The sequence below is a fragment of the Streptomyces sp. NPDC048001 genome (genome assembly GCF_043203115.1).
GTDB lineage: Bacteria > Actinomycetota > Actinomycetes > Streptomycetales > Streptomycetaceae > Streptomyces > Streptomyces sanyensis.
Map to the genome: position 1 here is coordinate 55,164 of NZ_JBIDBN010000016.1, position 57,671 is coordinate 112,834.

Consider the following 57,671-nt stretch of genomic DNA (forward strand, 5'->3'; position numbering starts at 1 on the left):
TGGCCGCTCTCCAGCTCCGCGTAGGAGCTGTTCGCGATGGCCGCGTGCAGTTCCCGGGAGTGCTCCACCGGCACCGTGGCGTCGAGGGTGCAGCCGATGACCAGGGTCTCGGACTCGATCCTCGGCAGCAGGCCGCGGATGTCGGCGCGCAGGTTGAGGTCGATGTGGCGCAGCGCGCCCTCGCTGGGCTGGTTGCCCTGGATGATGCCCTCCAACTGCTCCCGTCCCACGGTGTTGAGGAAGGTGCGGCTGAAGGCGGTCATGGTGCCGAAGCGGCCGAAGGCGTCCGCGTCGCCGGCCAGGGAGCGCCAGACCGTCATCAGGTTCCGCAGGTACTCGTCCTCCGGTCCGGCCCAGCCCGCGGTCAGCACCAGCCGGCGCACGAGGTCCGGGCGGGTGGCGGCGACGGTGGCGGAGACCACCGAGCCGAGCGAGAAGCCGACGAGGTCGACGGGCTCCCCGCCGTTGTCCTCGATCACGCCGATGACCTGGGCGGCGAGCCGCTCGACGGTCAGTTCGGTGCCGTCGTCCTCGGTGGCACCGCAGCCGGACAGGTCCGGGAGCAGCACCGACCGGCCGTCGGCGAACGCGTCGGCGAGGTGGCCCCAGGTCCCCTCGGCGCCGAAGCCGGTGCCGTGGACGAACAGGAGACCGGTACCGGATCCGCGTACCTGGTAGTCCACGCGAGCGTCGCCCGCGGACACGATGGGCATGTGATTCCCCTTCAGCAGCGTCAGTGCCAGTTGCTCGAAGCGCCGCGCCGTCGCTACGGACGACGGGCAACGCCATCGGCAACATAGGGGAGCGGCGGGAGCGGGGGAGAGCGCCGGCGGGGCAATCTGTCAGGTCGGCAAGGGGGCGGAATCGGCCAGGCGGCGCAATTGACAGACTATTCCCCCGGCCATGACCGAAATCGAGCGGGTGCCGTCTAATCAGGGGCGGCGGCCACCCGATGAGCCGTTGAATTCCCTCTTTGTCCCAGAAGACAACTGCATATCCAAGGATGGTATTTCATGGCTCACGGCCAGATGACCGGGGTGTCCCCGTCGGCCGCCGCCGTCGGGGGTTCCGGTGCGACGCCGCCTGACGGGGGCGCGACGGCGGATCGCGCACGGCAGGGCACCCCTCCCCGCTCGGGTTCCACCCTCTCCCGGCTCCCCTCCCTGACGGGGCTCCGCTTCCCCGCGGCCCTGCTGGTGTTCCTGTACCACGCGGCCCTGCCGATCCCGGCGCTGCGGCTGCTGGAGGACGACGCGGCGGTCGGGGACTTCTACGCGCTCTTCGGACAGGCGGGCGCGCTCGGCGTCACGTTCTTCTTCGTGCTCAGCGGCTTCGTGCTGACCTGGTCGGCGCGGGAGAAGGACACCGCCGGGGCGTTCTGGCGCCGCCGGTTCGTGAAGATCTACCCCAACTACGTGGTCGCCTGGGTGCTGGCGATGGTGCTCTTCGCCTCCGCCTACACCTCCACCGGGACCGCGGTGGCCAACCTGCTGATGGTGCAGGTGTGGTCCCCGGAGTTCACCACCTACTTCAGCGTGGACCCGCCCAGCTGGTCCCTGGGCGCCGAGGCCGTCTTCTACGCCGCGTTCCCGATGCTGAACAACGTCTTCCGGCGCATCCGCGCCGAGCACCTCAAGTACTGGATCGCCGGAGCCGTCGCCCTGGTCGTCGCCACCCCCGCGCTCGCCTACGCGCTGCTCCCGGACGCGCCCGGCATACCCGGCGGCGAGGCGAGCTCCGTGGTGCAGTACTGGGTGACCTACGTGCTGCCGCCCGTGCGGATGGTCGACTTCGCGCTCGGCATGCTGGTCGCGCACGCCGTTCTCAGCGGCCGCTGGAAGAACATCGGCATGGTCTGGTCGGGCCTGCTGCTGGTCGGCGGCTACGTCCTGACCGCCTACGTGCCCTACCTGTACGCCCAGCGGGCCGCCTGCATCATCCCCATCGTGCTGCTGATCGCGGCCACCGCCACCGCCGACGTGGAGAACCGGTTCACCCCGTTCCGCAACCGCACCATGGTCTGGCTCGGGGAGATCTCCTTCGCCTTCTACCTGCTGCACTTCATCGTGCTGGCCTACGGCCGGGAACTGCTCGGCACGCAGATGTACTCGGTGCTCGGCACCACCCTGCTGCTGATCGCCGCGGCCGGTATCGCGGTGGTCCTCTCCTGGGCCCTGTACGCCCTGGTGGAGAAGCCCGTCACCCGCCGCTGGTCCTCCTCCCGCGGCGCCCGCCGCACCCCCGCCCCCGCAACCGCCGACGTCAAGGAGTGACGATGTCCCCCGCCAAGATCCTGGTGACCGGTGCCACCGGCCAGGTGGGCCGCGAGGTCCTGAACCTGCTCGTCGAGGCGGGCGTCCCGGTCCGGGCCGGCGCCCGCACGCCGGGGCGGTTGTCCTGCCCCGCGCAGGTGGAGCGCGCCGAGGTCGACCTGGCCCGCCCCGAGACCCTGCCCGCGGCGCTGGAGGGCGTGGAGAAGGTTTTCCTGTACGCGGTCCCCCAGGGCACCGAGGCGTTCCTGGAGGCCGCCCGGGAGGCCGGGGTGAAGCACATCGTCCTGCTGTCGTCCCGGACGGTGGAGGACGCCTTCCCCGGCCAGGAGCCGATCGTCGAAATGCACCGCGCGGTGGAGGCGGCGATCAGCGCCTCGGGCATCGCGTACACCTTCCTGCGCCCGCACAACTTCGCCACCAACATCCTGATGTGGGGCTGGCCCGAGTCCATCCGGGCCGAGCGCCGGGTGCGCTTCCCCTACCCCGGATCGCACAGCGACGTCATCCACGAGAAGGACATCGCGGCGGTGGCGGTGGCGGCGCTCACCGAGCCCGGCCACGAGGGCCGCGGCTACTTCCTCAGCGGCCCCGAGTCGGTCACCCAGCGCCGCCAGCTGGAGATCATCGCCGAAGTCCTCGGCACACCGCTGGAGTTCGAGGAGCGCACGCCGGAGCAGGCCCGCGAGGACCTCTCCGAGATCGTCCCGCCGTGGGTGGCGGACGCGGTCTTCAGCTACTGGGCGGGCTCGGACGGCGTCCCGACGGAACTGTCGGACACCGTGGAGAGGATCACCGGCCGGCCGGCCCGGACCTTCGCCGAGTGGGCGGCCGACCACGCCGCCGACTTCACCGCCTGACCCCGGCGCGCCGGTGCGGCGGCGCGCCGGGAGGGACGGGGGACGGACACCGGTCCGTCCCCCGTCCCGCTTCCCCGGGTGCACCGGACCCGCCCCTCGGGGCGCCCCCGCAGCGCCCGGGGGCGGTGGGGTCCGTGCGCGTCGCCGTCCACGGAGGGGCCGGGGTCCGGCTGCGCGGGGTGCGGTTCAGGTCAATCCCCTGGCCTTCCCTTGACGGTTGATTGACCATTTCTTTACCTTCGACGCGGTGGGCGATCACCGCGGAACCCTCGTCCCGGCGAACGTGCGCCCACGCTCCGCGACTTCAGGGGGTCTCACCATGGATCAGCTCCTCTCGCGCATGACCGGGCCGGCCGTGTGACCCGGACGGCCCCCTCGGCCACGACGGCGGGTTTCTCCCGGGACCAGCGCCGCACCCTGACGGTGCTCGGCATCTCGCAGGCGCTCGGCGGCGCGGGCATGGCGGCCGGCATCACGGTCGGCGCGCTGCTCGCCCAGGACCTGCTCGGCTCGACCAGCCTGGCCGGGCTGCCGGCCGCGCTGTACACCGTCGGCGCGGCCTTCGGAGCCGCGGTCCTCGGGCGCGTCAGCCAGCGCTTCGGGCGCCGTCCGGGACTGGCGCTCGGCAACGGCATCGCCGCACTGGGCAGCGCGGGCGTGGTCGCGGGAGCCGCGGCGCGCTGGCCGGTCCTGCTCCTGGCGGCCCTGGTCGTGTACGGAGCGGGTACGGTCACCGGGCTTCTCGCGCGCTACGCGGGCGCCGACCTCGCCCCGCCCGACCGGCGCGGCCGGGCCGCCGGGACCGTCCTGTTCGCCATGACCCTGGGGGCGGTCGTGGGACCGAACCTGACCGGCCCCACCGGCGAACTCGCCGCCACCTGGGGCCTGCCACCCCTGTCGGGCCCCTTCCTCCTGGCGGCGGTGGCGTACGCGGCCGCGGCGCTCGTCCTGGTGGTGTGGCTGCGCCCGGACCCGCTGCCTCCGGCCCCGCAGCCCCCGGCCCTGCCCGGGGAGTCCGGGTCCGCTCCGTCGGGCGCCCATCGCACGGGGAGACCCGCCCCCGGTGTCGTCACCGGCGCCACCGTGATGATCACCGCGCAGCTGGTGATGATCGCCGTGATGACCATGACGCCCGTGCACATGGCCGGCCACGGCCACACGACGCAGGCGGTGGGGCTGGTCATCGCCCTGCACGTGGGCGCGATGTTCCTGCCGTCACCGCTGAGCGGCCTGCTCACGGACCGGTTCGGCGGGCGGCGGGTCGCCACCGCCGCCGGAGCCCTCCTGCTGAGCGCGGGTCTGCTCGCGGGCCTCGCCCCGCCGGCCTCCACCCCTCTCCTGGCCTGCGCACTGGTCCTGCTCGGAGTCGGCTGGAACCTGGCCCTGCTCGGAGGCACGGCGGTGCTCAGTGACGCCGCGCCCGCCGGGAACCGGGCCGCCGTGCAGGGTCTCGCGGACACGGGAATGGCCGTGGCGGGCGCGACCGGCGGCATGGTCTCGGGGCTGGTGATGGGCGGCAGCGGCTACCCGGTGCTGACGGCGGCCGCCGGGGCGCTCGCCCTCGCGGTCGTCCCGGCGGTGGCGATGAGCGGCCGCCGCCCCGCCTGACGGGCGGCCGACCGGGACGCACCCGGGAGGACGATCCGGCAGCCCCCGCCCCCGCCCCTTCTCCGCACGTGACCCGGCAGAACAGGAGCCGCCCGATGAGCCGCCCGAGGACTTCTCCGACGAGCGCCCCGACGATGCCCGGCAGCCGCCCGCCCGCCGACGGCGGCCGGTTCGACGCCGTGGTCGTCGGGGCCGGACTCTCCGGCCTCTACCAGCTCCACCGGCTGCGGGAACTCGGCCTGACGGCCGTGGTCTTCGAGGCCGCCGACGACATCGGCGGAACGTGGCACTGGAACCGCTACCCCGGCGCCCGCTGCGACATCGAGAGCATGTCCTACTCCTACTCCTTCTCCCCGGAACTCGACCAGGAGTGGGAGTGGCGGGAGCGGTACGCCGCCCAGCCGGAGATCCTGCGGTACATCCACCACGTCGCCGACCGGTTCGACCTGCGCAGGGACATCGTCCTGGGAACCCGCGTCACCCGCGCCGTGTACGACGGCGACCAGCACCTCTGGCGGCTGTCCACGGACACCGGACGGGCCGTCACCGCCCGCTTCGTGGTCCTGACGACAGGCTGCATGTCGGTCCCCAGGGACCCCGCGATACCCGGCACCGACAGCTTCACCGGCGCCGTCCACCACACCGCGCGGTGGCCGCAGGAGGATGTCTCCTTCGCCGGGAAGCGGGTCGCCGTGATCGGCACCGGTTGCTCGGGCGTCCAGGCCGTTCCCGTCATCGCCGAGGAGGCGGCCGCCCTGACCGTCTTCCAGCGCACCCCGGCCTATGTCCTGCCGGCCCGCAACCGCCCGCTGCGGGCCGCGGAACGCGCGTCCCTCAAGGCCCGCTACCCCGAGTTCCGGCAGGCCCAACGGCTCTCGCGGGGCGGGACCGTGTTCACACCCCCGACCCGCTCGGCGCTGGAGGCGGACGAGGCGGAGCGCACCGCCGCCTACGAGGCGGCCTGGGACGAGGGCTTCCTCAACGGGCTGCTGCGCACCTACACCGACATCCTCACCGACGAGAGGGCCAACGAGACCGTGGCGGAGTTCGTCCGGTCCAGGATCCGGTCGACCGTGACCGACCCCGCGACGGCGGAGCTGCTCTCCCCGCGTACCTACCCGTTCGCGACCAAGCGCCCCTGCCTGGGCACCGGTTACTACGAGGCGTACAACCTGCCCCATGTGGCGCTCGTGGACCTGCGCGCGACCCCGATCGAGCGGATCACCCCCCGGGGCATCCGGACCCCGGACGGGGAGCACGACCTCGACGTGATCGTCCTCGCGACCGGCTTCGACGCCCTCACCGGCTCCCAGTCCGCCATCGACATCGTGGGCAGGGGCGGCGTGACGCTCCGGGAGCGGTGGGCCGACGGACCCCGCAACCATCTCGGGCTCGTCTCGGCCGGCTTCCCCAACCTCTTCACCGTCCTCGGACCGCTCAGCCCCTCCGTACTCACCAACATCACGGTGTCCCTGGAACAGCAGGTCGAGTGGATCACCGGCTGCATCGCCCACCTGCTCGGGAACGGCCTCACCGAGATCGACGCCACCCCGTCCGCCGAGGCGGACTGGGGGGAGCGCGTGGCGGAGATCGCCGCCCGTACCCTCTACCCGGCGGTGGACTCCTGGTACACCGGAGCGAACGTCCCCGGCAAACCCCGGGTGTTCCTCGCCTACGCGGGCGGCCTCGACCGGTACCGGGAGGAGTGCGACGCCGTGGCCCGCGGCGGCTACACCGGCTTCGTGCTCTCCTCCGCGGGAGGGCGTCCCCGGGCGGCGGTGTCCGGACCCGGCCGCTAGCGGCGCCGCACGGCGCAGGCGGCCGCGGCCGGGCCGGTCACGGGGGAGGGGGGCGCCGGCACCGCCCGCCGCGAACACGACGCCCCCCTCCGGACCGGCCCGCCCTCCGGACCGGCACCGCCCTCCGGACCGACGGCGACCGCAGCGCGGGCGGCCTCCCCGCACGGCCGGCCGCCCGCACGGCCCGCAACGCGGTCCGGTGCTCCGTCAGGCGCCCGCGGGCTCCACCGCGTAGGTGATCCGGAACAGGTTCCCGGGGTCGTAGGCGGCCTTGGCCCGGGCCAGCCGGGCGTGGTCGGCCGGTGCGTAGGCCGTCAGCACGGTCGCCGGGTCCGTGTCGTCGACGCCGAAGAAGTTCACGAACGCCCCTCCCGTGCTCCACGGGCGCATCGCCGCGTACAGCCGGTCGTGCACCGCCCGAGCCGCAGCCGTACCGCCCGGTTCCAGCAGCGAGGTGGTGAACAGCATGAACTCCGCGTCCCGCCCGGCGACGGCGTTCGCCGTGCGCGGCGGGCGCGCGTACCCGCCGCCGTGGTGGCGCACCTCGGCGAAGTACGGGGCACCGGACGCCGGACCCGCCAGGCCGAGCAGGGTGTCCACCGCCTCCGGGGGCAGCGGGCCGAGTGCCGTGTTCCGGTCGTACACGGCCACCGGCATCGGCGGCTCGTGGTGGATCGAGCCGACCTCCCGGTACGGCATCCGCCCGACGGTGTCCTTCAGGACGGGGCCCACCGCGCGCAGCGGGCGCACCAGCCGCTCCCCCTCGGCCGCCTCGCCGGACCAGGCGATCCGCAGATGGGTGACGAAGCGGCCGCGCAGCTCGGGCGGGACGACGGGCAGGTCGGGGTAGCGGATGAGCTGCACGGAGGAGGACATCTCCTCCGGGACCCCGCCCGTCCACCGGACGTAGGCGTGCAGCGCGGCCGCCGCCTGCTCCTCCCCGAAGTACAGCCCCCCGCCGTAGAGTTCGGCGACGGGGAACAGGTCGATCTCCATCGAGACGACGACGCCGAAGTTCCCCTTCCCGCCGCGCAGCGCCCAGAACAGCTCGGGCTCGTGCGCGGCGTCCACCCGGCGCAGCCGCCCGTCGGCGGTGACCACGTCCATGGCGCGCACATGGTCGGCGGCGTACCCGTAGCGGCGGCCCAGCAGGCCCATGCCCCCGCCGACGGTGTAACCGACGGCGCCCACACCGGGGTTGGAGCCGTTCAGCGGGGCGAGCCCGTGCGGTGCGGCCGCCTCCAGCACCTGCTCCCAGCGGGCGCCCGCCCCGACGGTCGCGGTGCGGGCTCCCGGGTCGACGCGCACCTCGTCCATGCGCCGGGTGCTGATCATCAGCTGCCCCTCGGCCGAGCGGGAGACGCCGTGGCCGGTGGCCTGGACGGCGACGCCCAGTCCGCGGGCGGCCGCCCAGCGCACCGCGGCCGCCACGTCCCCGGCGCCTTCGGCCCCCACGATCAGCGCGGGGCGGTGGTCGAGGGCCAGGTTGTAGCCCAGCCGCTCCTCGTCGTAGCCCGGGTCCCCGGGGCGCAGCAGGGGACCGGTCGTCACGATCTCGTCGGTGTGCAAGTGTCCGGCCACGGTCAGTCCATTTCGTAGGGGCGGGTCATGATCTCCAGGCTGTGGCCGTTCGGGTCGTCGAAGTAGACCCCGCGGCCCCCGTACCAGGTGTTGGTGCGACCGGGGTGGCGGTGGAAGGGGTCGGCCCAGAACGGCAGGCCGCGCTCCCGGACCCGGGCGAAGATCGCGTCGAACTCGGCGTCGTCGACGAGGAAGGCGTAGTGCTGGGAGGTGATCTCCCCGTCGCCCTCCGCCTGCAGGACGTCCAGGGAGACGTCGTTGGAGAGCTGCAGCACCAGGAACGGCGCGTAGGTGCGGGGTTGCTCCAGTCCCAGGACCTCCACCAGGAAGCGGGCGGTGGCATCGCGGTCCCGTGCGGTGAGGATCGTGTGGTTCAGGCGGATGGACATGTGTCTGCCTTCGTTCGGGGAGTGGATCCGTGTGGGGGGAAACGCCCGGACCCCGCGCCGTCGGCGCGGGGTCGGGAGCGGTGGGCCCGGTTGCCCGGCCCGCCGGTGTGGAGGGCCGGTCAGTGCCGGATCACCGTCTTGGTCCGCATCAGGAACTCGCCCAGGTAGCCGTCGTGGGGGACGCCCGGGCGGATCCAGTAGGTGGGGTGGTCGCCGAGGTAGACATTGCTGATGGACGGCTCCTCGACGAGGGCGTCGACCAGCTTCTCGTCCTCGGTGAGGACCGTCAGCACCAGGCTCTCGCGCAGCGGTGCGATGCCGTCGGCCGGGGACCAGGGCCCCACCCACACGCAGGGGAAGGGGAGTTCGATGCCCGCCTGGCGGGCGTCGGCCTTCGGCAGCTGGTGGACCGCGGGCCGCAGCACCGCGCCGCCGCCCGGCAGCTCCTCGACGACCCCCTCGCCGCCGAGGTGCGCCACGGTGCCCTTCGCCTGGGCGAGCAGGAAGGACTCCATGGCCCGGGCCCCCTCCACCGGCTGCACCGAGAGGACGGCCTTCTCGTCCTCGGGCGGCAGGCTGGGCAGGGCGGCCAGTCGCTCGGCGATGGCCGCCGCGAGCGGCGCCGGGTCGCCGTCGACCAGCACGGTGGTGGCGTTGATGCAGGCGACGCCGCCCTGGTGGCTGATGGAGTCGACGATGGTGTCGAGGTGGTCGCGCCAGTCGGCGTCGGCCGTGACGAGGATCTTGGAGCGGCCGGGGCCCTGCGGCAGCACGGTGGAGCCCGCGTACTTGCGGACCACCTCGTCGCCGCCGTACACCAGACCGAGGTCGGCGCCGCGCAGGATCTCGTCCGCGGCCTCGTGGTCGGTGGGCAGCAGCACCACCTGGTCCTCGCCGAAGCCCGCCGACCGCAGCGCGGTGATCAGGCGGTGCGGGGTGAAGGGCTCGCGGCGCGAGGGCCGCACGGCCACCCGGTAGCCGAGCGCCAGGGCCTCCAGCCACAGCGAGTGGGGTCCGGGGTGGTTGCCCGCCGCGTGCACGGCGAACACGCTCCCGCGGCGGGTCCACACGGCGCTGCCGTCCCGGGTGCCCGGGTCCCGCCAGTCGCCGACCGCCCCGGCGGGGCGGGGCTGGGAGACGACGAACCCGGCCTGCTCGGCGGCCTCGGCGATGGCCGCGGTGGCCTCGCGGACCACGGAGATCGGCACGCCCGAGACCCGGGCGACCGTACGGCGGTACTCCTCGTAGGACAGGCCGCCGATCTCCTCCTCGGTGAAGATGCGGGCCGCGCGGGCGAGCGCGGCGATCCGCTCCGCGGCGGGCAGCGACTCCGCCCGGTGCAGGGCGGCCATGGTGCGCGACACGAACAGCTTCGGCACCAGGCCCAGATCGGCCGCCGGGACACCGGCGACGTCGGTGACGGTGACCCGGTTGCGGGCCCGGTAGGTCCCCTGGGGGCCGAGCGCGTCCAGGGCGATGAGCTCGGACATCTAGTACACCCCCTCGATGACGGTCTCGTTGTCGAACTCCTGGACCGGCGCGATGTCGGCCACGGAGTCGCCGGTCTGCGCCGCACCGGGGGCCGGGCGGCAGCGGGTGGCGTGGTCGCGCTCCAGGTTGTTGGGCATCAGCAGGCTCTTGCTGACGTGGTGCATGACCACCTGCCCGCGCTCCCCGTACTCCACCGGGACGCCGGTCTCCGGGTCGACGACGGAGAAGGTCATGTAGGGGGACCACGGGTCGTACACGCACGGCTCGTCGTCGGTGAGCCCGGGACGCTCGCTGGCGTTGCCGAGGATCATGGTGCTTCCGTAGCCGCTGTACAGCCTGGCCCGGGGGAAGACCTCGGTCCGGTAGAGGTGGCGGGTGTCGGGGTCCATCTGGGTGCCGACCCAGTTGATCGCCTGCACCTTGTCCTCGATGAGCTTGGCGAGGTCGTCCCGGGCGGCGAGCCGCTCCAGGACCGGCGGGGTGCACATCAGCACGCCGATGTCCTGGGTGCGCAGCACATGGGCGACCTGGTCCACGATGTGCTCGGCATAGGCGCCGGCCTCGGCGCCCTTCCCCTCGGAGATGAGCTTCTTCACCCAGCGGGGGTCGAGGTCGACGGTGAAGGCCAGGCCGCCGCGGAGCGCGGTCTGGTGCTTGATGACATCGCCCACCATGTGCGGTCCGGTGGGGGCGACCACGAGCCAGTTCACGCCCTGCGGCACCCCGTGGGCGTCGAGTTGGGCGCTGCTCCAGCCCAGCAGCCGGTCCAGCCAGTCGCGCAGCAGCACGATGCGCTTGGGGGCGCCGGTGGTCCCGCCGCTCTCGTAGACGCCGACGACGTCGGGGCGGTCGCCGTAGCCGCGGGGGACGAGGTCCTCGGCGCGCACCTCGCGCAGCTCCCCGGCGAGGTTGGGGAAGCGCGTCAGATCGGCGAAGGTGCGGATGTCGGTGAGCGGGTCGAAGTCGAGGAGGGAGGCGCGCTCCAGCCAGAAGGGGGAGCCGGTCTCCGGCGAGAAGTGCCAGCGCATCGCGGCGCGCAGGAACTCCTCGGGGTCGGGAACGGCGTCGAAGGGCAGGTCGAGGACGCTGTCGGCGGCGGTCGGCAAGGGAATCCTTCCAGTGGGGCCCGTGGCCGGGCCGGTGCGGGCGGCGGGACTACGGACGGTCCGTGCCGGACGGGTTGTCGATGAGGTAGCGCCAGCGGCCGTCCGGCCCCCTGCGGGCGACGTCGGTCGCGGAGCCCTCCAGATGGACGGCGGTGCCGTCCCGGCCGGTGCCCGAGATCACGTAGTCGCCGATGAGCAGGGCGGTGTCGTCGCAGACGTAGGTGTGCCGCAGGGTGAGGGCGATGGGGACGCCCAGCGCCAGGAACGCGGCGTTGGCGGCGCGCCGCGCCTCTCCGGTGACGGCGGTGCCGGGCTCGGTCACGAACACGGCCCCGGGCGCGAACAGGCGGTCCACCGCGGCCAGGTCCCCGGAGTTGAACGCCCGGGCGAACACGCCGGGGAGTTCGGCCGGGTCGGTCGGCGGCAGGACGGCCGCGGGGCCGGGGGCGGCGGGTGCGGCGGCGGGTGCGTCGGCCACGGCGGTCAGCCCGTCTGGATGCCGGGCCGGCCCGTCTCGGGCCGCCGCGGGACGCGGTCGAGTTCGATGCCGAAGTACTTCCGGTACGCGGCCAGCACCTCCTCGTCGCCGGCGAGTTCCTCGGTGGTGCGCTCCTCGCCGGAGACCACGGTCAGCCGGTCGCCCTTGAGGGTGACCCGGCCGTCCTCGGTCGGCAGCGAGCAGAACAGGTCCTGGAGGAAGGGGGAGTCGGGGGAGGTGCGCCACCACCACAGCGTCGGCGCGAAGTCGGCGATCTCCATGGGGCGTTCGTCGACGCGGTAGAGCGGCTTGCCGTTCAGCAGCACGTCGTGGCCCCAGGCGCCCTCCCCCTCGGCGCGGACGACCTGGTAGCTGCCGTGCGCGTCGGCCTGCGGCCCGGGGGCCGAGAAGCGCAGCGGGGCACGGCTGTTGCGGCCGAAGCCCACGTCCACCAGCCACGGCTCGTCGAGGTGCACCCGCAGGGCCAGGTGCCCCAGGTAGGGGCCCGGTCCGTCCGGGCGGTAGACCTGGCCGGGCAGGACGTCCACGCGGTAGCCGAGGGCGCGCAGCAGCTGCGCGAAGGACGGGTTCACCTCGTAGCAGCCGCCGCCGCGGCGCTGGTCCACGACCTTCTCCAGCGCCTTCAGGTCCATGTGGATCGGCACGTCGAGGTGGTAGTCCAGGTTCTCGAAGGGCACCGTGAGGCAGTGCCGCTCCTGGAGCAGGCGCAGGCTCTCCAGGTCCGCCCGCTGCGGCCGGGCGGCACCGATCCGCGCCAGGTAGGCGTCGATCTGGGCGTCGTTCAGCATGTCGTTCTCCTTGTCCGGGAAGTCACCAGGTGAGCAGGGTCAGGCCCATGGCCATGCCGCCGCCGAAGCCGGCGAGCAGGATGAGGTCGCCGTCCTTCAGCGCACCGGCGCGGGCGGCGTCGTCGAGGGTGACGGGCACGGACGCCGAGCCCGTGTTGCCGTACTCCTCGAAGGTGGCGCGCATCCGGTCCGCGGGGATGCCGACCCGGCCGGCGAGGTCCTCGACCATCCGGCCGTTGGCCTGGTGCGGGACGAAGTGGTCCACGTCCCCCGGGGACACCCCGTTGTCGTCGAGGAAGGCGCCGATGGCCGGGGCCACCTTCTCGGCCACGAAGGTGCGCACCTCGCGGCCGTTCATCGTGAAGTAGTGCAGCCCGTCCCGCAGGGTCTGAGGGGAGGCGGGCAGGCGGCTCCCCCCGGCGGGCACCTGGATCAGCTCGCGGTCCGCGGCGAAGCCCGCCAGGCGGGTGCTGTGCAGCCGCCCGGTGCCGCGGGCCGGGCCGACGACCACGGCGCCCGCGCCGTCGCCGAAGAGGATGGTGCTGCGGCGGTCCCGCGGGTCGAGGATGCGGGAGTAGACGTCCGCGCCCACCACGAGCCCGTAGCCGCCGGTGCCCTGGAGCATCCGCTCCGCGGTGCTCAGGGCGAAGACGAAGCCGCTGCACACGGCGTTGACGTCGAAGGCCGTGGTGCCGAAGCCCGCGCCGAGGGCGTCGGCCACCGTGCTGGCGGTCGGCGGCTGCGGGGAGTCCGGTGTGGAGGTCGCGACGATGACCAGCGACAGCTCGCCCCCGCGGACACCTGCCGCCTCCAGGGCGGCGCGGCCCGCGGCGGCGGCCAGGTCGGAGGTCGCCTCGTCGGGCTTGGCCCAGCGCCGCCGCCGGATGCCGGTCCGGGAGTGGATCCACTCGTGGTCCACCCCCGCCGGGGCGCCGACCTCGTCGTTGGTCACGACATGGGACGGCAGCGCGGATCCGGTGCCCAGCACTCCCACGGCCGTTGCCGCAGGGCCCTTTTCGTATCGGCCAGTCGTAATCAAGGGTGTCCCTCTCCCTTCTCATGGGCCCGCCCCGCCTCCGGGGAACCGGGGCGCGCCGGATACCGCCGGCCCATGGTTTCCCGGGGAGCCGCCGGGGTGCCAAGCCCTGCCCGGGGACCTGTCAGGTGGGGTGGAATGTGTCAGGTGGCGGCGCTTCCGAATCCCGCCGCGCACGAGCGCCGGCGCAATTCCCGCCGCCGGATTCAGCTCCGCCGTTTCCGGGGGGCCTCTTTTCCGGGCGGCCTATTCGGCGGGGTTCTTCTGCACGGCGGCCTTTCCGGCGGCCACGAGGCGGGCGACCTCGACGACGCGCCGGGCCTGGAACCCGATGGCGGCCAGGTTGTCCTCGTGGACGTTGCCCGGGCGGTTGCGCGTGACGCTGCTGGTGCCGTAGGGGTTGCCGTTCTCCGGGCGGAACAGCACCTCGTCGGTGGAGCCGTTGGCCACGATCAGCGAACCCCAGTGGCAGACGGCGTTGTAGAGCGCCATCAGCGTGGTCTCGTGGCCGCCGTGCGGCGCGGAGCCCGAGGTGAAGGCGGAGACGACCTTGTCCGCCAGCAGCCCGGGGATGGACACCGGGGCGGTGGAGTCCAGGAAGACGGAGACCGGGGCCGCGGGCAGGCCGAAGCGGACCGGGGAGCCGATGAGGATGCCGTCGGCCCAGACCAGGTCCTCCGGTGTGGCCTCGGGGACGTCCCGGACGGCCTCGCCGTGCGCGGCGACGGCGTCCTCCGTGCCGGGGACGACGGTCTCCGAGGGCAGCGGCGGAATGCGCAGCAGACGCACGTCGGCGCCGGCCTTCACCGCCGCCTCGGCGGCCGCCTCGGCCAGGGTGTGGACGTTTCCGGTGGACGAGTAGTAGACGACCGCGATGTTGAGCATGCCGGATTCAACTCCCTGCGGGAAAAAGGCTGGAGAACTCAGCATCGAGCAGGTGCGCCGGGCCGTGAAAGCGCGTGCGAAAGGTCTGTCAGGTCGCGCCCGCCGCGGCATCGCGCAGGCCCCGGTGCGGGGAAAGTCCCGGCACCGGGAAAGCCCCGGAAACGGAATGCGGAGGGCCCGGTCGGAGCGGCACCGCGGCCCTCGGCGTGCCGACCGGCGGCCGGAGGCGGCGGCACCGCGCCCCGGCCGCCGCGCCCAGCCCCCGGCCACCGCGCCCCGCCCGCTCAGCCCCCGGCCGCCGCGCCCGCCCGGGCCGGTACACCGGCTCCGCCGTGCAGCCAGGCCACCGCGTCGTACATCTCCCGGGGCGACAGCGCGCCGAGCATCGCGTTGCGCTCGCGGCGGGCCCGGCCCGCCGCGTGGTAGAGCCGCCGCCCCAGCTCCCGGGACACCCACTGGACCCGGGCCGTGCGCGCGCGGCGCTCCGCCGCGTACCTCCGCAGCCGCCGCTCCACGTCCGCGGGGCGGTCGCCCAGCGCCTCGCCCAGTGCCACGGCGTCCTCCAGGGCCTGGCATGCGCCCTGGGCCGCGTACTGGAGCATCGGGTGCGCCGCGTCGCCGAGCAGCGCCACCCGCCCGTCCGTCCACCGCTCCACCGGTGCACGGTCGTACAGGGCCCAGGCCCGCCAGCCGCGGGCGCGCTCCAGCAGCGGCCGTGCGGCGCCCCGCAGGCCGGGGAAGGCCGCTCGGACCCGGCCGGGCAGGACGGGCGCCCCGGCAGGGGCCCGCCGGGGCGTCTCCTCCCGGGTGGCCGCGAGGTTGAGGTGGCTGCCGCCCGCCACGGGGTAGTGGACGATGTGCCAGGAGGGCCCGGCCCAGAGGGTCACGACCGGTGAGCGCAGGCCCTCGGGAACCTCGTCCATCGGGACCAGCGCCCGGTAGACCGTGTGCCCGGCCCCCCGGGGCGCGCCGTCCCCGACCAGGCGGGAGCGGACGGCCGAGTGCAGCCCGTCGGCCCCGACCAGGGCGTCCCCGGTGAGCCGGCCCCCGTCGGCGAGCAGGGCGGTCACCTCGCCCCGGCGCTGCGTGTACCCCGTCACATGCTGGTGCCCGCGCAGCACCACGCCCGGATGCCGGCGGCACGCCTCCAGCAGCGGGAGGTGGAGGTCGACGCGGTGGACGACGGCGTACGGGTGGCCGAAGCGGGCCGTGTACGCGCCGTCCACCGGCATCGAGGCCACCGGCTCGCCGGTGGTGCCGTCCATGAAGCGCAGCGCGTCCACCCGCACCGCCCGGTCCAGGACCTCCCCGGCGACACCGAGGCGGGTCAGGGCGGCGAAGGCGTTCGGCCCGAGCTGGATCCCGGCGCCCGTCTCCGTGAACACCTCGCGGCGTTCGAGCACGGTCACCCGGTGGCCCCGCCGCGCGAGGCCGAGCGCCGCGGCGAGGCCGCCGACGCCGCCGCCGGCCACGAGGATCTCGGTCAACGTCCCTCACCTCCCCGGGCCGTCGGCCCCTCGGGGCCGGGACGCGTCGCCCCCGCGCGCTCCGTTCACCGGTGCTCCCCGCGCCCGGCGCGGGCCAGGCTCGCGCGCGCGGCGGCGGCCACCCGCGCCGGGCCGAAGCCGTGCTGCTCGAAGAGCGCCGCGGCGGGCGCGCACGCGCCGGACCGGTCCAGCCCCACCGGCAGCCCGGCGTCCCCGAGCAACTGGTACCAGCCCAGGGCGGACCCGGCCGCCACCGACACCCGGGCCCGGACCCGGCTCGGCAGCACCGACTCCCGGTACTCCTCGCACTGCTCCCGGAACCACTCCGGGCGCGGCATCGCCACCACCCGGGTGCCGATGCCCTCCGCCAGCAGCAGCCTGCGCGCGTCCAGGGCGGTGCGCACCTCGCCGCCGGTGGCGAGGAGCACCACCTCCGGCTCCCCGTCCGGCGCGTCCGCCAGGACGTATCCGCCGCGCGCCGCCCCGTCCGCCGGGGCCGCCCCGCTCCCGGCGGGGCGGTGGCGCGACGGCCGCCGGGGCAGCAGGCGGGCGGCGGTGCCCGGGCTCACGGCGGTGCCCGGGTGCCCGTGGCCTGCGGCCTCCACCGCGTCGACGGCCGGGGCGCGTGCGGTGTCCGCGCACCGGCGTTCCGGCTCGGTCCGTTCGAAGGGGCGGGGCGTCGTCCCGCCCCGGCTGCTGCTCACCGGCTTCTCAGCGCTCCTCTGGTCGGTGCTGTCTCGTCATGCCGTGCCGTGCGGTGCGCCCGCTGTCCTGGCGCGGGGTGCGGCGGGGGCGCCCTGCCCGGCCCGGCGGGCGGGCGGCCGGGGCCCGGGCCGGGGCCCTCCGGAGTCCCGCGGCCCCGTGCGCGGCCGTCCGCGGGGACGGCCCGCCCGCACCCCGGGCGCCCACCGGGCCCGCCCGGCCCGGGGTGTGCCCGCAGCGGCGGGCACACCCCTCAGAGACCGGGCGCGCCGTGGACCAGCCCCGCGGGCAGCGGACCGGGCAGCCCCCCGGGCCCGGCCACCACGGCCTCCACGTCGAACAGCGTGTGCTGCACCGGAGGCCGGCCGATGAGCTCCGCCGCCCGGGGCGGCAGCGGACGGGCCGCCGCCGCGGCCGACTCCCACAGCAGCACCGCCCCCCAGCGCTCGGTGGCGGGGTCGGCGATCCACACCTTGGCCACCAGCCCCTCCACCCGGGCGAAGCGGTCGACCGCCTCCTCGGCCAGGTACCGGCGCATCGAGGCGGTGTTCTGCCCCGACCCGGACAGGTCCCACCAGGCGACCGTCGCCTTCATGCCGCTCCCCTCGCCTCCGCCGGGCCCCGGAGCGCGTCCGGCGCTCATACGAGCTGCTCCTCGACGAGCCCGGCCAGGGCCTCGCCGACGATCCGGACGCCGTCCTCGGTCAGCACCGACTCCGCGTGGAACTGCATCGAGCGGAAGCGGGGTCCGCGCAGCGCGTGGACCTCGCCGGTCGCCGGGTCGCGGCAGACCTCGACCCGCCCGACCCCGGGCACCTCGACGCTGTCGGCCTCGCTGTGCGCCGCGAAGGTGTTGTAGAAGCCCACCCGCTCGGACCGCCCGAACAGGTCGATCTGCCGCTGCACCCCCTGGTTGGGCTGCTCGCGGCGGCGCAGTTCCAGCCCGAGGCGGAGGCCGAGCGTCTGGTGGCTCAGGCACACCGCCAGGAAGGACCGCTCCTCGGCGAGGAGCAGGTCCACCGCGCCGCGCAGATGGGCGATCTTGGGATGGGCCGCGTCCCTCGGGTCCCCCGGCCCCGGCCCCATGACGACCAGGTCGTACGGGGCGAAGGAGTAGGGCTCGTCGAACCGCACCACCGTGACCTCGGCGCCCATCGCCCGCAGCTGGTGCCCGATCATCGCGGTGAAGGTGTCCTCCGCGTCGACCACCAGGATCTTGCGGCCCGCCAGCCGGGCCACCGGGCGGGTGCGGTCCCGCTCGTCGTCGAGCCAGAACCCCGCGATGGTGTCGTTGCGCCGGGCCAGGGCCTCCCGTACGGCGGGGTGGTCGCCGAACCGGGGCCTGACCGGCTCCCCGAGCACGGACAGCAGCCCGGCCGCCTTCGCCCGGGTCTCGCCCACCTCCGCGAGCGGGTCGGAGTGCCGTACCAGGGTGGCCCCGACGCCGATGCGCATCCGGCCGCGGGCGTCGATGTCCGCGGTGCGGATGAGGATGGCCGAGTCGAGGGTGCTCCCGCCGTCCGCGTCCCGGCCGATCAGCGCGAGTACCCCGCTGTAGTAGCCGCGGCCCTGCGGCTCGTAGCGGTTGATGACGCGGCTCGCGCTCTGGAGCGGCGACCCGGTGACGGTCGGGGCGAACAGCGTCTCGCGCAGCACCTGACGGGGGTCGCGGGTGGTGCGGCCCTCGATGAAGTACTCGGTGTGCGCGAGGCGGGCCATCTCCTTCAGGTACGGCCCCACGACACGGCCGCCCCCGTCGCAGAAGCGGGCCATCATCTTCAGCTCCTCGTCGACGACCATGTACAGCTCGTCGGCCTCCTTGCGGTCCGCCAGGAAGTCCATGACCCCCGGCAGGTCCGGCCCCGAGGCGGGGAAGCGGTAGGTGCCGCTGATGGGGTTCATCACGGCCCGGCCCCCGTGGACGCTGACGTGCCGCTCGGGCGAGGCGCCGACCAGGGTGCGCTCCCCGGTGTGGACGACGAAGGTCCAGTACGCCCCCGACTCCCGTTCCAGCAGCCGCCGGAAGAACCGCAGGGCGGCGCCGACGGAGTAGTCGCCGATGTCCGCCACGAAGGAGCGCCGCATCACGAAGTTGGCGCCCTCCCCCGTGCCGATCTCGTCGGCGATCACCCGGCGGACCGTCTCCGCGTAGGCCTCGTCGTCGATGTCGAAGGCCCCGCCCTCGGCGAGGTGCACGGGCGCGTCCGGGATGCGGCCCAGCACCGTCGACAGCGGCAGCGACACCTGTTCGGCCACGGACATGGCCAGCAGCGGCGTCCCGTCGTCCGGCGCCTCGAAGCCGCGCTCGGCCAGCTGCCGGTAGGGCACCAGCACGAGCAGCTCCTGCCCCTCGCCGCCCCCCGGCCCGCCCGCCGGGAGGTCGGCCAGGGTCTCGTAGGGCGCGAAGTCGCCCAGCAGCAGGTCCACCCGGTCCGCCCCGCCCGCCTCCGGGCGGTGGATCAGGGCGAAGGGGGCGGGGTGCCCGGCCAGCACACGGGCCAGCGGATCGCCGGTCATGCGCTCTCCCCCTCGCCGCCGGAGGGCAGTGCCGCCAGGAGTTCCTTGGTCGTGGTCACCGCGGCGCAGCGGCCGGCGGCGTACTCCAGGGCGCCGCGGTGCTCGGCCCAGCCGAAGTCCGCGACGGCGTCGGCCACCAGGAAGGTCCGGATGTCGTGGGTGAACGCCTCGACCGCGGTGGCCAGGACGCCCACGTGCGCGTACACCCCGCAGACCACCAGCTGGTCCCGGCCGGCGCGGCGCATCCGCTCCAGCAGGTCGGTGCGGAAGAAGGCGCTGTAGCGCCACTTGGTGAGCATCCAGTCGCCGGGGGCCGGGGCGACCCGCTCCACCACCTCGCGGTGCTCGGGGCTCGGCGTCATGCCCGGCCCCCAGAAGTCGGCCAGCAGACCGCGCTGCTCGGGGGTCATCCCGCCGGGCTGGGCGGTGTAGGCGACCGGCATGCCCAGTGCCGCGCAGCGGTCCCGCAGCTCCCCGGCGTTGCGCACCAGGTCCGTGACGGGCTGCTCCCCGGCGGGGAAGGGGGACAGGAAGAACTTCTGGAGATCGTGTACGAGCAGCACCGCGCGGTCGGGGTCGACCGCCCAGTCCACGACGGCGGCGGGCAGGTCGGCGGCCGACGGCATCGGATACGGGCTGATCTCGGGGATTCCTGCCATGCGTTCCTCTCTCGGGTTCACGGGTGGTCCCGGTTCACGGGTGGCCCCGCCGGGCGGGCGGCCCCGTGCCGGGGGCCCGCCTCGCGGGGGTCGCGCTTCTCGGGGCGGACGGTTCTGGGGCGGGGCGGGTCCCCGGGCGGGGCCGGTCCCGCGGCCGGACGGAGGGCCCGGCCGGGCGGGCGCCCGGCCGGTCGCGGTGGTTCAGACACCGAGGGCCGCACCGCCGTCGACGGTGAGGTCGTGCATGGTGATGTGCGCCGCCTTGTCCGAGAGGAGGAAGACGACCGCCTCGGCCACGTCCTCCGGGCGGGCCAGCTTCCCGAGCGGGATGCCCACCCGGTAGGCCTCCGGCACACCCTCGATCGAGGCGCGCGCGCTGCTGTCGTCCTGCCACATCGAGGTCAGCATCGGTGTGTCGGTGGACCCCGGTGCGACCAGGTTGGCGCGGATGCCGTACTTGGCCACCTCCAGCCCCAGGCACTTGGTGAACATCGTCGCCGCGGCCTTGGAGGCCGCGTACGCGGACATCTCCGTACGCGCGGTGCCCGCCGCGTTGGACGCGACCGTCACGACGGCCCCCCGGCGCCGGCCCACCATGCGGTTGACGACGGCCCGGGACATGAAGAAGACGCCCGTGGTGTTCACCGCGAAGGTGGTGCTCCACTCCTCGTCGGTCAGCGTGCGGGCCTCCCCGAGGCGGAGCACCCCGGCCGCGTTGACGAGGTAGTCCAGCGGCCCGACCGTGCGCTCGACCTCGTCGACGAGCGCCTCCACGTCGGAGCTGGACGTCACGTCGCCCGGGAACGCCTCGACCCGGCCGCCGTCCCCGGCGGCCTCCTTGGCCACCCTCGCCAGACGCTCGGCGTCCCGGTCGACGGCGACGACGCGGACGCCCCGGGCGGTGAGGGAGCGCACGACGGACTCGCCGATGCCGCCCGCCGCGCCGGTGACCAGCGCGATCCTGTCATCCATGGTCACAGGGGACCCCTCTCCTTCAGCCACGCCAGGCGGAGGCGGCCTCGACGGCCTGCTCCGGGTTGAGGCGCGGGTCGCAGAACGACGTGTACTTGTCCCCGAGTTCGTCCACGTGGAACTCGTCGTCCACGCACTCGCGGACCGGGTCGGGGGTGGTCTCCAGATGCAGTCCGGCGGCGGTGCCGCCGTGCCCGGACACGGCCTGGTGGAACTCCTCCACCTCGCCGATGACCGAGTCCAGGAAGCGGGTCTTGACCCCGCCCGCGAGGCTCACGGTGTTGCCGTGCATGGGGTCGCACAGCCACAGCACCGGATGGCCCGCCGTCTTCACCGCGCGCACCAGCTCCGGCAGCCGCTCGGCGGCCCTGCCCCGGCCCATCCGGGAGATCAGGGTGAGCCGCCCGGGCTCCCGCAGGGGGTCGAGCCGCTCGCACAGCGAGACGAGGTCGCCGGGCGTCGTCGTCGGACCGACCTTGCAGGACACGGGGTTGGCCACCGAGGCCAGCAGCGCCACATGCGCGCCGTCCGGCTCCCGGGTGCGCTCGCCGATCCAGGGCCAGTGCGTCGAGGTGAGCAGCAGCGAACCGTCGTCCTGCGTGCGCACCATGGGCTCCTCGTAGTCGAGGAGCAGCGCCTCGTGGCTGGTCCACACCGGTGCCTCGGCGCCGGAGGGCCGCCCGCCGGTCCAGCCGAGCAGGCCCATCGCCGCGGCGGCCGCCTCGTAGCCGGCCACCAGCCGCCGGGGGTCCGGGCGCCGCAGCAGCGGGTCCGGCTCCGGGCTGTTGACCATGTGGCCCCGGTAGGAGGGCAGTTCGACACCGTCGACGGTCTCGAAGGGGCTCGACCGGGGCTTGCCGAACTGCCCCGCGAGCCGGCCGACGCGCAGCACGGGCTTGAGCGAGCGCGCCTTCATCACGCCCGCGAGCACGTCCAGCAGCGCCGCCTTGCGGGCCACGTACCCGGCCGAGCACTCGGCGGGGTCCTCGGAGCAGTCCCCGCTCTGCACCACCTGGATCTCGCCGCGGGCCGCGTCCGCCAGCAGCGACCGCAGCCGGGCCACGTCCTCCGCCCGCACCAGGGGCGGTGCGTCCGCGAGTCGTGCCCTGGCGTCCCTCAGCGCCTCCCTGTCCGGCCAATCGGGTTGCTGACCTGCCGGCAATGTCTTCCAGAGTGCAGCACCGTACATCTGGCACCTCCCAGTGTCTGAATCCGCCGTGACATCAGATGCATCGAGGAGTGTGCGGAAACAGAGGAGGGAGCAACCATCAGAGTTCGGCCAGTACGTCAGGTGCCGAATATTTGATCAGGTCGCCTTGTGGTAAAGGGAATTGAGCTGACAGAGAACCGCGCGGAATTCCGCGGAGGACGCCGGTGCGCCTTAGGGTCCGGCAGGCCGGTCCGCCCCGGGAGGCCGCCGGGAACGTCCTCCGACACACCGCCCCGACTGCGCCGACAAGGACTTGACATGCAATCGCGCCCGCCTTGCCGCTCACAGAAAGCGCACTCTAGGCTCGGGAAGGTGGTGAGTCGAGAAGCTGAAGTCCTGCTGCGGCAGTTGGTGGCCGAGGGCGTCTCGCCCTGGTTGGCGGCATCCCGCTCCGAGCAGCTCGATGCCGCTGTGCTGAAGGCCCCGGATTTCCCGTTCCAGGGCGTGGTGCTGCCGCCGGGCGGCTCCGGGGACCTGGTCCGGGCGGCCTGCGACGCGCTCGCCCCGGTGTTCACCACGAGCGGGGGCGCGGTCGGCCAGGTGTCGGCCCCGGTCGACCCCCGGTACGCCGAGGAGCCCGGCCCGCTGCTCGACGCGGCGCGGACCCTGCACCGCGGCGTCGCCCGCCCCAACCTGGTGGTGCGGATCCCGATGACCGGCGCCGGGGTCCAGGTACTGGCCGACTGCCTGGCCGAGGGCATCGGCGTGGACGCCACACTGGTGTTCTCCACCGAGAAGTACGCCGAGGTGCTGGACGCCTATGTGGACGGGATGGAGCGCGCGCTGGTCTCCGGCCGCCGTCTGGCGTGCATCTCCGCCGTCACCACCTTCCCGGTGGGCGCCTTCGAGCAGGAGGTGGACGCCCGCCTGGAGCGCCTGGGCTCCCGGGAGGCGCGGGGCACGGCCGGGCAGGCCATGGCCCGTCGCCTCTACCGGCTGAGGGAGCAGCGGCTCGCCGAGGACTGGTGGCGGGTGCTCCGCGCCGGGGGAGCCATTCCGCCGCGCCTGCTGTGGGCGGGCGGGGGGCGCCGCAGCGTCAGCCGCCTGGTGGGCTGGCACACCGCGCACGCCCTGCCGGCCGGGGTCCTGGAGGACGCCGCCCGCGGCGAGGAGCTGCACGGGGACACCCTGCTGAACGCCGACCGCGAGGGGGCCGCGATGCTGCGGAGGCTGGAGCGGCTGGGCGCCCGCCTCGGTGAGGCCGTCGCCGCTCTGGAGGCGGCGGAGCTGCGCCGCCTCCAGAACGACTGGGAGCTCAGCTCCGGATCGGCTCCGGCCGCCTGCGGGGGAAGCGCGCGTTCGACAGGGCCAGGAGCGGAGCGGACTTGACGGCCGTCTCCTCGTACTCCGCCTCGGCGTCGGACAGGGCCACCACCGCGCCGCCGACCCCGTAGCGCACCCGGTCGGCGGTGACGACCGCGGTCCGGATGACGATGCTCAGATCGGCGGCGCCGGAGAGCGAGAAGTAGCCGACGGCACCGGAGTAGACGCCGCGCGGTCCGGCCTCCAGCCGGTCGATCAGCCGCATGGTGCGCACCTTGGGCGCGCCGGTCATCGAGCCGCCGGGGAAGGCGGCGCGCACGCAGTCCAGCGCGGTCGCCTCCGGTCGCAGCCGGGCCCGTACCGTGCTGACCAGCTGGTGGACGGTGGCGTAGCTCTCGACCTGGAACAGCTCGTCCGCGCGGACCGACCCGGGCACCGCGCAGCGGCCCAGGTCGTTGCGGACCAGGTCGACGATCATCAGGTTCTCGGCCCGGTCCTTCTCGTCGGAGAGCAGGTCCGCGACGAGGGCCGCGTCCTCGGCGGGGGTGGCGCCGCGGGGGCGGGTGCCCTTGATGGGCGAGGACTCCACCCGGCCGTCGGCGCCGACCTTCAGGAACCGCTCCGGCGAGGTGCTGAGCACGGACACGTCCCCGAACTGGAGCAGTGCGGCGAAGGGGGCGGGGCTGACCCGGCGCAGCACCCGGTAGGCGGACCAGGGGTCCACGGTGCCCTCCGTCTCGGCCATGTTGGTGAGGCAGACCTCGTAGGTCTCCCCGGCCGCGATCTCCTCCAGGCAGGTGCCGATGAGTCCCAGGTAGGCGTCCCGGTCGTGGCGCAGCCGGATCTCCCCCGCCGGGGCGGGCGGCCGGGGCGCGGGCAGGACCCGGCCCCCGGTCGCCGCGAGCCGCAGCTCCACCGAGTCCATCCAGCCGCGGGCCTCGTCCTCCGCCTGCCCTTCCACCAGGGCGAGCAGGTGGACGGTGTTTTCGGCGTGGTCGAAGACCAGGGCGCGGTCCGCGAAGACCAGGGTGGCGTCGGGCTCCTCGGAGCGGTGCACCAGGTCGCCCCCGCACTCGGCCTTGAGCTCGTAGCCGAGGTACCCCACCCAGCCGAGCGCGAAGTCGAAGGGCAGGTCCGGCAGTTCGGGGAGCCGGTCGCGCAGTGCGCGCAGGTCGCGGTCGATCCAGGTGAGCATGGGGCCCGCGACGATCCCGGCGGTGCCCCGGCTCGGGGTGACGGTGACCGTACCGCTCCACACGTCGGCCGTGGCGATCCGGGCCAGCGGTCCGGTGGCGTCGCCCATGACGGAGAAGCGGCCGCGGGCGCGGTCCGGGAGGCTGCTGTCCAGCCAGTAGGCGTGGTCGTTGCCGCGGAAGAGGAGGTCGAAGGCGGTCTCGGCGTCGGTTCCCGCGGGCAGGACCCGGCTGAGCACGCGCAGGGCGGGCGCGGCCGCCGGGCTCCGCGGGGCGGCGGTCCCCGCGGCGGCGGGCGCACCGGCGGCGCCGCGGGCGGCGGCCCGGGTGGTGCCGGTGCGGGTGGCGGCGGGCCCGGCGGCCGGGGCGGCGGGGCGTGCGGCCCCCGACCCGGGAGCGGAAGCGGGCGCGGGGGCCGGGGCGCGGGACGGTGCGGGGGCCGGGGCCCCCGGGGCGTCCCGGCTCATCCGGGCGAAGTTGCGCAGCAGCGCCAGGCCGTACTGGCTGGAGATCGACTCGGGGTGGAACTGCACCCCCCACTGGGGCCGGGTGCGGTGCCGCAGCCCCATCAGGACGCCGTCCGGCGTCCATGCCGTCGCCTGGAGCTCCGGCGGGAGGTCGGTGACGGCCAGCGAGTGGTAGCGGACCACCTCGAACGGCGAGGGAAGTCCTTCGAACAGGCCGGTGCCCTCGTGCAGCACGGGGGAGAGCCTGCCGTGCCGCGGCTCCGGCGCGCGCCTGACCGTCGCGCCGTGGAGCAGGCCGATGCCCTGGTGCCCGAGGCAGATCCCCAGGACGGGCCGGGACGCCTCCCTGACGATGTCGGCGCAGATGCCGAAGTCCTCGGCGCGGCCCGGGTGACCGGGGCCGGGTGAGATCACGACGGAGTCGAAGGCCGCCAGGTGCCCCGGCCGCCAGGACGGGTCGTCGTTGCGGACGACCTCGGGCTCCCGGCCGTTCACCTCGGTGAGGTGGTGGAACAGGTTGTAGGTGAAGGAGTCGTAGTTGTCTACCAGCAGTGTTCGCACGTTCAATCCCCCCTGGACCGGCCGTGTCTCAGACCGCGGCCGGCACGATCTCGATGAGCATGTGCTCCACCATGTCCTCGCCGTACTCGCCCTCGCGGACCCGCACGCTGCGCAGCGTCCGCAGCTCCCGGCCGCAGTCGTCGGCGATCCGGTGCAGTGCGGGAAGGTCGCCGCGGTCGCTGAAGTGCAGCAGCGCCGATCCCCCCGGCGTGACCCAGCGAGGCGCCTGCTCCACGAACCTGCGGTGGGTGCGGTAGCCGGTGTCGACGTAGGCCCGCTCGTGCACGGACTTGTACTCGTAGGTGTCCGGGCCCAGCACGTAGTTGGAGCTCCAGAAGACGGTGTCGAAGCGCTCGGACTCGCCGAGCTCCGAGAACAGGTCGCTGTGCACCGTGCGCAGGCGGTCGTTGACGGCGTGCCGCTCGGCGTTGACGGCCGCGTTCTCCACCGCCCGGGGGTTGACGTCGGTGGCGACCACCCGCGGGGACCCGGCCAGCGCGGCCATCACGGCGATCACGCCCGAGCCGGTGCCGATCTCCAGGAAGGAGTCCGAACGCGGCCGCAGCGGCTCCCGGCTGAGGTCGAGCAGGGCGAGGGCCACGGCCGTGGACGGCGAGTACACGGGGGCGAACACCTCGGGGTGCAGGTCCCAGTCGAGCCCGGCGAGGGCGAAGCGGTCCGGCCGGTCCTGGCGGGTCAGCGACAGATGGCTGCGGAGCAGCGATCTCTCGTAGCTCTGGAGTGCCGTTTCCTCGGGGCGGCCGAGCTGTGGCGCGCCGATGTCCTGAAGCTGCGTCATGGTTCCCTCACAACCGAGTCGGTGATGACGGTGGTCCCCTCACCGGGGCGGACGCTGATCAGGTTGCCGGTGGAGCTGCGTCCTCAGAAGGTGTCCCGGTGACAGAGTGAGCGATCACCTGTGGTGACCCGGTCACACTCCGCGTCTCTGACCAGCTCACGTGCGTCGCCGGGACGGTTGACCATCACGTGACCCACCGATTACTTTCAGGCCCGCGAGACTCGGTCCGGGGGTGGTCCGTGGTGCGTGAAGGCACGAGGGGGGCAGGGGGAGCCGTGGCTGACGAGGCCTTCGAGATACTGGAGCTGCTGGAGAAGGAGGCACCGGCCGCCGCGTTCGAGGATCTGGTCCGCAGAGCCCGCGAGGCGGGCGCCGGCGGCGCCGAACTCGCCCGGCTCGTCCGCGCCACCGACCTCAGCCTGAGCATCCGGGCCCTGTTCGCCCGGCGCCAGCAGCGGGAGGCCGGCCTCGCCGCCCTGGTCGACACGGCACGGGACCTCACCCTTCCCTACGACCTGGACGCCCTGCTGAAGGTCATCACCCGGCGGGCGCGGCTGCTGCTCGGGCTCGACATGTCCTGGGTGACCTTCGACGACCTCCCGGCGGCCTGCTCCCGGGTCCGCGCGGCCGACGGCCACGCCTCCGCGCTCACCATCGGCTTCACGGTGCCGCTGGACGGCGGAGTGGGGCGCAGGGCCTCGGACAGCACCGCGCCGTTCTGGACCTCCGACTACCTGCCCGACGAGACCTTCGTGCACAGCGAGGTGATCGACGAGGTCGTCCGGGCGGAGGGACTGCACGCCGTGATGGCCGTCCCGCTGCAGTACGACGGCTCCATCCTCGGGGTCCTGTACGTGGCGGACCGCCATGTGCGGCACTTCTCGCCCGACGAGGTGTCGCTGATGAGCTCGCTCGCCGACCTGGCCGCCGTGGCCATCGAGAAGGCGAGGCTCCTCGAACAGACACGGCACGAGGTGGTGGAGCTGGAACAGGGCACCACCCGGGCCCTGGACTCCTCCGCCGCGGCCGTGCACCTGCGCCAGGTGCACGGCCGTCTGCTCGATCTCGTACTGGGCGGCGGCGGGCTGGGCGTCCTCGCCGCCAGCTCCTCGGAGGAGCTCGGCGGCGCCCTGGTGATCCGCGACACCGCCGGACGCACCCTGGCCGCCCACCCGCCGAAGGCGGCACCCGGGGCGGACGAGGCCGAACTGCGGCGGCTGCTGCTGGACGCGCACACCGAGCGCCGGCCGCTCCGCCTCGACGACCGGACCTGGGCGGCCTCCGTCTCGGCGGGCGAGGAGATGCTCGGCGCGGTCGTCCTCGCGGCCGAGGACACCGTCACCGACTACCAGGTGCAGCTGCTGGAACTGACCGCCCAGGTGACGGCGGTGGTCCTGCTGCTCCGGCACGGGGTGGCCGCCACCGAGGGCCAGTTGCGGGAGGAGTTCCTCCGGGACCTGCTCCGCGGCTCCTCGCAGTCGGCGCAGGCGCTGGTGGAGCACGGCCGGCGCCTGTCGGTGGACCTGGACGAGCCCCATGTGCTGGTGGCGGCCCGGCCCGAGCAGGGCGTCCGCGGCCGTGCGGTGACCTGGACCTCCTCCTACGCCCACCGCCACCACGGCCTGAAGGCCGTCGACGGCGACGTGGTCGTCCTGCTGCTGCCGGGCACCGACCCCGAGGGGTGCGCCCGCAGGGTCGCGGGCGAACTGGGCGAGGTGCTGGGCGTCCCGGTGACCGCCGGGGCGGCCGGTCCCACCGCCGACCCGACGGCGATCGCCCGCACCCACGCGGAGGCGCGGCGCTGCCTGGACGCGCTCACCGCCCTGGGCGGTCCCGGCGGCACGGCGACCCCCGGGCAGCTCGGCTTCCTCGGACTGCTGCTGGCCGACGAGCCCGACGTCGCCGGCTTCGTCGACGGCACCATCGGGCCCGTCCTGGACTACGACGACCAGCAGTACACCGAGCTGGTCCCCACCCTGGAGGCGTACTTCGACTCCTCCAGCAGCCCGTCACGGGCCGCGGAGAGCCTGCACGTCCACCCCAACACCGTCTCCCGGCGCCTGGAGCGGATCACCGAACTGCTGGGCGAGGACTGGCAGAAGCCCGCGCGGCTGCTCCAGGTCCAGCTCGCCCTCCAGCTGAACCGCACCCGCCAGGTGCTCAGCCGAGGGCGCCGACCGCGGAGCGGCCAGGCCGCCGGCTGAGCGCCTCGGCCTCGGCCAGGGTGAGCATCCGCACCGTGTGGGCGGCGGACGCCAGGGTGGTGTGCCGGTGCCACCCCTCGAAGGACCGCCCGCCGAAGTCGGTGAGCCCGACCTGCCGGGAGATGCCCTCGAAGTCGCGGTCGACGACCTTGGAGAGCTTGGCCAGCCGCAGCAGCGCGCCGGGGGAGACGTTCCCCAGGTCGCTGACCCAGCAGCGCTCCGGCCAGCCCCGCGGGTCCGTCCACTCGCCGAGCAGCAGCATCGTCCGCGCGGACTGCGGGAGGGTCACCCGGACCTGTGCCACCAGGCTGGTGCGGGACCGGAGGGTGTCCGGGTCCGTCCAGGTGACCGGGCGGCGCAGCGTGCGGATCTGCAGCAGCAGCTGGTGGGCCGCCAGTTCGGTGGCGCCGCCGCCGGGCACCGCCGGGTCCACGCAGCGGACCCGGGTCGCGCCGCGGACCGGCACCACGAACCCGGTGCGGGTCCCGGCGAACCGGCGGGCCACCGCGACCGGGTCCAGCTCCGGCAGGTCCAGCACCACCGGGCGGTCCACCCCGCCGGTCCAGTCGCGCAGTTCGAGCACCGCCGAGGCGGCGCGCTCCAGCGGGGTGGTCAGCCGGGCCTCGGAGGCGTAGGAGGCGCGGGGACCCTGCCCGCCGCGCGCCTCCTCCCCGAGCGCGAGCCGCCAGTTGACCGGGCAGCTGTGCTCCTCGCCGACCGCCCAGGCGCCGTAGGCGACCTGGCTGTTGACCGTCTGCCCGAGGTCGGAGATGAACCTCCGTGCCACCCCCACGGACTCCGTCCCGGCCTTGGAGATCACCACCGGCCGCACCACCCAGGCGCCGGGCCGCAGGGCCCGTTCCACCGCGCGGGCGAGAGCCGCGCGCACGGGTCCCCAGTCCCAGGTGGAGGAGGCGATGAAGTGGTGCAGGCTCTGCTCGGCGGCGCGGTCGCCGACGCAGGCCGCGATGTTGCGGATCGACTTGCGCCCCTCGGCGGTCAGCAGCCCCCTCAGATACATCTCCCCCTTGCGCCGCTGGTCGCTGCGCGGCAGTGAGGCGAACAGCTCCGCACTGAGCTCCCCCACCAGCCCTTCGGGCACGAACCGCCGGCCCTGTCCCGACGCCAGCCCGAGTCCTGTCACGCTCATCGGTTCTCTCCCTCTCCCCCTGGGGCCGATCTCAGCCACCTCACCGTGCGGCTTTGCGGGGTGCGCGGCCCAGGTGCGGCGGTCACACAGATCCGGCCGTCGGTGCGCCGTGGACCATCAGGGCCCCGGGGCCCGGGAGGCGGGAGGGGGAGGCGGTGGGGCCCGTGGACGCTTCGGGGGGCCCTCCGGGGCCCCGGGGGCACCGGAAGGGGGTCCGGGGCCCCGCCCTTCCGGGCCGTGGTGGTGGCCGGGTCACACCCCGGGCGCGTCGTGGTGGTGCTCCGGCCACCACCGCGAAGTGGATCTTTCCGGGTGAAGGTTCCGCGAAAGGGGCACCCGTGGCGGGGCCGTGCGGGTGCGGGGGCGTACGTCCCCGCACCCGCCGGTGGCGGGTGGGGGGCGTGCCGGGGGTGGCGGGCTCAGCCTCCGGTCGGGCCGGAGGGCCGCATCCCGTGGACCGCGGGGACGGTGCCCAGCAGTCCGCTGCGGAAGTCGTCGAAGGCCTGCTGCAGCTCGGCGCGGGTGTTCATCACGAACGGGCCGTAGTGGGCCATGGGTTCGCGGATGGGCCGTCCGCCGAGGAGGACGACGTCGAGGTCGGGGGTGGGGGAGTCCTGCTTCTCGTCCGCGCGGACGGTCAGTGAGCCGCCGTGGCCGAAGACGGCCGTCTGGCCCAGCCGGATCGGTCGGCGCTCGGCGCCGACGCTGCCGCGGCCGCCGAGGACGTAGGCGAGGGCGTTGAAGTCCTCGCGCCACGGCAGCGTGACCTCCGCGCCCGGGGCCAGGGTCGCGTGGACCATGGTGATCGGGGTGTGGGTGATGCCGGGGCCCTGGTGGCCGTCCAGCCCGCCCGCGATCACGCGCAGCAGCGCTCCGCCGTCGGGGGAGGTGAGCAGGCGGACGCTGCCGCCGCGGATGTCCTGGTAGCGGGGCGCCATCATCTTGTCCGCGGCCGGGAGGTTCACCCACAGCTGGAGGCCGTGGAAGAGGCCGCCCGAGACGACCAGGTGCTCGGGGGGCGCCTCGATGTGCAGCAGGCCGGAGCCCGCCGTCATCCACTGGGTGTCGCCGTCGGTGATCGTGCCGCCACCGCCCTGGGAGTCCTGGTGGTCGAAGATCCCGTCGATGATGTACGTGACCGTCTCGAAGCCGCGGTGGGGGTGCCAGGGGGTCCCCTTCGGCTCGCCGGGACGGTACTCCACCTCGCCCATCTGGTCCATCATGATGAACGGGTCGAGGTGGCGGTAGTCGATCCCGGCGAAGGCGCGGCGTACCGGGAAGCCCTCCCCCTCGAAGCCGGCGGGTGCCGTGGTCACGGCGTGCACCGGGCGGGGGGCGGCCTCGGCGGGGGCGCCGACGCGGGGCAGGGTCAGGGTGTTCTCGACCGTCACGGCGGGCATGGCGGGACCTCCTTGTGCGACCAGATTAGTTGAAGAATGAACTTCTTGCCACCGGTAACGCGGAGCGCCCGGGGAGGATTCCCCGGGCGCCGTCCCGTCTTTCCTCGCGCGCCGGCCCGGTGGCCGCCGCGCGGTCGCTCAGCCGTACATCCGCCGCATCGCGAAGTCCACCATCTGCTCGACGGCCTTGGCGTCGAAGACCATGCGGTGCTCCCCCTCCATGTCGAGGACGAAGCCGTACCCCGTCGGGAGCAGGTCGATCACCTCGGCCCCGGTGATCACGAAGTACTTGGACTCCTTGCCCGCGTACCTCCGCAGCTGCTTCAGGGAGGTGAACATGGGGATGACCGGCTGCTGCGTGTTGTGCAGCGCGAGGAACCCGGGGTTGTCCCCGCGGGGGCAGTACACCTTGGAGGTGGCGAAGATCTGCTGGAAGTCCTCGGCGGACATCGCCCCGGTGGTGAAGGCCCGCACCGCGTCGGCGAGGGAGGGCGGCGACGGTTCCGGGTACAGCGGCTGCTGCCCGTAACCGGGCTGCTGCGGCACGTACTGCTGGGCGCCCGGGGGCTGGTCGTAGCCGTACATGTGCGCAAGGGTACCGACTGCGAGCGCCCCGCGGGGGCCCCTCCCGCACTCCGCCCGCACCCCTCGGGGCGCCCGCGGGAACCGGGTCCGGTGCGCGAGCCGTGTCACAGATGACCGGGTGGGGCTTGCATCTTATTACCGGTCGGTAGCATCATCGAAGCTACTAACTGGTACATGGACCACCCGTCCATCTCCCGATTGCTTACGGAGCCGTCGCCATGGGGCACTACAAGTCGAATCTCCGCGACATCGAGTTCAACCTCTTCGAGGTCCTCGGGCGCGACAAGCTGTACGGCACCGGCCCGTTCGAGGAGATGGACGTCGACACGGCGAAGTCCATCCTCGAGGAGATCGCCCGCCTCGCGGAGAACGAGCTCGCCGAGTCCTTCGCGGACGCCGACCGCAACCCGCCGGTCTTCGACCCGGCCACCAGCACCGCGCCCGTCCCGGCGTCCTTCAGGAAGAGCTACGAGGCCTTCATGGACTCCGAGTACTGGCGCCTGGGCCTGCCGGAGGAGATCGGCGGCACCACCGCGCCCCGCTCGCTGGTGTGGTCCTACGCCGAGCTGCTGCTCGGCTCCAACCCGGCCATCTGGATGTACTCCTCCGGCCCCGCCTTCGCCGGCATCCTCTTCGAGGAGGGCAACGAGGCCCAGAAGAAGATCGCCCAGATCGCGGTCGACAAGCGCTGGGGCTCCACCATGGTGCTCACCGAGCCCGACGCCGGCTCCGACGTCGGCGCCGGCCGCACCAGGGCCGTCCAGCAGGAGGACGGCTCCTGGCACATCGAGGGCGTGAAGCGCTTCATCACCTCCGGTGAGCACGACATGGAGGAGAACATCCTCCACTACGTCCTCGCCCGCCCCGAGGGCGCCGGTCCGGGCACCAAGGGCCTCTCCCTCTTCCTCGTGCCGAAGTACCACTTCGACTGGGAGACCGGCGAGCTCGGCGAGCGCAACGGCGTCTACGCGACCAACGTCGAGCACAAGATGGGCCTCAAGGCGTCCAACACCTGCGAGATCACCTTCGGCGACCGCCACCCCGCCAAGGGCTGGCTGATCGGCGACAAGCACGACGGCATCCGCCAGATGTTCATGATCATCGAGTTCGCCCGGATGATGGTCGGCACGAAGGCCATCGCCACCCTCTCCACCGGCTACCTGAACGCCCTGGAGTACGCCAAGGAGCGCGTCCAGGGCCAGGACCTGGTGAACTTCATGGACAAGACCGCCCCCAAGGTCACCATCACGCACCACCCCGACGTGCGCCGCTCCCTCATGACGCAGAAGGCGTACGCCGAGGGCATGCGCGCCCTCGTCCTCTACACCGCCGCCGTCCAGGACGAGATCGCCCTGAAGGAGGCCGCCGGCGAGGACGCCAAGTCCCTGGTCGCCCTCAACGACCTGCTGCTGCCCATCGTCAAGGGCTACGGCTCCGAGCGCTCCTACGAGCAGCTCGCCCAGTCGCTGCAGACCTTCGGCGGGTCCGGCTACCTCCAGGAGTACCCGGTCGAGCAGTACATCCGGGACGCCAAGATCGACACCCTCTACGAGGGCACCACCGCCATCCAGGGCCAGGACTACTTCTTCCGGAAGATCGTCCGCGACCAGGGCCAGGCGCTGAACACCCTCTCCGAGGAGATCAAGAAGTTCCTCGCGGTCGGCACCGGCGGCGAGGAGCTGGCCGGCGCCCGCGACGCCCTCGCCAAGGCCGCCGTCGACCTGGAGGCGATCGTCGGCACGATGACCAACGACCTCATCGCCACCGGCGAGGACGTCAAGAGCATCTACAAGGTCGGCCTCAACACCACCCGCCTGCTGATGGCCTCCGGCGACGTCGTCGTCGGCTACCTGCTGCTGCGCGGCGCGGCCGTGGCCGCCGAGAAGCTGGAGACCGCCTCCGCCAAGGACAGGGCCTTCTACCAGGGCAAGATCGCCGCCGCGAAGTTCTTCGCCGCGAACGTCCTGCCCGGCGTCTCCGTGGAGCGCTCGCTGGCCGAGACCGTGGACGGCTCCCTGATGGACCTGGACGAGGCCGCGTTCTAGTCTCTACCGGTACACAGGCACCAGGCCGCCGCCCGACCCGTCGGGCGGCGGCCCTGTCATGTCAACTGCCCGCAGGCGGCCCACACGGCCTCCCGACCGGGGGCGAGCGCGCAGGGCAACCACCGCCCGCACGCCCCTCGTTAAGGTGAACCACATGAGCAGCAGCGAACCCGCCCCCACACCGGCCGCGAACTCCCCCTTCGACCGCGGCCACACGGACGACCTGATGTCCTTCCTCAGCGCCGCTCCGACCCCCTACCACGCGGTCGCGGCAGCCGCCGAGCGCCTGGAGAAGGCGGGGTTCCGCCAGCTCAGGGAGACGGACGCCTGGGACGGCTCGTCCGGCGGCCGGTACGTCCTGCGCGGCGGGGCGCTGATCGCCTGGTACGTGCCCGAGGGCGCCGCCGCCCACACCCCCTTCAGGATCGTCGGCGCCCACACCGACTCCCCCAACCTGCGGGTCAAGCCGCTGCCCGACACCGGCTCGCACGGCTGGCGCCAGATCGCCGTCGAGATCTACGGCGGCACGCTGCTCAACACCTGGCTCGACCGCGACCTCGGCATCGCCGGCCGGCTCACCCTCCGCGACGGCTCCCACCGCCTGGTCTCCGTCGACCGCCCGCTGCTGCGCGTCCCCCAGCTCGCCGTCCACCTCGACCGCTCGGTCAACACCGACGGCCTCAAGCTCGACCGCCAGCGCCACATGCAGCCCGTCTGGGGGCTCGGCGAGGCCGAGGAGGGCGACCTCCTCCGCTTCCTGGCGGCGGAGTCCGGAGTCCCGGAGGGGGAGACCACCGGCTGGGACCTGATGCTCCACTCCGTCGAACCGCCGGCCTACCTCGGCCGCGACCAGGAGCTGGTGGCCGGGCCCCGCATGGACAACCTGGTCTCCGTGCACGCCGGGACCGCCGCCCTCTGCGCGGCCGCCACCGGCCGCGGCGCCGAGGAGCTGCCCTGCATCCCCGTGCTCGCCGCCTTCGACCACGAGGAGAACGGCTCGCAGTCCGACACCGGCGCCGACGGCCCGCTGCTCGGGTCCGTCCTGGAACGCTCGGTGTTCTCCCGCGGGGGCACCCTGGAGGACCGCGCCCGTGCCTACGCCGGCACCGTCTGCCTCTCCTCCGACACCGGCCACGCGGTCCACCCCAACTACGGCGAGCGCCACGACCCCACGCACCACCCGCGCGCCAACGGCGGCCCCATCCTCAAGGTCAACGTCAACCAGCGCTACGCCACCGACGGTTCCGGCCGCGCGGTGTTCGCCGCCGCCTGCGAGAAGGCCGGCGTGCCGTGGCAGACCTTCGTCTCCAACAACGCGATGCCCTGCGGGACCACCATCGGCCCGATCACGGCCGCCCGCCACGGCATCCACACCGTCGACATCGGCATCGCGATCCTCTCCATGCACAGCGCCCGCGAGCTGTGCGGCGCGGACGACCCGCACCTGCTCGCGAACGCGCTCGTCGCGTTCCTGGAGGGCTGAGACCGGCGCGCCCCCGGCCCCGCCGCACCGGGGCCGGGGGCGCGCGGCCCTACGCCTCCGCGTCCATGCCCGCCAGGACCAGCGGCAGCCGGGCCGAGCCGCCCTCGACCACCCGCACGGGCACGCCCCAGTCCTGCTGGTGCACATGGCAGGCCGGATAGGCGTTCGCGGGATCGTCGTCGCAGGACGCCGCCATCGCCGAGACGTGCAGCACCCCCTCGCCCACCGACGCGTCGACCTCCACCTCCCGGCTCAGGTCCGTCCCCGCGCCCTCACCGGACCGCAGCAGCCCGGGCGGCGTGGAGGAGACCAGCAACCGGGTCGACGGGCCGTAGCGGGTGTCCAGCTTCTGGCCCGCCGGGGCCTGGAAGACCACGTCCACGCGGAGCGTGCCCGGGGCGACGTCCGTCGCCGCCCGCCGGGTGCGGTGGGCGACCGCGTCCACCCGCACCGCCTCCTCGGGAAGCCTCAGCCGGGTCAGCCGGTGCCGGGCGGACTCCACGACCACGATCTCCTCGCCGTCGAGGACCGCGCCGCTCGGCTCGCGCAGATCCGTCGCCAGCGTGGTCACCGCGTCCGCCACCGGGTCGTAGCGGCGCAGCGCGTGGTTGTAGGTGTCGCTCACCGCCACCGAGCCGTCCGGCAGGGCGGTCACCCCGAGCGGGTGCTGGAGCAGGGCCTGCCCCGCCTCGCCGTCCCGGTGGCCGAAGTCGAACAGGCCGGTGCCCACGGCCGTGTGCACGGTGAGCTCCCGGTCGATCCAGCGCAGCGCGGAGGTCTCCGCGTCGGCGATCCAGAGCCGGTCCCCGGCCGCCGCGAGCCCCGAGGGCTGCGCGAACCACGCCTGCTCCGCAGGGCCGTCGACGAGCCCCTCGTTCGTCGTGCCCGCGGCCACCGCCACCGTTCCCGCGGCCGGGTCGTACGTCCACAGCTGGTGGACGCCCGCCATCGCGATCCACAGGCGGTCACCCCACCAGGCCACGTCCCAGGGAGAGGACAGCGACACCTCGCGGGCGGGCCCCGCGACCGGCTCCCCCTGCCACCACTGGCGCCCGGTGCCCGCGAGCAGTTCCACGGCCCCGCTCTCCGGGTCGAAGGCGCGGATCGCGTGGTTGACCGTGTCGGCGACCGCCACCCGGCCGTCCGGCAGCAGCGCGAGCCCCTGGGGCTCGTTGAACACGCCCCGGCCGACCCGGCGGACCACCGTCTCGCCGTCCGCCTCCAGCTCCACCAGCTCGCTGCGGGTGGAGTCCGAGACCAGCAGCTTGCCCGAGGGCAGCCGCAGCGCCTTGCCGGGGAAGCGCAGGTCGGTGGCGACCGGCTCCGGAGGCACGTACGGACCGTCCCCGCGCCGCAGCGTCCCCTTGGCCTCGTGCTCGGCCTCCAGCTCCGTGACGAGCCGCTCGATGGCGTGAGCATGGCCCTCGCCCGCGTGCTGGGCCACCACGTACCCCTCGGGGTCGATCACCACCAGCGTGGGCCAGGCGCGCACGGCGTACTGCTTCCAGGTGGCGAGCTCGGGGTCGTCCAGCACGGGGTGGTGCACCTGGTACCGCTCGACGGCGTCGACGACCGCCCGGTGCTCGGCCTCGTGGACGAACTTGGGCGAGTGGACGCCGACGACGACCACCGTGTCGCGGTGCCTCTCCTCCAGCTCGCGCAGCTCGTCCAGCACATGGAGGCAGTTGATGCAGCAGAAGGTCCAGAAATCCAAGATCAATACGCGACCTCGGAAGTCGGCGAGCTTCAGGTCCTTCCCCCCGGTGTTGATCCAGCCGCCCTTGCCGATCAGCTCGGGGGCACGGACACGGGCACGGCGGCGGGGCGCGGGGGAGGGCGCCGGGGCGGCATCGTTCATGGTTCAAGCTTGCCATTCGCCCCTGGACGCCGGATCACGGCCGTGCGGGCGGGGCGGCGCGGCCCGGCCGGCCGGGCGCGCGGGCCGTTCAGCGCTCGGCGGATACGCCGAGGTGCTTGATCCTCTCGAACGGGTAGGCCCCCATGACCACCACGACCAGGCCGTACAGGGCGAGGGCGACCAGCCCCGGGGTGGAGAGGGACCCGCTCCCGCCGCGCAGGACCACCCTTCCCAGCGGCACCAGCGCAGCGAAGCTCAGCAGCGCGGACCCGGTGCACCAGAAGGCCACCAGCCCGTTGGCGCGCGCCCGCAGGACGGGGTCGGACGCCACACGGGCCGGGACCTCGTAGCCGTTGGCCCGGTCGGGGACCCCGCCCCGGTACCCGGTGCGGGCCGCCAGTGAGCCGGCGACGCCCAGCAGCAGGAAGCAGCCGAAGGCGAAGTAGTGGGCCATGCGCGCTCCTTGGGCCTGCCCCGCCGGGCCTCCACCCGCGGAGGTCCGGCGGGGCAGGACCCGACCGGGCCCGCTCCGCCCCGGCGGTGGATCAGATGGTGCCGAGCTTGATGATCGACAGCAGGGCGATCAGCTGGATGGCCGACGCCCCCAGCGCCTTGGGCCACGGCAGGTCGTGGGACTTGCTCACCATGGAGGTGAACAGCGCGCCCGCGGCCAGCCAGGTCAGCCAACCCACCACCTGGACCAGGGAGTTCTCCCCGCCCAGGAACATCGCGAAGACGAGCCGCGGGGCGTCCGTGAGGGACATGACCAGCATGGAGAGGCCGACCGTCGGCTGCCAGGACCCGGTGCCCCCGATCTGGCGCGCCAGGGTGTGGGTGACCGCGCCGAGGATCAGACCGCCGACGACGAAGGTCACGCCCACGCTCAGCACCGCCGGGACGGCCGTGGAGAGCGTCGCGTTGATCACCTCCTCGCGGGGCTCGTCGAAGCCGAAGAGCGCGAGCAGCCCGTAGAGGAAGGTGACGACCAGGGCCGGTCCCCAGACGGGGTAGTCGCGCATCTGGAGGAAGGTGGGGCCGGGGCGCAGCACGATGCCGCTCAGCAGTTGCTTCCAGTGCAGCCGCGGGCCGGTGGGGGCGGCGGGGGCGGAGCCGGCGCGGTAGGTGGCGCCGTCGCCGTACACGTCGTCGTCCTGGATGCTGAAGGCCCGCGTGTGCCCGGGGTTGTCGGCCGCGGCGCGGTACGGGTCGTGGCCGCCCTGGTGGGCGGGGTGGTGGGGCTCGCCGAAGTACTCGGGCTCCTCGCTCCCGCCGTGCGTCCCGCCCTGCCGGTACGCCTGCGGTCCGCCGGTGTGCTGCCACTGCGGCGGCTGCCCGTACGGAGGCGTGCCCTGGTAGGGGCCGGGCGCCTGGGGCGCCTGGGCCTGCGGTTGTTGCGGGGTGCGGTTGTCCCGGCCGCGTCCGATCCTGAATCCAGCCACGTCATCGAACGTACCCGGTCCGTGCACCGCCGGTGGCCGCGGGTGGGGATCCGGGGGGCCTTTGCGGCCGACCTGTGACATCCCCTAAGGGATGCCCGTGGGGGCGACCGGCCCGGAGTCCGCCGAGGTCAGGCAGGGTCCGGGCCGCACGGGGCGGCTGAGTCGACCTGGGGGAGCCGGAAGCGGTCGTGAGGGACGTCCGGGCCGCACGGGGCGGCCGGGTCGCCCCGTGCGCCGGGTCCGGCGTCCCGCGCCGGGAACGGCACGAGCGGCCGGTCCCGCCCCCGAGGCGGGTCCGGCCGCTCCCCGCCCATGGCGGTGCGCGTGGTGCGCGGTGCTACTTCACCGGCTCCGGCTCCGGGGCGTCCTCCGCCTCGGCCTTGGGCTCCGGGTCGGTCGGCGGGGTCCTGACCGAGTCGAGCAGCAGCTGCGCGACGTCGACCACCTGCAGGGACTCGGGCGCCTTGCCGTCGTTCTTCTTGCCGTTCACCGAGTCGGTGAGCATCACGAGGCAGAACGGGCAGGCGGTGGAGACGATGTCGGGGTTGAGCGACAGCGCCTCGTCCACGCGCTCGTCGTTGACGCGCTTGCCGATCCGCTCCTCCATCCACATCCGGGCACCGCCGGCGCCGCAGCAGAAGCCGCGCTCCTTGTGGCGGTGCATCTCCTGCTGGCGCAGGCCGGGCACCTTGTCCATGATCTCGCGCGGCGGCGTGTAGACCTTGTTGTGGCGGCCCAGGTAGCAGGGGTCGTGGTAGGTGATCAGGCCCTCGACCGGGGTGACGGGGAGCAGCCGGCCCTCGTCGATGAGGTGCTGGAGCAGCTGGGTGTGGTGGATGACCTCGAACTCCCCGCCGAGCTGCGGGTACTCGTTGGCGATCGTGTTGAAGCAGTGCGGGCAGGTGGCGACGATCTTCTTGGCCGACGTGGGCTTCTTCGTCGACTCGTCCTCGTCGTCCTCGCCGAAGGCCATGTTGAGCATGGCCACGTTCTCCTGGCCGAGCTGCTGGAAGAGCGGCTCGTTGCCGAGGCGGCGGGGGGAGTCGCCGGTGCACTTCTCGTCGCCGCCCATGATCGCGAACTTCACGCCCGCGATGTGGAGCAGCTCGGCGAAGGCCTTGGTGGTCTTCTTGGCCCGGTCCTCCAGGGCGCCCGCGCAACCGACCCAGTAGAGGTAGTCGACCTCGCTCAGGTCCTCGATGTCCTTGCCGACGATCGGGACCTCGAAGTCGACCTCCTTGGTCCACTCGACGCGCTGCTTCTTGGCCAGGCCCCAGGGGTTGCCCTTCTTCTCCAGGTTCTTGAGCATCGTGCCCGCCTCGGACGGGAACGAGGACTCGATCATGACCTGGTAGCGGCGCATGTCGACGATGTGGTCGATGTGCTCGATGTCGACGGGGCACTGCTCGACGCAGGCGCCGCAGGTGGTGCAGGACCACAGGACGTCCGGGTCGATGACCCCGTTCTCCTCGACGGTGCCGATCAGCGGGCGCCCGGCCTCCGCCAGTGCGGCCGCGGGCACGTCGCGCAGCTGCTCCTCGGAGGCCCTCTCCTCGCCCTCCGTGTTCTTGCCGCCGCCGGCCAGCAGGTAGGGGGCCTTGGCGTGCGCGTGGTCGCGCAGGGACATGATCAGGAGCTTGGGGGAGAGCGGCTTGCCGGTGTTCCAGGCGGGGCACTGCGACTGGCAGCGGCCGCACTCGGTGCAGGTGGAGAAGTCGAGGATGCCCTTCCAGGAGAACTGCTCGACCTGGGAGACGCCGTAGACGTCGTCCTCGCCCGGGTCCTCGAAGTCGATGGGCTTGCCGCCGGAGGTCATCGGCTGGAGGGCGCCGAGGGCGGAGGCGCCGTCGGCGTTGCGCTTGAACCAGATGTTCGGGAAGCCGAGGAAGCGGTGCCAGGCCACACCCATGTTGGTGTTGAGCGAGACGGTGATCATCCAGATCAGCGAGGTGCCGATCTTGACCATGGCGGTGAAGTAGATCAGCGTCTGGAGGGTGCCGAGGTCCAGTCCGTCGAAGGCGAGGACCAGCGGGTACGACACGAAGTACGCGGCCTCGTAGCCCGCCACGTGGTGGATCGCGCCCTCCAGGCCGCGCAGCACCAGGATGGCCAGGCCGATGACGAGGATCACGTACTCGACGAAGTACGCCTGCCAGGCCTTCGAGCCGGCGAAGCGGGACTTCCGGCCGGCCCGGGAGGGCAGGCTCAGCAGCCGGATGGCCATCAGCACGAGGATGCCGACGACCGTCATCAGGCCGATGAACTCGATGTACATCTCGAAGGGCAGGAAGCCGCCGAGGACCGGGAGCACCCAGTCGGCCTGGAAGAGCTGCCCGTAGGCCTGGAGCAGGGTGGGCGGCAGCGTCAGGAATCCGATCGCCACGAACCAGTGCGCGAAGCCGACGATGCCCCAGCGGTTCATCCGCGTGTGGCCGAGGAACTCCTTGACCAGCGTGGTCGTGCGGGCCTTCGGGTCGTCCGTGCGGCTGCCGGCGGGCACCGGCTGGCCGAGCGTGACGAACCGGTAGATCTGCGCGACCGCTCGGGAGATGAGCGCGACGCCGACCACGGTCAGGGTCAGCGACACGATGATCGCGGCGAGTTGCATGGGAGGCTCCTCGGGCCTGCGAGGGTGGGTGGTCCGGCACTACTACTAAGCGGTAACTTATTTAGTCCGTGCTGAGACTACCCAGTTATTCCGCCGCACTGTAGTTGGGCAGGCGGTGATCTGTGTCGCTCAGGCAACCCTGACCGGCACCGCTCGCACCGCCGGCGCGGGCCGGCGCCCGCGGATCACCGCGGGCACCGTGCGCATCAGGATCAGCAGGTCCAGCCCGAGCCAGTGCTGCTCCACATAATGCAGGTCGAGCACGCCCATTTCCTCCCAGGGCAGCTCCGAGCGTCCGCCGACCTGCCAGAGGCCGGTCATGCCGGGGCGTACCGAGAGGCGGGCGCGGGCCGCCGCCGTGCGTCCCGGGGGGCCCGCCAGCGGCCGGGGGCCGACCAGGGACATCTCCCCGCGCACCACGTTGACCAGCTGGGGGAGCACGTCGAGGCAGCGGCGGCGCAGCAGCCGCCCGGCCGGGGTGAGGGCGCCGTCGCGGGTGGTCCGGAAGGTCAGCATCGTGAAGGTGCGGCCGCCCAGGCCCAGCCGCTCGCTCCGCCGCAGGGCCGGCCCGCCGGACGCCGCCGCGGCCGCGGCGGCGCCCAGGACCAGCGGTGACAGCGCCAGCAGCAGGAGCAGGGCCCCCACGAGGTCGACGGCCCGCTTGACGGGGTGGCCGGTGCCCGTCGACGGCGGGTGCGGGGTGCGCGGGGCCGACCTGGCTGCCATGGGTGCCCGCCCTTCGGTGTCGGGGAGGAGGTCCTGACCGATTTATCCGTGTATGACTCTGGCAGAGGGGTACGGGGCGGGGGATGCGCCACGCGGAGGGCCGGAGGTGCCTGTAAGGGCGGGATAAAAGTTGAGTGCCCTCGACTCAGGTCTGTTGACTCCTCGGGGGTCGTCATGCATCCTTGAGCCAGATCCACTCAAGTCAGGTCAGCTGGAGGAATCGAAAATGGCACGTGCGGTCGGCATCGACCTGGGCACGACTAACTCCGTCGTCAGCGTTCTCGAAGGCGGCGAGCCCACCGTCATCACCAACGCCGAGGGCGCCAGGACCACGCCGTCCGTCGTCGCCTTCGCCAAGAACGGCGAGGTGCTGGTCGGCGAGGTCGCCAAGCGCCAGGCGGTCACCAACGTCGACAGGACCATCCGCTCCGTCAAGCGCCACATGGGCACGGACTGGAAGATCGAGCTCGACGGCAAGACCTTCAACCCGCAGCAGATGAGCGCCTTCATCCTGCAGAAGCTGAAGCGCGACGCCGAGTCCTACCTGGGCGAGAAGGTCACCGACGCGGTGATCACCGTCCCCGCGTACTTCAACGACTCCGAGCGCCAGGCCACCAAGGAGGCCGGCGAGATCGCGGGCCTGAACGTCCTGCGCATCGTCAACGAGCCGACCGCGGCCGCGCTCGCCTACGGCCTCGACAAGGACGACCAGACGATCCTGGTCTTCGACCTCGGCGGCGGCACCTTCGACGTCTCGCTGCTGGAGATCGGCGACGGCGTGGTGGAGGTCAAGGCCACCAACGGCGACAACCACCTCGGTGGTGACGACTGGGACCAGCGCGTCGTCGACTACCTGGTCAAGCAGTTCCAGAGCGGCCACGGCGTCGACCTGTCCAAGGACAAGATGGCCCTCCAGCGCCTGCGCGAGGCGGCGGAGAAGGCCAAGATCGAGCTGTCGTCCTCCACCGAGACGTCCATCAACCTGCCGTACATCACGGCCTCCGCCGAGGGCCCCCTGCACCTCGACGAGAAGCTCACCCGGGCGCAGTTCCAGCAGCTCACCTCGGACCTGCTGGAGCGCTGCAAGCACCCCTTCCACAACGTCATCAAGGACGCCGGCATCGAGCTGTCCGAGATCGACCACGTGGTCCTGGTCGGCGGTTCCACCCGCATGCCCGCCGTCGCCGAGCTCGTCAAGGAGCTGACCGGCGGCAAGGAGGCCAACAAGGGCGTGAACCCGGACGAGGTCGTCGCCATCGGCGCCTCGCTCCAGGCCGGTGTCCTCAAGGGCGAGGTCAAGGACGTCCTGCTCCTCGACGTCACCCCGCTGTCCCTCGGCATCGAGACCAAGGGCGGCATCATGACCAAGCTGATCGAGCGCAACACCACGATCCCGACCAAGCGGTCCGAGATCTTCACCACGGCCGAGGACAACCAGCCGTCGGTGCAGATCCAGGTCTACCAGGGCGAGCGCGAGATCGCGGCGTACAACAAGAAGCTCGGCATGTTCGAGCTGACCGGCCTCCCGCCGGCCCCGCGCGGCGTCCCGCAGATCGAGGTCTCCTTCGACATCGACGCCAACGGCATCATGCACGTGACCGCGAAGGACCTGGGCACGGGCAAGGAGCAGAAGATGACCGTCACCGGCGGCTCCTCGCTGCCGAAGGACGAGGTCGACCGGATGCGCCAGGAGGCCGAGCAGTACGCGGACGAGGACCACCGCCGCCGCGAGGCCGCCGAGAGCCGCAACCAGGGCGAGCAACTCGTCTACCAGACCGAGAAGTTCCTCAAGGACAACGAGGACAAGGTCCCCGGCGACGTCAAGACCGAGGTCGAGACCGCCGTCGCCGAGCTGAAGGAGAAGCTCAAGGGCGAGGACAGCGCGGAGATCCGCACCGCCACCGAGAAGGTCGCGGCCGTCTCCCAGAAGCTCGGCCAGGCCCTCTACGCCAACGCCGCCCCCGAGGGCGCCGCGGCCGGTGCCCCCGGCGGCGAGCAGCCGAAGGCCGACGACGACGTCGTCGACGCCGAGATCGTGGACGACGAGAAGGACACCAAGGGTGGTGCCGCGTGAGTGAGGAGACTCCGGGCTTCGAGGAGAAGCCCGACGTCCCCTCGGGCGCCACACCCGACGACGCCGCGGAGACCGCCGAGTCCCCCGAGAAGGAGGACACGGCGGCCCCGGCAGGGGACGCAGCGCAGACGGCCGGCCTCACGGCCCAGCTGGACCAGGTCCGCAGTGCGCTCGGCGAGCGCACCGCCGACCTCCAGCGGCTGCAGGCCGAGTACCAGAACTACCGCCGCCGGGTCGAGCGGGACAGGGTCACGGTCAAGGAGATCGCCACGGCGACGCTGCTGACCGAGCTCCTGCCCGTGCTCGACGACATCGGCCGCGCGCGGGACCACGGGGAGCTGGTGGGCGGTTTCAAGTCCGTCGCCGAGTCCCTGGAGACCGCGGCCGCCAAGATGGGGCTCCAGCAGTTCGGCAAGGAGGGCGAGCCCTTCGACCCGACCGTGCACGAGGCCCTGATGCACTCCTACGCACCGGATGTCACCGAGACCACATGCGTCGCGGTGCTCCAGCCGGGGTACCGCATCGGCGAGCGCACCATCCGCCCCGCGCGGGTCGCCGTGGCCGAGCCCCAGCCGGGCGCGGCTCCGGCGGGCAAGGAAGAGAAGCAGGCCGACGAGGAGAGCGGTGGCCCCGAGGAGGGCTGACGCACGACACGTCCGGAAGGAGGGACGTCGATGAATACGAAGGACTTCGTCGAGAAGGACTACTACAAGGTTCTCGGCGTCCCCAAGGACGCCACCGAGGCCGAGATCAAGAAGGCGTACCGGAAGCTCGCCCGCGAGAACCACCCGGACGCCAACAAGGGCGACACCAGGGCCGAGGAGCGCTTCAAGGAGATCTCCGAGGCGAACGACGTCCTCGGCGACCCCAAGCGGCGCAAGGAGTACGACGAGGCGCGCGCCCTGTTCGGCAACGGAGGCTTCCGGGCCGGGCCGGGCGCGGGCGGCGGCAACTTCAACTTCGACCTGGGCGACCTCTTCGGGGGCGCCCAGGGCGGGGGCCAGCCGGGCGGTGCGGGCGGCTTCGGCGGCGGTCTCGGGGACGTCTTCGGAGGGCTGTTCAACCGCGGCCCCGGCGGCGGCACCCGCACCCAGCCCCGGCGCGGCCAGGACATCGAGTCCGAGGTGACGCTCAGCTTCACCGAGGCCGTGGACGGGGCCACCGTCCCCCTGCGGATGTCCAGCCAGGCGCCGTGCAAGGCGTGTTCGGGCACCGGCGACAAGAACGGCACCCCCCGGGTGTGCCCGACCTGCGTCGGCACCGGGCAGGTCTCGCGCGGCGGCAGCGGTTCCTTCTCGCTGACCGACCCGTGCGTGGACTGCAAGGGGCGCGGCCTGATCGCCGAGACCCCCTGCGAGGTCTGCAAGGGCAGCGGCCGTGCACGCAGTTCCCGCACCATGCAGGTCCGCATCCCCGCGGGCGTCTCCGACGGGCAGCGCATCCGGCTGCGCGGCAAGGGCGCACCGGGCGAGCGCGGCGGTCCGGCCGGCGACCTGTACGTCGTCGTCCATGTCGACGCCCATCCCGTCTTCGGCCGCAAGGACGACAACCTCACCGTCACCGTGCCGGTCACCTTCGCCGAGGCCGCGCTCGGCGGCGAGGTCAAGGTGCCCACCCTGGGCGGCCCGCCGGTGACCCTGAAGCTGCCCGCGGGCACCCCCAACGGGCGGACCATGCGCGCCCGGGGCAAGGGGGCCGTACGCAAGGACGGCACCCGCGGCGACCTGCTGGTGACGGTCGAGGTCGCCGTCCCCGTGGACCTGGGCGACAAGGCACGGGAGGCACTGGAGTCCTACCGCGAGGCCACCGCGGACGAGGACCCGAGGGCCGAGCTGTTCCAGGCAGCGAAGGGAGCGTGACATGGACGGCCGTCCGGGGCGCAGCCGCAACCCCTACGAACTGACCGACGACTCACCGGTGTACGTGATCTCGGTGGCCGCGCAGCTGTCGGGTCTGCATCCGCAGACCCTGCGGCAGTACGACCGCCTGGGGCTCGTCTCCCCGGACCGCACCGCCGGCCGCGGCCGCAGGTACTCGGCCCGGGACATCGAGCTGCTGCGCACCGTGCAGCAGCTGTCGCAGGACGAGGGCATCAACCTGGCGGGCATCAAGCGCATCATCGAGCTGGAGAACCAGGTCGCCGCGCTGCAGAGCCGGGTCGCCGAGCTGAGCGCGGCCGTGGAGGGTGCCGCCGCGGCCATGCGGCAGCGCGAGGCGCAGGTGCACGCCTCCTACCGGCGCGACCTGGTGCCCTATCAGGACGTGCAGCAGACCGGCGCCCTGGTGGTCTGGCGCCCCAAGCGCCGCGGGGACTGAGCGGGCGGGACGACGACGGACGGCGGGGGCCGGGACGCGGCAGAGCGTCCCGGCCCCCGCCGTCCGTCGTCGCGGGGCGCGTGCCTTCTCGTGTGACGGCCCGCCAGGGCCCCTGGAGGGCCGCTCACGGCCCCCGGCCGGGCCCGGGCGCCTCCGGGTGCCCGGCCGGGGCGCCACCGCGGTGGACGCCCCGTCAGGGAGGCCGAGCACGGGCGCCGGGCGCCGTCCTGCGGAGCGGGTCCCCGGGACCTCAGGCGTCGCTGTTGAGGATGCCGGACTGCGCGATGAGGTAGCCGAGTTGGGCGCGGCTCCCGCTCCCGAGCGCGGCGGCCAGCTTGGCGATGTGCGCGCGGCAGGTCCGGACGTTCATGCCCAGCCTGCGGGCGATCGCCTCGTCCACATGCCCCTCGATCAGCAGTTTGGCGATCGAGCGCTGGACCCCGGAGATGCCGTCCGGGGTGGGCTGGTACGGGGCGTCGTCCATCAGCGGGACCGCCCGCTGCCACAGCTGCTCGAACACCTTGATGAGGTACTCGACGAGCCCGGGGTGCCGCAGCTCCAGGGCGACGCGCCGGTCGTCGCTCGCCGGGATGAAGGCGACGGTGCGGTCGAAGACGATGAGCCGCTCGATCAGCTCCTCCAGCGTGCGGATCTGCGCCTTCCCGGCCGATATCCGCTCCACGTAGGCGAGCGTCCCCTGGCTGTATCTGACGGTGTGCTGGTAGAGAGTCCGGATGCTGACGCCCCGGTCGACGAGCAGCCTGTCTCGTTCCAGCGCCTCGGTCAGGACGTCGGCGCTGCGTCCGCCGCCGGGCTGGATCGTCAGCATCTCCGTGTGGCACTCGGCGGTGGCGAGGTTGAGCGCGGCGTTGATCCGGTCGAACCCCTCCAGCACCGTGATCGCGTGGGTGCTCGCCGGCGCCTGCGCACTGACGGCCATGAAGGGTTCGAAGGTGTCCGTCAGTTCTATCGACAGGCGGCGGCGGTCCAGGATCTCCCGCTCGATCGGGTGCAGACGTTGCGCAAGGGCGACTGACGGCGGAACCGGACGCAACCAGTGGGGATCGTCCGGATCCGGGTGGAGCAAGGCCAATTCGAGCAGGCATGGCGCGGCTTCCACGTCGCTTCGAGCGATTCGTCCCGTGCTGAGCGCGCTGACGTAAAGTCTCGATCCCTCGGTGCACATCTCCGTGACCCCATGGGGATGTGACTGTTTTGTCTCGTTCCTAGGCAATGCTCCACCCCCCAGGGTCCTGTAGCTACAGGAACATGATGCATCGGGGCTGTGGCATTGACATGCCTGCATGGGTCATCGTCTGTGGTGCGGGGGAGAAGAAACCATCAAGTAAGGACGAAGCCGACTATGCGCAAGAGAATGCTTCGCTCGGTGCTTGCCACTGTCTTCTCTGCGACCGTGGTCTTCGGTGCCGCCAGTGCCCTGGACCCGGCCCTGGGCAGTGTCACGGCGGCGGCCGTGCCTCCGCCGGACAGCGGCTGGGACTCGACCCCGATGGACAGTGGCTGGAACTCGGCCGCCCTGGACAGTGGCTGGAACTCGGCCGTGCTGGACAGCGGCTGGAACTCCGCACCGATGGACAGTGGCTGGAACTCCGCCCCGGCGGGTGCAGCAGCATGACCATCCCTCCGGACGACCGTGTTTTCCGGCGCGAGATGGCCTCGGCCTACCGTTCCGGGTGGCATTTCATCGACCTCGTCACGGCCATCCCCCACCGTGGCGACTCGTTGATGGTCACCCTGTTCGGCGAGCCGATCGTCGTCGCGCGCGAAGAGGACGAGGATGTCCGGGCGTACCGGTGCCTTCGTCGGCCGCGAGGTGCACCGCAGCCCGTCCGGTGTGCGATCCGGTACGGAATGATCTTTGTCAACCTCGACGCGCGGGACCACCAGCTCGTCGAAACCGACACCACCGCCACCCCCCGCAGTGCCTGAGCGGTTCCCCCGTCGTTACAGACCGCTCAGGTGCTTCCCCCACACAGCGGCGCCATCGTGGACCTGAAACACGATGGCGCCGTTGTGCTGCCCCCGGACGGGCCCGGCGCAGGCCGCCGCGGCACCGCTCCGGGCGCCGCGCCGCTCAGGTGCGCCCCATCGCCCGGGTGAGGGCGATCTCGATCACGACCCTGTCCGGGTTCGGCCTCGGCGTGCGGCGGTAGCGCGCCGTGTGCCGCGCGACCGCGTCGGCGACCGCCTCCGCCTCGGTGCGGATACGCGCCACGCCCTCCAGCGTCGCCCAGCGCTTCCCCTCCACCTGGCAGACCGCCACCCGTGCCCCCTCCGGGCCGGCCGCCCGTACATGGGCGACCTTGCGGCTGTGCCTGCCCGTGATCACCCGCGCGATGCCCGCCCCGGGGTCGTAGGTGACGCACACCGGGACCATGTGCGGTGTGCCGTCGGGCCGGGGCGTGGTCAGGGTGCACAGCAGGGGCTCGCCCCAGAACTCCAGGTACGAGGCGTGGGGGCTGCGGGGATCGATGGCCATGCCCCGGAACCTATCCCCGGCCGCTCCTCCGGGCGAGCGCGCACCCCCCTGGCGGCTGCCCGGGGCTCCCGGTCCTGCGCGGGAACGCCTCTCCGGCCGACCTTGAGTGCAATCGACTCAACTTTGTGTATGCTGGCTGAGTCAGTAGAAGTGACCCAAGGGGCGGACCCGCAGGCGAGGAGGAGACACCGGACGTGGATGCCGAGCTGACCAACAAGAGCCGTGACGCGATCAACGCCGCGAGCAACCGGGCCGTACAGGGTGGTCACGCCGACCTGACCCCGGCCCATCTGCTGCTGGCGCTCCTCGCGGGCCAGGACAACGAGAACCTCGTCGACCTGCTGGCGGCGGTCGACGCCGACCAGGCCGCCGTGCGCGCCGGTGCCGAGCGGGTGCTCGCCCAGCTCCCCAGCGTCACCGGCTCCACCGTCGCCCCGCCGCAGCCCAACCGCGAACTCCTCGCGGTGATCGCGGACGCCTCCCGCCGGGCCAAGGAGCTGGGCGACGACTACGTGTCCACCGAGCACCTGCTCGTCGGCACCGCGGCCAAGGGCGGGGCGAGCGCCCGGATCCTGGAGGAGCAGGGCGCCACCGCCGCACGCCTCCTCGACGCCTTCGAGAAGACCCGCGGCGCCCGCCGGGTCACCACCCCCGACCCCGAGGGCCAGTACAAGGCGCTGGAGAAGTTCGGCACCGACTTCACCGCCGCCGCCCGCGAGGGCAAGCTGGACCCGGTGATCGGCCGCGACCAGGAGATCCGCCGCGTCGTGCAGGTGCTCTCCCGCCGCACCAAGAACAACCCGGTGCTCATCGGGGAGCCCGGTGTCGGCAAGACCGCCGTCGTCGAGGGGCTGGCCCAGCGCATCGTCAAGGGCGACGTACCGGAGTCCCTGCGCGACAAGCGCCTCGTCTCCCTCGACCTGGGCGCCATGGTGGCCGGGGCCAAGTACCGCGGGGAGTTCGAGGAGCGGCTGAAGACCGTCCTCTCCGAGATCAAGGAGAGCGACGGGCAGATCATCACCTTCATCGACGAGCTCCACACGGTCGTCGGTGCGGGCGCCGGCGGGGACTCGGCGATGGACGCGGGCAACATGCTCAAGCCGATGCTGGCCCGCGGCGAGCTGCGCATGGTCGGCGCCACCACCCTCGACGAGTACCGGGAGCGGATCGAGAAGGACCCCGCCCTGGAACGGCGCTTCCAGCAGGTGCTGGTCGCCGAGCCGACCGTCGAGGACACCGTCGCCATCCTGCGCGGGCTCAAGGGCCGCTACGAGGCGCACCACAAGGTGCAGATCAACGACAGCGCGCTGGTCGCCGCCGCCACCCTCTCCGACCGGTACATCACCTCCCGCTTCCTGCCCGACAAGGCCATCGACCTCGTGGACGAGGCCGCCTCCCGGCTGCGTATGGAGATCGACTCCTCGCCCGTCGAGATCGACGAGCTCCAGCGCTCCGTCGACCGGCTCCGCATGGAGGAGCTGGCGCTGAAGAACGAGTCGGACCCGGCCTCCAGGGAGCGTCTGGAGAAGCTGCGGCGCGACCTGGCCGACCGGGAGGAGGAGCTGCGCGGGCTGACCGCCCGCTGGGAGAAGGAGAAGCAGGGGCTCAACCGGGTCGGCGAGCTGAAGGAGCGCCTCGACGACCTGCGCGGCCAGGCCGAGCGCGCCCAGCGCGACGGCGACTTCGACACCGCCTCCAAGCTGCTCTACGGCGAGATCCCGACCCTGGAGCGCGACCTGGAGGAGGCCTCCGAGGCCGAGGAGGAGGCCGCCAAGGACACCATGGTCAAGGACGAGGTGGGCCCCGACGACATCGCCGACGTGGTCGGCTCCTGGACGGGCATCCCCGCGGGCCGCCTGCTGGAGGGCGAGACGCAGAAGCTGCTGCGCATGGAGCAGGAGCTGGGGCGCCGCCTCATCGGCCAGTCCGAGGCCGTGCAGGCCGTGTCCGACGCGGTGCGCCGCACCCGGGCAGGGATCGCGGACCCGGACCGCCCCACGGGCTCCTTCCTCTTCCTCGGCCCGACCGGTGTCGGGAAGACCGAACTGGCCAAGGCCCTCGCGGACTTCCTCTTCGACGACGAGCGGGCCATGGTCCGCATCGACATGAGCGAGTACGGCGAGAAGCACAGCGTCGCCCGGCTGGTCGGCGCCCCTCCCGGCTACGTCGGCTACGAGGAGGGCGGCCAGCTCACCGAGGCCGTCCGCCGCCGCCCGTACAGCGTGGTGCTCCTGGACGAGGTGGAGAAGGCCCACCCCGAGGTCTTCGACGTCCTGCTCCAGGTGCTCGACGACGGCCGGCTCACCGACGGCCAGGGCCGCACGGTGGACTTCCGCAACACGATCCTGGTCCTCACCTCGAACCTGGGCAGCCAGCACCTCGTCGACCCGGCGCTCGGCGAGGAGGAGCGCAGGGAGCGGGTCCTGGCGGCCGTCCGCGCCGCGTTCAAGCCGGAGTTCCTCAACCGGCTGGACGACCTGGTGGTCTTCTCCGCGCTCACCCGCGAGGAGCTGACCCATATCGCCGGGCTCCAGATCGACCGGCTGGCGGCGCGGCTCGCGGAGCGCCGGCTCGCCCTGGACGTCACCCCGGCCGCCCTGGAGTGGCTGGCCGAGGAGGGGAACGACCCCGCCTACGGAGCCCGGCCGCTGCGGCGCCTGGTCCAGACGGCGATCGGCGACCGGCTCGCCAGGGAGATCCTCTCCGGCGAGATCCGCGACGGCGACACCGTCCGGGTGGACCGCGGCGAGGACGGGCTGCTGGTGGGCCCGGCGCGGTGACCTCGGCGGTCGCCCGCCGACCGGCCCGGCCCCGCTCCGCCGCACGGCGGAGCGGGGCCGGGCCGTGACCGCTGCGGACGGGGACGGCCGTGGGACGGACCGGCGGCGTGCACCCGCCGCCCGCGCGCGGAGCGGCGCCCGGCGGGCCCGGGGGCGGCCGCGTCCGCAGCGTGCGGGCCCCGCGGGCGGCCGTCGCCACCGGCCAAGGACCCCGCCGCGCCCTCCTCCCGGTCCACCGTCCGGCGATCCTGTCAGCTCGCAGCGGATCGGGCGCGGCGGGGCTTGCGTCGGGCGGGCGGGCATGGGAGAGGATGGCCGCATCCGTACGAAGGGAAATTCACGGTGACCATCGATCCGTCCTCGATTCCGAACTTCGGGGGCCAGCCCCAGCCTCAGGCCGCAGGACCGGCGGGCCCCGTCGTTCCCGACCAGGACCTGGTCAAGCAGCTGCTCGACCAGATGGAGCTCAAGTACGTCGTCGACGACGAGGGCGACCTCGCCGCGCCGTGGGAGGACTTCCGCACGTACTTCATGTTCCGCGGCGAGAAGGAGCAGCAGATCTTCTCGGTGCGGACCTTCTACGACCGGCCGCACCCGGTCGAGAAGCGGACCGAGATCCTCGACGTCATCGACGACTGGAACCGCCGCACCCTCTGGCCGAAGGTGTACACCCACCTCCACGAGGAGGACGAGGCGGCGCCGACGCTCCGCCTCATCGGCGAGGCGCAGATGCTGATCGGCACCGGCGTCAGCCTGGAGCACTTCGTCTCCTCCACGGTCAGCTGGGTGCGCGCCTCGATCGAGTTCGACAAGTGGCTGGTCGAGCGCTTCGGCCTGGCCGAGGGCGGGAAGCCTGCCGAGGGCGAGGAGCCCTCCGGCGAGGCCTGAGCCCCGGCGGCGTCCGACGGCAGGGCCCGGGGGAAGGCGTCCGACGCCTTCCCCCGGGCCCTGCTGCTTCCGCCCCGCTCTCGCAGCCGCATCGCCACGCTCGATGACAGGGCGCTGTCCGCCGTATCCCGACCGCACACGGGAAGGAACGACGGCCGTACCTTCACCCTCGACCTCGACGGACTCCCGCGCCCGGAGGCCGGGTCGAACGCCCGCCGACGACGTTCCGTCAGCTTTCGCGGCGGTATCGGCACCGTGCGATCAGGAGGCCGTCCCCGGTGGCCTTGCAGACCAGCCGGTGCTCGACCTCGATACGGCGCGACCGGCGCCCTGGAGTCCGTGCCTGAGGGCGAGAGGGCTCCGTGGGGGGCGGCGGTGCGTCCTGGCCGCCCTCGACCAACTCGGCCGTTGTCGCGGTGTGCGACTGCGTCGCAGAGGGCCGGCTCGGCGTGGGCCGACGCGCGGTCGAACCGCTCACCGCGACGGGTCTCCGCCGCCGGCACCTCCCGTGACCCGGTCTCATTCGGGCGAAGGGGCGTGAGCTCACGGTGCCATGCGTGCGAGGCGGTCGGCGGCCTCGGTGAGGACGTCGTCCTTCTTGCAGAAGGCGAACCGGACGAAGGGGGCGCCGGCCTCCTGGTGGTCGTAGAAGACGGCGTTGGGGATGGCGACGACGCCCGCCCGTTCGGGGAGGGTGCGGCAGAAGGCGAAGCCGTCGGTGGCGCCGAGGGGGCGGATGTCGGCGGTGACGAAGTAGGTGCCCTGGGGCAGGTAGACCCCGAACCCGGCGGCCCGCAGGCCGTCGGCGAGCAGGTCGCGCTTGCGCCGCAGGTCGGCGCGGAGGCCGTCGAAGTAGGCGTCCGGCAGGCGGAGCGCCTCGGCGACCGCGTACTGGAAGGGGCCGGCGCTGACGAAGGTCAGGTACTGCTTGGCGGTCCGGACCGCGGCCACGAGTTCCCGGCTGCCCGTCGCCCAGCCGACCTTCCAGCCCGTGAACGCGAAGGTCTTGCCCGCGCTGGAGATGGTGACCGTGCGCTCGCGCATGCCGGGGAAGGATGCGAGCGGCAGGTGCTCGCCCTCGAAGACCAGGTGCTCGTAGACCTCGTCGGTGACGACGAGCAGGTCCCGTTCCACCGCCAGCGCCGCCACGGCCGCGAGCTGGTCGCGGCCGAGGACCGTGCCCGTCGGGTTGTGGGGGGTGTTGAGCAGCAGCAGCCGGGTGCGCGGGGTGACCGCGTCCCTGAGTTCGTCCAGGTCCAGGTGGTAGGAGCCGTCGCGGGGCCGCAGGGTCACCGGCACCCGGACGCCCCCGGCCATGGCGATGCAGGCCGCGTAGGAGTCGTAGTACGGCTCCAGGGCGATCACCTCGTCACCGGGCTCGACCAGGGCCAGCAGAGCCGCGGCGACCGCCTCCGTGGCACCCGCGGTCACCAGGACCTCGGTGTCGGCGTCGACGTCCAGGCCGTGGAAGCGGCGCTGGTGGTCGGCGACGGCGGTGCGCAGCTCCGGTACACCGGGCCCGGGCGGGTACTGGTTGCCCCGGCCGTCGCGCAGGGCGCGCACCGCCGCCTCGCGGACCTCCTCGGGGCCGTCGGTGTCGGGAAAGCCCTGGCCGAGGTTGATCGACCCCGTGCGTGCGGCCAGCGCGGACATCTCGGCGAAGATCGTCGTGCCGAACTGGGCCAGCCGCCGGTTCAGCAGCGGTCGTGGTGCCGTTTCGCGTCCTGTCATGGCTGCATCCTGGGTGAACCTCTGGACTTGCTCAAGTCTGCTTTGGGCCTGGGAGCCCGAGGGCATTCCCCTGGCACGCGCGAACATCGCGCGGGGAAAAGCACATCCGGCAGGAAGCGGGCGGCGCGCGGCGTCACCGCTTCGGGGGAGACGCAGAAACGGGGGAAGCGATGGAGGCGTTCGTGATCGTCTGCATCCTGGTGCTGGCCGTGATCATCGCGGTGACGAAGTCCGCGGTGCGCAACGGCCCGCAGAGGCGGGGGCGCCGGCGGGTGGGCGGCGGGTCCGGGTCCGGCGGCTGGTGGGCCGGGTCCGACGGCGGAGGGTCCTCGTCCTGCAGCGGAGGGTCCTCGTCCTGCGGCGGCGGCAGTGGCGGCGGTGGCGGGTCGTCCTGCGGCGGTGGTGGCGGCGGGTGCGGGGGAGGCAGCTGAGAACCCGAGGTTCCACGGAATGGCTCCGGCGGTGAAATGCCTTCGGAGCCCTTCCTGTTGACGGGAGAATATTCCGCGGGCAGCAGTGGCGTTTCCCCGCGTCGGAGCCCAGTGGGCTTTTACCGGTGAACAGTTGAACCGTTGGGCCCCCGGGGGGATGGAAACCGCGGCAAGTTGGTAAAAACCCCTGTGGACGACCAGCCGTTCATGATTCCCTCAGAGTCGGAACCGAGTGGTTCCAGTCAGCCCTCGGACCAGTCGTGGACCCGAGCAGGCCACCCCCTCGATGCCATGCCTCCGCTTCCGGAGTGCCCGGTCCACGTGTCCACCCCGCCGATGCGCGTCCTGCGGAGCCGACCCATGCTCACGACCATCGATACCCCCTACACCGACACCCGAGCCGACGACCTCGCCTGGGCGCTCGGCAGGGAGCCGCTGCCCGCCCTGGCCGTCCTCGACCTCGAACTGTGCGGCGCGGCAGTGCAGTTGCGCCTTCTCGGCGCCTCCCACCAGGTGCTTCTCAGGGAGGCCGACGTCTCCTGCTCGGAGACCGTCGCATGCATCCCCGGCAGCAGCACGCCCCTGCCGCTCGGAGTGGCCGAGCGGATCGGCGACCGGGAGTACGCGTTCGCGGCCCGCGTCGAGACCCTGTCGCGGCGCGCCTTCGCGGGCCGCGCACAGGAGCTCCTCGCCCTGGTGGCCGACCACCCCCACGGTCTCGCGGGCACGTTCCCCGGCGACCCGCACGCCTTCACCGCGATGCTCGCCCGGTACGCCGACGGCCGGGTGCAGTGGCGGACGTGGCACGCCTACCCGCAGGAGGGCCGTCTGGTCGTCACCCGGACGCGGTTCGGAGGGCTGCGCCGGGCCGCTCCGGCGGTCGCGCGGGAGCGGCGCACCACCGTGGCGAGTTAACTCGTGTGGGTGACCATACGTGGGGCGCATGTAACGTAGCGTTACAGAGGTGATCGACCAGCGGCAGCCCTCATCCTCCACGGACGGGGTGCCGCTGCCCGTGGGGCCCGACGTCGGCCGATTCCTCGTCCTGGCGGTGGTGTTCGTCTGCGCGGCCTGCGGCCTCGTCTACGAGCTCGAGCTGGTCGCGCTCGCCTCCTACCTGATCGGGGACTCGGTCACCCAGGCGTCGGTCGTGCTGTCCGTGATGGTCTTCGCGATGGGCGTCGGCTCCCTGCTCGCCAAGCGGCTTCGCTGCCGGGCCGCGGTCGGGTTCGGCGTGCTGGAGTCCGTGCTGGCGCTGATCGGCGGCAGCTCGGCCATGGTGCTCTACGCCGCCTTCGCCTGGACGGGCGGGTCCCGCGTGGTGCTGGTGGTGTTCTCCCTGGCGATCGGCGTGCTCATCGGCGCCGAGATACCCCTGCTGATGTCCCTCATCCAGCGGGCCTCGCGCAGGGACGCGGAGGGCACCGTCGCCGACCTCTTCGCCGCCGACTACGTGGGCGCCCTGGTCGGAGGGCTCGCCTTCCCCTTCCTGCTGCTGCCCTGGCTCGGCGAGCTGACCGGTGCCCTGGCCACCGGGGCGGTCAACGCGGTCGCCGGGGCGGTGCTGGTGCTGTGGCTGTTCCGCCGCGACCTCACGCCGCACTGGCGCCGCCGCCTGCTCCTGCTCAACGCGGCCGTCCTCGCGCTGCTGGGCCTCGCGGCCGTCCTCGCCGGGGACTTCGAGGCGGCCGCCCGCCGCGCCGTCTACGGGGACGAGGTGCGGGTGGCCGTCCGCACCGAGGCGCAGGAGGTCGTCCTGACCGGCCCGCCCTCCGGGCCGCCCGACCTCTTCCTCGACGGCCGCCTCACCGTCCGAGGGCGGGATGCCCACCGCTACCACGAGGCCCTGGTGCACCCCGTGATGAACGGCCCGCACGCCCGGGTGCTCGTCCTCGGCGGGGGAGACGGCCTCGCCGCGCGCGAGGTGCTCCGCTACCGGGACGTCCGCTCGGTCACCGTCCTCGGGGCCGACCCGGGCCTGGTGGACCTCGCCCGGACGGACCCCGGACTCGCCGGACTCAACGGCCGGGTCTACGGCGACCCCCGGCTGGAGGTCGTGCAGGAGGACCCCTTCTCGCGGCTGCGGCTCGCCGAGCCCCGCGCCTACGACGTGATCGTCTCCGATCTGCCGGATCCGGCCGCGGCGGCGGACACCAAGGGCTACTCGCTGGAGTTCTACGGCCTGGCCCGCCGGGCCCTCGCACCCGGCGGGCGGATCGTCGTGCACGCGGGTCCGCCCGGCAGCCGGCCGCGGAACTTCTGGACGGTGGAGGCCACGCTCGCCGCGGCGGGGTTCGCGACCACCCCCTACCGGGACCGCTCGGCGCCGGGCGGTGACCGCGGCTTCCTCCTCGCCGCGCCGGACGCCGCACCGCCCCTGTCACTGCCCGAGGGCGCGCCGCCGCTGCGCTCCGGGCTCCGGGAACGGCTGTCCGGGGCCGCCCCCGCCGCCGAGCGGACCCGGCTGAGCGGGCTGGAGCCCTCCACCCTGGTCCGCCCCCGCTACCGGTGACGCCCGGCGCCCGGCCCGGCGCAGTCCGCCCGGAGCCCGGCCCGGAGCCCGGCCCGGAGCCCGGCCCGGAGCCCGGCCCGGCGCAGTCCGCCCGGAGCGAGGCCCACTCCGCCCGGCCCGCCCCGCCCGCCCGGCAGCCCGTCCCGGGCCCGGTCCGCCCGGCCCGTCCCGGTCCGCGCGGGCGCCCTACCCGGCCGACCGGTGTCCCGGACGGCCGCGCACACGCCGCGCTGCTCCGTCGGCGCAGCGTGCCTCTGCCGTTCGTGCGGTCCCCCGGAGCGTGCGCCGGGGGAAGGGCAGACGGGGCCGGTCCGGCTGAGTACGCTCGTTTCCATGGAGCATGAGGCGTTCGTCCCGGTGCCCGCTGAGACCCTGCGACAGGCCCTGAGGGACCCCGCGCGGGTCGCCCGGTGCGTTCCGGGGCTCCAACGCGACGCCGACGCGGAGGCCGGTCCGCTCTCCGGCAGGCTCAAGCTCCGGGTCGCCAACCACTCGATCACCTACCGCGGGGAACTCCACCTGGTGGAGCAGGGCCGTGCCTTCGTCGTCGAGGGCGAGGGCACCGAGGTCCGCGGAGGCGGCTCCGTGAAGATCACGCTCGCCATCCGTCCCGAGCCCACCGACGGCGGGACGACGCTCACCTTCACGGGCTCGGCCAGGGCCGAGGGGCGGCTCGCGGAGCTCCCCGCCGGTCCGCGGACCGCCGCCGGGCACCGGATCCTCGACCGGTTCGCCGAGTCCCTGGCAGCGGCCGCCTTCGAGGAGCCCCCGCTCGGCGGAGCGCAGCCGCCCCGGGCCG

General features: G+C 73.4%; 47 protein-coding genes and 1 pseudogene (2 of these 48 cut by a window edge). 19 read left to right on the forward strand and 29 right to left on the reverse strand.

The window, feature by feature from the left end:
- A protein-coding gene (locus ACGF15_RS26285; protein ID WP_256522505.1) for an alpha/beta fold hydrolase crosses the window boundary here: on the reverse strand, positions 1–713 show its 5' portion. 67 nt of this gene lie to the left of the window's left edge; 713 of the gene's 780 nt are visible here — the first part of the coding sequence; its start codon is at positions 711–713; its stop codon lies off the left edge, out of view.
- A gap of 300 nt (positions 714–1,013) precedes the next feature.
- Here ACGF15_RS26285 and ACGF15_RS26290 point away from each other — a divergent pair, with 300 nt between their 5' ends.
- From ACGF15_RS26290 to ACGF15_RS26305, 4 genes are all read left to right on the forward strand, one after another.
- Entirely contained in the window at positions 1,014–2,273 is a 1,260-nt protein-coding gene (locus tag ACGF15_RS26290) for an acyltransferase (RefSeq protein WP_345611737.1), read from the forward strand.
- A 2-nt stretch (positions 2,274–2,275) separates the two neighbouring features.
- Positions 2,276–3,130 carry an NAD(P)H-binding protein gene (locus ACGF15_RS26295; protein WP_392802466.1) on the forward strand — a complete coding sequence of 285 codons (855 nt, stop codon included), beginning with the start codon at positions 2,276–2,278 and terminating at the stop codon, positions 3,128–3,130.
- A gap of 357 nt (positions 3,131–3,487) precedes the next feature.
- Positions 3,488–4,738: an MFS transporter gene (locus ACGF15_RS26300; protein ID WP_392802469.1), complete on the forward strand. Its 1,251-nt coding sequence runs from the start codon at positions 3,488–3,490 to the stop codon at positions 4,736–4,738.
- A 95-nt stretch (positions 4,739–4,833) separates the two neighbouring features.
- Entirely contained in the window at positions 4,834–6,537 is a 1,704-nt protein-coding gene (locus ACGF15_RS26305) for a flavin-containing monooxygenase (protein ID WP_392802472.1), read from the forward strand.
- A 207-nt stretch (positions 6,538–6,744) separates the two neighbouring features.
- Here ACGF15_RS26305 and ACGF15_RS26310 read toward each other — a convergent pair whose 3' ends face one another.
- From ACGF15_RS26310 to ACGF15_RS26380, 15 genes are all read right to left on the reverse strand, one after another.
- Positions 6,745–8,118 carry an FAD-binding oxidoreductase gene (locus ACGF15_RS26310; protein ID WP_345611727.1) on the reverse strand — a complete coding sequence of 458 codons (1,374 nt, stop codon included), beginning with the start codon at positions 8,116–8,118 and terminating at the stop codon, positions 6,745–6,747.
- 2 nt (positions 8,119–8,120) lie between these two features.
- Positions 8,121–8,507, reverse strand: a complete 387-nt coding sequence (locus tag ACGF15_RS26315; protein ID WP_256522513.1) for a VOC family protein — start codon at positions 8,505–8,507, stop codon at positions 8,121–8,123.
- Positions 8,508–8,626: 119 nt separating this feature from the next.
- On the reverse strand, positions 8,627–9,997 hold the full coding sequence (locus ACGF15_RS26320) for an aldehyde dehydrogenase family protein (protein ID WP_392802476.1): 1,371 nt from the start codon (positions 9,995–9,997) through the stop codon (positions 8,627–8,629).
- Complete coding sequence (locus ACGF15_RS26325; RefSeq protein WP_362609635.1) at positions 9,998–11,104, reverse strand: AMP-binding protein; 1,107 nt, start codon at positions 11,102–11,104, stop codon at positions 9,998–10,000.
- A gap of 49 nt (positions 11,105–11,153) precedes the next feature.
- The gene (locus tag ACGF15_RS26330; protein ID WP_392802480.1) at positions 11,154–11,582 is read right to left on the reverse strand and encodes a YybH family protein; all 429 of its coding nucleotides are present in this window, start codon (positions 11,580–11,582) and stop codon (positions 11,154–11,156) included.
- 5 nt (positions 11,583–11,587) lie between these two features.
- On the reverse strand, positions 11,588–12,391 hold the full coding sequence (locus ACGF15_RS26335; RefSeq protein ID WP_362609638.1) for an arylamine N-acetyltransferase: 804 nt from the start codon (positions 12,389–12,391) through the stop codon (positions 11,588–11,590).
- 22 nt (positions 12,392–12,413) lie between these two features.
- The gene (locus ACGF15_RS26340; RefSeq protein WP_345611716.1) at positions 12,414–13,379 is read right to left on the reverse strand and encodes a ketoacyl-ACP synthase III; all 966 of its coding nucleotides are present in this window, start codon (positions 13,377–13,379) and stop codon (positions 12,414–12,416) included.
- A gap of 294 nt (positions 13,380–13,673) precedes the next feature.
- A complete protein-coding gene (locus ACGF15_RS26345) occupies positions 13,674–14,312 on the reverse strand; it encodes an NAD(P)H-dependent oxidoreductase (protein WP_362609642.1) in 639 nt (212 codons plus the stop codon).
- Between the two features lie 284 nt (positions 14,313–14,596).
- Positions 14,597–15,799 carry an FAD-dependent monooxygenase gene (locus tag ACGF15_RS26350; RefSeq protein WP_362609645.1) on the reverse strand — a complete coding sequence of 401 codons (1,203 nt, stop codon included), beginning with the start codon at positions 15,797–15,799 and terminating at the stop codon, positions 14,597–14,599.
- Positions 15,800–15,864: 65 nt separating this feature from the next.
- Positions 15,865–16,503: a transketolase C-terminal domain-containing protein gene (locus ACGF15_RS26355; RefSeq protein WP_392802486.1), complete on the reverse strand. Its 639-nt coding sequence runs from the start codon at positions 16,501–16,503 to the stop codon at positions 15,865–15,867.
- Between the two features lie 251 nt (positions 16,504–16,754).
- A complete protein-coding gene (locus ACGF15_RS26360) occupies positions 16,755–17,144 on the reverse strand; it encodes a hypothetical protein (RefSeq protein WP_345611706.1) in 390 nt (129 codons plus the stop codon).
- Positions 17,141–19,018 carry an anthranilate synthase family protein gene (locus tag ACGF15_RS26365; RefSeq protein WP_345611703.1) on the reverse strand — a complete coding sequence of 626 codons (1,878 nt, stop codon included), beginning with the start codon at positions 19,016–19,018 and terminating at the stop codon, positions 17,141–17,143. Before ACGF15_RS26365 ends, ACGF15_RS26360 begins: the two co-directional genes overlap by 4 nt.
- Positions 19,015–19,677 (reverse strand): isochorismatase family protein, encoded by a 663-nt coding sequence (locus ACGF15_RS26370; RefSeq protein WP_345611701.1) that lies wholly within the window; start codon positions 19,675–19,677, stop codon positions 19,015–19,017. Before ACGF15_RS26370 ends, ACGF15_RS26365 begins: the two co-directional genes overlap by 4 nt.
- 201 nt (positions 19,678–19,878) lie before the next feature.
- Positions 19,879–20,649, reverse strand: coding sequence for a 2,3-dihydro-2,3-dihydroxybenzoate dehydrogenase (locus ACGF15_RS26375; protein WP_345611698.1), 771 nt, complete (start codon positions 20,647–20,649; stop codon positions 19,879–19,881).
- Positions 20,650–20,671: 22 nt separating this feature from the next.
- Entirely contained in the window at positions 20,672–21,838 is a 1,167-nt protein-coding gene (locus ACGF15_RS26380; protein WP_345611695.1) for a 3-deoxy-7-phosphoheptulonate synthase, read from the reverse strand.
- 333 nt (positions 21,839–22,171) lie between these two features.
- Between ACGF15_RS26380 and ACGF15_RS26385 the strand changes: the two genes are divergently transcribed.
- Complete coding sequence (locus ACGF15_RS26385) at positions 22,172–23,188, forward strand: transaldolase family protein (protein WP_345611693.1); 1,017 nt, start codon at positions 22,172–22,174, stop codon at positions 23,186–23,188.
- On the opposite strand, the gene pabB is transcribed toward ACGF15_RS26385, so the two are convergent.
- Positions 23,115–25,343 carry an aminodeoxychorismate synthase component I gene (pabB, locus tag ACGF15_RS26390; protein WP_392802493.1) on the reverse strand — a complete coding sequence of 743 codons (2,229 nt, stop codon included), beginning with the start codon at positions 25,341–25,343 and terminating at the stop codon, positions 23,115–23,117. The genes ACGF15_RS26385 and pabB overlap by 74 nt on opposite strands.
- A gap of 28 nt (positions 25,344–25,371) precedes the next feature.
- Positions 25,372–26,142: a class I SAM-dependent methyltransferase gene (locus tag ACGF15_RS26395; protein ID WP_345611688.1), complete on the reverse strand. Its 771-nt coding sequence runs from the start codon at positions 26,140–26,142 to the stop codon at positions 25,372–25,374.
- 275 nt (positions 26,143–26,417) lie between these two features.
- On the opposite strand from ACGF15_RS26395, the gene ACGF15_RS26400 reads away from it, so the two are divergent.
- A complete protein-coding gene (locus ACGF15_RS26400) occupies positions 26,418–28,346 on the forward strand; it encodes a helix-turn-helix domain-containing protein (protein WP_345611685.1) in 1,929 nt (642 codons plus the stop codon).
- On the opposite strand, the gene ACGF15_RS26405 is transcribed toward ACGF15_RS26400, so the two are convergent.
- The 3 genes from ACGF15_RS26405 to ACGF15_RS26415 all read right to left on the reverse strand — a co-directional run bounded on the left by ACGF15_RS26405 (position 28,303) and on the right by ACGF15_RS26415 (position 31,481).
- Positions 28,303–29,496, reverse strand: coding sequence for an IS701 family transposase (locus tag ACGF15_RS26405; RefSeq protein ID WP_392802498.1), 1,194 nt, complete (start codon positions 29,494–29,496; stop codon positions 28,303–28,305). The genes ACGF15_RS26400 and ACGF15_RS26405 overlap by 44 nt on opposite strands.
- 419 nt (positions 29,497–29,915) lie before the next feature.
- Positions 29,916–30,896 (reverse strand): pirin family protein, encoded by a 981-nt coding sequence (locus tag ACGF15_RS26410; protein ID WP_345611681.1) that lies wholly within the window; start codon positions 30,894–30,896, stop codon positions 29,916–29,918.
- Positions 30,897–31,034: 138 nt separating this feature from the next.
- Positions 31,035–31,481: an SseB family protein gene (locus ACGF15_RS26415; protein WP_345611679.1), complete on the reverse strand. Its 447-nt coding sequence runs from the start codon at positions 31,479–31,481 to the stop codon at positions 31,035–31,037.
- 218 nt (positions 31,482–31,699) lie between these two features.
- Here ACGF15_RS26415 and ACGF15_RS26420 point away from each other — a divergent pair, with 218 nt between their 5' ends.
- Both ACGF15_RS26420 and ACGF15_RS26425 read left to right on the forward strand, forming a co-directional pair.
- Positions 31,700–33,526: an acyl-CoA dehydrogenase gene (locus tag ACGF15_RS26420; RefSeq protein ID WP_345611677.1), complete on the forward strand. Its 1,827-nt coding sequence runs from the start codon at positions 31,700–31,702 to the stop codon at positions 33,524–33,526.
- A 154-nt stretch (positions 33,527–33,680) separates the two neighbouring features.
- Entirely contained in the window at positions 33,681–35,009 is a 1,329-nt protein-coding gene (locus tag ACGF15_RS26425; RefSeq protein WP_392802503.1) for a M18 family aminopeptidase, read from the forward strand.
- Between the two features lie 49 nt (positions 35,010–35,058).
- Here ACGF15_RS26425 and ACGF15_RS26430 read toward each other — a convergent pair whose 3' ends face one another.
- The 5 genes from ACGF15_RS26430 to ACGF15_RS26450 form a co-directional block, all read right to left on the reverse strand.
- The gene (locus ACGF15_RS26430) at positions 35,059–36,867 is read right to left on the reverse strand and encodes an NHL domain-containing thioredoxin family protein (protein WP_392802506.1); all 1,809 of its coding nucleotides are present in this window, start codon (positions 36,865–36,867) and stop codon (positions 35,059–35,061) included.
- Positions 36,868–36,955: 88 nt separating this feature from the next.
- Positions 36,956–37,321 (reverse strand): hypothetical protein, encoded by a 366-nt coding sequence (locus ACGF15_RS26435; protein WP_392802509.1) that lies wholly within the window; start codon positions 37,319–37,321, stop codon positions 36,956–36,958.
- A gap of 91 nt (positions 37,322–37,412) precedes the next feature.
- On the reverse strand, positions 37,413–38,306 hold the full coding sequence (locus ACGF15_RS26440; RefSeq protein WP_256522539.1) for a Yip1 family protein: 894 nt from the start codon (positions 38,304–38,306) through the stop codon (positions 37,413–37,415).
- Between the two features lie 337 nt (positions 38,307–38,643).
- Positions 38,644–40,914, reverse strand: a complete 2,271-nt coding sequence (locus ACGF15_RS26445; protein ID WP_392802512.1) for a heterodisulfide reductase-related iron-sulfur binding cluster — start codon at positions 40,912–40,914, stop codon at positions 38,644–38,646.
- A 129-nt stretch (positions 40,915–41,043) separates the two neighbouring features.
- The gene (locus ACGF15_RS26450; RefSeq protein WP_392802515.1) at positions 41,044–41,640 is read right to left on the reverse strand and encodes a sugar transferase; all 597 of its coding nucleotides are present in this window, start codon (positions 41,638–41,640) and stop codon (positions 41,044–41,046) included.
- Positions 41,641–41,866: 226 nt separating this feature from the next.
- Between ACGF15_RS26450 and dnaK the strand changes: the two genes are divergently transcribed.
- Genes dnaK through ACGF15_RS26470 form a run of 4 tightly spaced genes read left to right on the forward strand, consistent with a single transcriptional unit; the run spans position 41,867 to position 46,030 of the window.
- On the forward strand, positions 41,867–43,714 hold the full coding sequence (gene dnaK / locus ACGF15_RS26455) for a molecular chaperone DnaK (RefSeq protein ID WP_345611660.1): 1,848 nt from the start codon (positions 41,867–41,869) through the stop codon (positions 43,712–43,714).
- On the forward strand, positions 43,711–44,358 hold the full coding sequence (gene grpE, locus ACGF15_RS26460; RefSeq protein ID WP_345611657.1) for a nucleotide exchange factor GrpE: 648 nt from the start codon (positions 43,711–43,713) through the stop codon (positions 44,356–44,358). The genes dnaK and grpE overlap by 4 nt, the downstream gene beginning before the upstream one ends.
- Before the next feature lie 30 nt (positions 44,359–44,388).
- On the forward strand, positions 44,389–45,573 hold the full coding sequence (gene dnaJ / locus ACGF15_RS26465) for a molecular chaperone DnaJ (protein ID WP_392802519.1): 1,185 nt from the start codon (positions 44,389–44,391) through the stop codon (positions 45,571–45,573).
- Between the two features lies 1 nt (position 45,574).
- Positions 45,575–46,030, forward strand: a complete 456-nt coding sequence (locus tag ACGF15_RS26470; RefSeq protein ID WP_256522546.1) for a heat shock protein transcriptional repressor HspR — start codon at positions 45,575–45,577, stop codon at positions 46,028–46,030.
- 250 nt (positions 46,031–46,280) lie between these two features.
- On the opposite strand, the gene ACGF15_RS26475 is transcribed toward ACGF15_RS26470, so the two are convergent.
- The gene (locus tag ACGF15_RS26475) at positions 46,281–47,216 is read right to left on the reverse strand and encodes a helix-turn-helix transcriptional regulator (RefSeq protein ID WP_376429107.1); all 936 of its coding nucleotides are present in this window, start codon (positions 47,214–47,216) and stop codon (positions 46,281–46,283) included.
- Positions 47,217–47,417: 201 nt separating this feature from the next.
- On the opposite strand from ACGF15_RS26475, the gene ACGF15_RS26480 reads away from it, so the two are divergent.
- A complete protein-coding gene (locus tag ACGF15_RS26480) occupies positions 47,418–47,666 on the forward strand; it encodes a hypothetical protein (protein ID WP_345611649.1) in 249 nt (82 codons plus the stop codon).
- On the forward strand, positions 47,663–47,980 hold the full coding sequence (locus ACGF15_RS26485; protein ID WP_256522549.1) for a (2Fe-2S)-binding protein: 318 nt from the start codon (positions 47,663–47,665) through the stop codon (positions 47,978–47,980). Before ACGF15_RS26480 ends, ACGF15_RS26485 begins: the two co-directional genes overlap by 4 nt.
- Positions 47,981–48,299: 319 nt before the next feature.
- Here the strand turns inward: ACGF15_RS26485 and ACGF15_RS26490 are convergent.
- A pseudogene (locus ACGF15_RS26490) lies at positions 48,300–48,530 on the reverse strand (pyridoxamine 5'-phosphate oxidase family protein); the annotation flags it as partial.
- A gap of 194 nt (positions 48,531–48,724) precedes the next feature.
- Here ACGF15_RS26490 and clpB point away from each other — a divergent pair.
- Both clpB and ACGF15_RS26500 read left to right on the forward strand, forming a co-directional pair.
- Positions 48,725–51,310: an ATP-dependent chaperone ClpB gene (gene clpB / locus ACGF15_RS26495; protein ID WP_345611645.1), complete on the forward strand. Its 2,586-nt coding sequence runs from the start codon at positions 48,725–48,727 to the stop codon at positions 51,308–51,310.
- Between the two features lie 342 nt (positions 51,311–51,652).
- Positions 51,653–52,198: a YbjN domain-containing protein gene (locus ACGF15_RS26500; RefSeq protein WP_345611643.1), complete on the forward strand. Its 546-nt coding sequence runs from the start codon at positions 51,653–51,655 to the stop codon at positions 52,196–52,198.
- Positions 52,199–52,741: 543 nt separating this feature from the next.
- On the opposite strand, the gene ACGF15_RS26505 is transcribed toward ACGF15_RS26500, so the two are convergent.
- Positions 52,742–53,929 carry a pyridoxal phosphate-dependent aminotransferase gene (locus tag ACGF15_RS26505; RefSeq protein WP_392802527.1) on the reverse strand — a complete coding sequence of 396 codons (1,188 nt, stop codon included), beginning with the start codon at positions 53,927–53,929 and terminating at the stop codon, positions 52,742–52,744.
- Positions 53,930–54,720: 791 nt separating this feature from the next.
- Here ACGF15_RS26505 and ACGF15_RS26510 point away from each other — a divergent pair.
- The 3 genes from ACGF15_RS26510 to ACGF15_RS26520 all read left to right on the forward strand — a co-directional run.
- On the forward strand, positions 54,721–55,275 hold the full coding sequence (locus tag ACGF15_RS26510) for a DUF2617 family protein (protein WP_392802530.1): 555 nt from the start codon (positions 54,721–54,723) through the stop codon (positions 55,273–55,275).
- Between the two features lie 49 nt (positions 55,276–55,324).
- A complete protein-coding gene (locus ACGF15_RS26515; RefSeq protein ID WP_392802533.1) occupies positions 55,325–56,872 on the forward strand; it encodes a polyamine aminopropyltransferase in 1,548 nt (515 codons plus the stop codon).
- A 333-nt stretch (positions 56,873–57,205) separates the two neighbouring features.
- Positions 57,206–57,671, forward strand: the 5' end (the start) of a protein-coding gene (locus ACGF15_RS26520; protein WP_392802536.1) for an SRPBCC family protein. Its footprint extends 680 nt past the window's final position; 466 of the gene's 1,146 nt are visible here — the first part of the coding sequence; its start codon is at positions 57,206–57,208; its stop codon lies beyond the right edge, outside the window.

Coding starts and splice junctions, on each gene's coding strand:
- ACGF15_RS26290 (WP_345611737.1), top strand. CDS start 1,014: ATGGCTCACGGCCAGATGACCGGGGTGTCCCCGTCGGCCGCCGCCGTC.
- ACGF15_RS26295 (WP_392802466.1), top strand. CDS start 2,276: ATGTCCCCCGCCAAGATCCTGGTGACCGGTGCCACCGGCCAGGTGGGC.
- ACGF15_RS26305 (WP_392802472.1), top strand. CDS start 4,834: ATGAGCCGCCCGAGGACTTCTCCGACGAGCGCCCCGACGATGCCCGGC.
- ACGF15_RS26315 (WP_256522513.1), bottom strand. CDS start 8,507: ATGTCCATCCGCCTGAACCACACGATCCTCACCGCACGGGACCGCGAT.
- ACGF15_RS26320 (WP_392802476.1), bottom strand. CDS start 9,997: ATGTCCGAGCTCATCGCCCTGGACGCGCTCGGCCCCCAGGGGACCTAC.
- ACGF15_RS26335 (WP_362609638.1), bottom strand. CDS start 12,391: ATGCTGAACGACGCCCAGATCGACGCCTACCTGGCGCGGATCGGTGCC.
- ACGF15_RS26345 (WP_362609642.1), bottom strand. CDS start 14,312: ATGCTCAACATCGCGGTCGTCTACTACTCGTCCACCGGAAACGTCCAC.
- ACGF15_RS26360 (WP_345611706.1), bottom strand. CDS start 17,144: ATGAGCGCCGGACGCGCTCCGGGGCCCGGCGGAGGCGAGGGGAGCGGC.
- ACGF15_RS26365 (WP_345611703.1), bottom strand. CDS start 19,018: ATGACCGGCGATCCGCTGGCCCGTGTGCTGGCCGGGCACCCCGCCCCC.
- ACGF15_RS26370 (WP_345611701.1), bottom strand. CDS start 19,677: ATGGCAGGAATCCCCGAGATCAGCCCGTATCCGATGCCGTCGGCCGCC.
- ACGF15_RS26375 (WP_345611698.1), bottom strand. CDS start 20,649: ATGGATGACAGGATCGCGCTGGTCACCGGCGCGGCGGGCGGCATCGGC.
- ACGF15_RS26380 (WP_345611695.1), bottom strand. CDS start 21,838: ATGTACGGTGCTGCACTCTGGAAGACATTGCCGGCAGGTCAGCAACCC.
- ACGF15_RS26395 (WP_345611688.1), bottom strand. CDS start 26,142: ATGACGCAGCTTCAGGACATCGGCGCGCCACAGCTCGGCCGCCCCGAG.
- ACGF15_RS26405 (WP_392802498.1), bottom strand. CDS start 29,496: ATGAGCGTGACAGGACTCGGGCTGGCGTCGGGACAGGGCCGGCGGTTC.
- ACGF15_RS26410 (WP_345611681.1), bottom strand. CDS start 30,896: ATGCCCGCCGTGACGGTCGAGAACACCCTGACCCTGCCCCGCGTCGGC.
- ACGF15_RS26415 (WP_345611679.1), bottom strand. CDS start 31,481: ATGTACGGCTACGACCAGCCCCCGGGCGCCCAGCAGTACGTGCCGCAG.
- ACGF15_RS26420 (WP_345611677.1), top strand. CDS start 31,700: ATGGGGCACTACAAGTCGAATCTCCGCGACATCGAGTTCAACCTCTTC.
- ACGF15_RS26425 (WP_392802503.1), top strand. CDS start 33,681: ATGAGCAGCAGCGAACCCGCCCCCACACCGGCCGCGAACTCCCCCTTC.
- ACGF15_RS26430 (WP_392802506.1), bottom strand. CDS start 36,867: ATGAACGATGCCGCCCCGGCGCCCTCCCCCGCGCCCCGCCGCCGTGCC.
- ACGF15_RS26435 (WP_392802509.1), bottom strand. CDS start 37,321: ATGGCCCACTACTTCGCCTTCGGCTGCTTCCTGCTGCTGGGCGTCGCC.
- ACGF15_RS26445 (WP_392802512.1), bottom strand. CDS start 40,914: ATGCAACTCGCCGCGATCATCGTGTCGCTGACCCTGACCGTGGTCGGC.
- ACGF15_RS26450 (WP_392802515.1), bottom strand. CDS start 41,640: ATGGCAGCCAGGTCGGCCCCGCGCACCCCGCACCCGCCGTCGACGGGC.
- dnaK (WP_345611660.1), top strand. CDS start 41,867: ATGGCACGTGCGGTCGGCATCGACCTGGGCACGACTAACTCCGTCGTC.
- dnaJ (WP_392802519.1), top strand. CDS start 44,389: ATGAATACGAAGGACTTCGTCGAGAAGGACTACTACAAGGTTCTCGGC.
- ACGF15_RS26470 (WP_256522546.1), top strand. CDS start 45,575: ATGGACGGCCGTCCGGGGCGCAGCCGCAACCCCTACGAACTGACCGAC.
- ACGF15_RS26475 (WP_376429107.1), bottom strand. CDS start 47,216: ATGTGCACCGAGGGATCGAGACTTTACGTCAGCGCGCTCAGCACGGGA.
- ACGF15_RS26485 (WP_256522549.1), top strand. CDS start 47,663: ATGACCATCCCTCCGGACGACCGTGTTTTCCGGCGCGAGATGGCCTCG.
- ACGF15_RS26505 (WP_392802527.1), bottom strand. CDS start 53,929: ATGACAGGACGCGAAACGGCACCACGACCGCTGCTGAACCGGCGGCTG.
- ACGF15_RS26510 (WP_392802530.1), top strand. CDS start 54,721: ATGCTCACGACCATCGATACCCCCTACACCGACACCCGAGCCGACGAC.